This window comes from Psychrobacter glacincola, from assembly GCF_904846215.1.
Taxonomy (GTDB): Bacteria; Pseudomonadota; Gammaproteobacteria; order Pseudomonadales; family Moraxellaceae; genus Psychrobacter; species Psychrobacter glacincola.
On the sequence record NZ_CAJGZK010000021.1, the window covers coordinates 1 to 57,671 of the forward strand.

At 41.2% G+C, this 57,671-nt stretch carries 47 protein-coding genes, 4 tRNA genes and 1 pseudogene (1 of these 52 running past the window's edge); 28 read left to right on the forward strand and 24 right to left on the reverse strand.

Annotated elements, in window-relative coordinates:
- Window positions 1–334: 334 nt before the first annotated feature.
- A complete protein-coding gene (locus tag JMW90_RS10995; RefSeq protein ID WP_227691945.1) occupies window positions 335–784 on the reverse strand; it encodes a hypothetical protein in 450 nt (149 codons plus the stop codon).
- Window positions 785–961: 177 nt separating this feature from the next.
- Window positions 962–3,097: an NADPH-dependent 2,4-dienoyl-CoA reductase gene (locus tag JMW90_RS11000; RefSeq protein ID WP_201564157.1), complete on the reverse strand. Its 2,136-nt coding sequence runs from the start codon at window positions 3,095–3,097 to the stop codon at window positions 962–964.
- 390 nt (window positions 3,098–3,487) lie between these two features.
- Here JMW90_RS11000 and JMW90_RS11005 point away from each other — a divergent pair, with 390 nt between their 5' ends.
- The gene (locus tag JMW90_RS11005; RefSeq protein WP_201564159.1) at window positions 3,488–5,152 is read left to right on the forward strand and encodes an AMP-binding protein; all 1,665 of its coding nucleotides are present in this window, start codon (window positions 3,488–3,490) and stop codon (window positions 5,150–5,152) included.
- 117 nt (window positions 5,153–5,269) lie between these two features.
- On the opposite strand, the gene JMW90_RS11010 is transcribed toward JMW90_RS11005, so the two are convergent.
- The 4 genes from JMW90_RS11010 to hemA form a co-directional block, all read right to left on the reverse strand.
- Window positions 5,270–5,689 carry a DUF6691 family protein gene (locus tag JMW90_RS11010; protein ID WP_201564161.1) on the reverse strand — a complete coding sequence of 140 codons (420 nt, stop codon included), beginning with the start codon at window positions 5,687–5,689 and terminating at the stop codon, window positions 5,270–5,272.
- Between the two features lie 174 nt (window positions 5,690–5,863).
- A complete protein-coding gene (locus tag JMW90_RS11015) occupies window positions 5,864–6,301 on the reverse strand; it encodes a YeeE/YedE family protein (protein ID WP_201564163.1) in 438 nt (145 codons plus the stop codon).
- Between the two features lie 180 nt (window positions 6,302–6,481).
- Window positions 6,482–7,618, reverse strand: a complete 1,137-nt coding sequence (locus JMW90_RS11020) for an aminotransferase class V-fold PLP-dependent enzyme (protein ID WP_201564165.1) — start codon at window positions 7,616–7,618, stop codon at window positions 6,482–6,484.
- 567 nt (window positions 7,619–8,185) lie between these two features.
- On the reverse strand, window positions 8,186–9,622 hold the full coding sequence (hemA, locus tag JMW90_RS11025; RefSeq protein ID WP_201564167.1) for a glutamyl-tRNA reductase: 1,437 nt from the start codon (window positions 9,620–9,622) through the stop codon (window positions 8,186–8,188).
- Window positions 9,623–10,344: 722 nt separating this feature from the next.
- Here hemA and JMW90_RS11030 point away from each other — a divergent pair.
- The 10 genes from JMW90_RS11030 (at window position 10,345) to panD (ending at window position 18,822) form a co-directional block, all read left to right on the forward strand.
- Complete coding sequence (locus JMW90_RS11030; protein WP_227691946.1) at window positions 10,345–12,282, forward strand: tetratricopeptide repeat protein; 1,938 nt, start codon at window positions 10,345–10,347, stop codon at window positions 12,280–12,282.
- Between the two features lie 141 nt (window positions 12,283–12,423).
- Window positions 12,424–13,062 (forward strand): lipoprotein insertase outer membrane protein LolB, encoded by a 639-nt coding sequence (gene lolB / locus JMW90_RS11035; protein ID WP_201564171.1) that lies wholly within the window; start codon window positions 12,424–12,426, stop codon window positions 13,060–13,062.
- A gap of 242 nt (window positions 13,063–13,304) precedes the next feature.
- Window positions 13,305–14,258 (forward strand): 4-(cytidine 5'-diphospho)-2-C-methyl-D-erythritol kinase, encoded by a 954-nt coding sequence (gene ispE, locus JMW90_RS11040; protein ID WP_201564174.1) that lies wholly within the window; start codon window positions 13,305–13,307, stop codon window positions 14,256–14,258.
- A gap of 90 nt (window positions 14,259–14,348) precedes the next feature.
- Window positions 14,349–14,927 carry a hypothetical protein gene (locus JMW90_RS11045; RefSeq protein WP_201564176.1) on the forward strand — a complete coding sequence of 193 codons (579 nt, stop codon included), beginning with the start codon at window positions 14,349–14,351 and terminating at the stop codon, window positions 14,925–14,927.
- Window positions 14,928–15,099: 172 nt separating this feature from the next.
- Window positions 15,100–15,175 (forward strand) — tRNA-Gln (locus JMW90_RS11050).
- Window positions 15,176–15,414: 239 nt separating this feature from the next.
- A tRNA-Gln gene (locus JMW90_RS11055) sits at window positions 15,415–15,490 on the forward strand.
- Between the two features lie 110 nt (window positions 15,491–15,600).
- Window positions 15,601–16,548: a ribose-phosphate pyrophosphokinase gene (locus tag JMW90_RS11060; protein WP_011512558.1), complete on the forward strand. Its 948-nt coding sequence runs from the start codon at window positions 15,601–15,603 to the stop codon at window positions 16,546–16,548.
- A gap of 331 nt (window positions 16,549–16,879) precedes the next feature.
- Complete coding sequence (locus JMW90_RS11065; RefSeq protein WP_201564178.1) at window positions 16,880–17,566, forward strand: 50S ribosomal protein L25/general stress protein Ctc; 687 nt, start codon at window positions 16,880–16,882, stop codon at window positions 17,564–17,566.
- A 194-nt stretch (window positions 17,567–17,760) separates the two neighbouring features.
- Complete coding sequence (gene pth / locus JMW90_RS11070; protein WP_201564180.1) at window positions 17,761–18,342, forward strand: aminoacyl-tRNA hydrolase; 582 nt, start codon at window positions 17,761–17,763, stop codon at window positions 18,340–18,342.
- A 99-nt stretch (window positions 18,343–18,441) separates the two neighbouring features.
- The gene (gene panD, locus JMW90_RS11075; RefSeq protein WP_011279481.1) at window positions 18,442–18,822 is read left to right on the forward strand and encodes an aspartate 1-decarboxylase; all 381 of its coding nucleotides are present in this window, start codon (window positions 18,442–18,444) and stop codon (window positions 18,820–18,822) included.
- Between the two features lie 459 nt (window positions 18,823–19,281).
- Here panD and JMW90_RS11080 read toward each other — a convergent pair whose 3' ends face one another.
- From JMW90_RS11080 to JMW90_RS11090, 3 genes are all read right to left on the reverse strand, one after another.
- Entirely contained in the window at window positions 19,282–19,959 is a 678-nt protein-coding gene (locus JMW90_RS11080) for an RDD family protein (RefSeq protein ID WP_201564182.1), read from the reverse strand.
- A 184-nt stretch (window positions 19,960–20,143) separates the two neighbouring features.
- Window positions 20,144–20,220, reverse strand: a tRNA-Arg gene (locus tag JMW90_RS11085).
- A gap of 184 nt (window positions 20,221–20,404) precedes the next feature.
- Window positions 20,405–20,494: transfer RNA gene (locus JMW90_RS11090), tRNA-Ser, on the reverse strand.
- A gap of 246 nt (window positions 20,495–20,740) precedes the next feature.
- On the opposite strand from JMW90_RS11090, the gene JMW90_RS11095 reads away from it, so the two are divergent.
- Window positions 20,741–21,535: a hydroxymethylpyrimidine/phosphomethylpyrimidine kinase gene (locus tag JMW90_RS11095; RefSeq protein WP_201564184.1), complete on the forward strand. Its 795-nt coding sequence runs from the start codon at window positions 20,741–20,743 to the stop codon at window positions 21,533–21,535.
- 102 nt (window positions 21,536–21,637) lie between these two features.
- Here the strand turns inward: JMW90_RS11095 and JMW90_RS11100 are convergent, their stop codons facing one another.
- Entirely contained in the window at window positions 21,638–22,207 is a 570-nt protein-coding gene (locus tag JMW90_RS11100) for a YggT family protein (RefSeq protein ID WP_201564186.1), read from the reverse strand.
- Between the two features lie 120 nt (window positions 22,208–22,327).
- On the reverse strand, window positions 22,328–23,161 hold the full coding sequence (gene proC, locus JMW90_RS11105; RefSeq protein ID WP_201564188.1) for a pyrroline-5-carboxylate reductase: 834 nt from the start codon (window positions 23,159–23,161) through the stop codon (window positions 22,328–22,330).
- Window positions 23,162–23,371: 210 nt separating this feature from the next.
- Here proC and JMW90_RS11110 point away from each other — a divergent pair, with 210 nt between their 5' ends.
- On the forward strand, window positions 23,372–23,893 hold the full coding sequence (locus JMW90_RS11110) for a GNAT family N-acetyltransferase (protein ID WP_201564190.1): 522 nt from the start codon (window positions 23,372–23,374) through the stop codon (window positions 23,891–23,893).
- Window positions 23,894–23,903: 10 nt separating this feature from the next.
- Here the strand turns inward: JMW90_RS11110 and tilS are convergent, their stop codons facing one another.
- From tilS to ppx, 3 genes are all read right to left on the reverse strand, one after another.
- Window positions 23,904–25,496 carry a tRNA lysidine(34) synthetase TilS gene (gene tilS, locus JMW90_RS11115; protein WP_201564192.1) on the reverse strand — a complete coding sequence of 531 codons (1,593 nt, stop codon included), beginning with the start codon at window positions 25,494–25,496 and terminating at the stop codon, window positions 23,904–23,906.
- A 357-nt stretch (window positions 25,497–25,853) separates the two neighbouring features.
- Window positions 25,854–26,768 (reverse strand): acetyl-CoA carboxylase carboxyltransferase subunit alpha, encoded by a 915-nt coding sequence (locus tag JMW90_RS11120; RefSeq protein WP_227691947.1) that lies wholly within the window; start codon window positions 26,766–26,768, stop codon window positions 25,854–25,856.
- Between the two features lie 117 nt (window positions 26,769–26,885).
- Window positions 26,886–28,412, reverse strand: coding sequence for an exopolyphosphatase (gene ppx, locus JMW90_RS11125; protein WP_201564194.1), 1,527 nt, complete (start codon window positions 28,410–28,412; stop codon window positions 26,886–26,888).
- Between the two features lie 412 nt (window positions 28,413–28,824).
- Between ppx and JMW90_RS11130 the strand changes: the two genes are divergently transcribed.
- Window positions 28,825–29,220, forward strand: a complete 396-nt coding sequence (locus JMW90_RS11130; RefSeq protein ID WP_201564196.1) for an Mpo1-like protein — start codon at window positions 28,825–28,827, stop codon at window positions 29,218–29,220.
- 86 nt (window positions 29,221–29,306) lie between these two features.
- Here JMW90_RS11130 and hemL read toward each other — a convergent pair whose 3' ends face one another.
- A complete protein-coding gene (hemL, locus tag JMW90_RS11135) occupies window positions 29,307–30,608 on the reverse strand; it encodes a glutamate-1-semialdehyde 2,1-aminomutase (RefSeq protein WP_201564198.1) in 1,302 nt (433 codons plus the stop codon).
- Between the two features lie 98 nt (window positions 30,609–30,706).
- Complete coding sequence (locus tag JMW90_RS11140; protein ID WP_276529659.1) at window positions 30,707–31,060, reverse strand: zinc ribbon domain-containing protein YjdM; 354 nt, start codon at window positions 31,058–31,060, stop codon at window positions 30,707–30,709.
- A 323-nt stretch (window positions 31,061–31,383) separates the two neighbouring features.
- Here JMW90_RS11140 and ygfZ point away from each other — a divergent pair, with 323 nt between their 5' ends.
- Both ygfZ and JMW90_RS11150 read left to right on the forward strand, forming a co-directional pair.
- Window positions 31,384–32,151, forward strand: a complete 768-nt coding sequence (gene ygfZ / locus JMW90_RS11145; RefSeq protein ID WP_201564200.1) for a CAF17-like 4Fe-4S cluster assembly/insertion protein YgfZ — start codon at window positions 31,384–31,386, stop codon at window positions 32,149–32,151.
- A gap of 55 nt (window positions 32,152–32,206) precedes the next feature.
- Complete coding sequence (locus tag JMW90_RS11150; RefSeq protein ID WP_201564202.1) at window positions 32,207–33,550, forward strand: D-amino acid dehydrogenase; 1,344 nt, start codon at window positions 32,207–32,209, stop codon at window positions 33,548–33,550.
- 44 nt (window positions 33,551–33,594) lie between these two features.
- On the opposite strand, the gene JMW90_RS11155 is transcribed toward JMW90_RS11150, so the two are convergent.
- On the reverse strand, window positions 33,595–35,805 hold the full coding sequence (locus JMW90_RS11155; RefSeq protein ID WP_201564204.1) for a molybdopterin oxidoreductase family protein: 2,211 nt from the start codon (window positions 35,803–35,805) through the stop codon (window positions 33,595–33,597).
- 497 nt (window positions 35,806–36,302) lie between these two features.
- Between JMW90_RS11155 and JMW90_RS11160 the strand changes: the two genes are divergently transcribed.
- From JMW90_RS11160 to JMW90_RS11175, 4 genes are all read left to right on the forward strand, one after another.
- On the forward strand, window positions 36,303–36,506 hold the full coding sequence (locus JMW90_RS11160) for a CsbD family protein (protein ID WP_011512540.1): 204 nt from the start codon (window positions 36,303–36,305) through the stop codon (window positions 36,504–36,506).
- A gap of 860 nt (window positions 36,507–37,366) precedes the next feature.
- Complete coding sequence (locus JMW90_RS11165) at window positions 37,367–37,990, forward strand: hypothetical protein (protein WP_201564206.1); 624 nt, start codon at window positions 37,367–37,369, stop codon at window positions 37,988–37,990.
- A gap of 231 nt (window positions 37,991–38,221) precedes the next feature.
- Complete coding sequence (locus JMW90_RS11170) at window positions 38,222–38,842, forward strand: DedA family protein (RefSeq protein WP_201564208.1); 621 nt, start codon at window positions 38,222–38,224, stop codon at window positions 38,840–38,842.
- 181 nt (window positions 38,843–39,023) lie between these two features.
- Window positions 39,024–39,602, forward strand: coding sequence for a PepSY domain-containing protein (locus JMW90_RS11175; RefSeq protein ID WP_201564210.1), 579 nt, complete (start codon window positions 39,024–39,026; stop codon window positions 39,600–39,602).
- Between the two features lie 537 nt (window positions 39,603–40,139).
- Here JMW90_RS11175 and JMW90_RS11180 read toward each other — a convergent pair.
- Together JMW90_RS11180 and JMW90_RS11185 are read right to left on the reverse strand one after the other, a co-directional pair.
- Entirely contained in the window at window positions 40,140–40,454 is a 315-nt protein-coding gene (locus tag JMW90_RS11180) for a YqfO family protein (RefSeq protein ID WP_201564212.1), read from the reverse strand.
- A 68-nt stretch (window positions 40,455–40,522) separates the two neighbouring features.
- Window positions 40,523–41,161 (reverse strand): DNA-3-methyladenine glycosylase, encoded by a 639-nt coding sequence (locus JMW90_RS11185; protein WP_201564214.1) that lies wholly within the window; start codon window positions 41,159–41,161, stop codon window positions 40,523–40,525.
- Between the two features lie 209 nt (window positions 41,162–41,370).
- Between JMW90_RS11185 and JMW90_RS11190 the strand changes: the two genes are divergently transcribed.
- A complete protein-coding gene (locus JMW90_RS11190; RefSeq protein ID WP_201564217.1) occupies window positions 41,371–41,766 on the forward strand; it encodes a hypothetical protein in 396 nt (131 codons plus the stop codon).
- A gap of 72 nt (window positions 41,767–41,838) precedes the next feature.
- On the opposite strand, the gene purC is transcribed toward JMW90_RS11190, so the two are convergent.
- The 4 genes from purC to JMW90_RS11210 form a co-directional block, all read right to left on the reverse strand.
- Window positions 41,839–42,552 (reverse strand): phosphoribosylaminoimidazolesuccinocarboxamide synthase, encoded by a 714-nt coding sequence (purC, locus tag JMW90_RS11195; protein WP_201564219.1) that lies wholly within the window; start codon window positions 42,550–42,552, stop codon window positions 41,839–41,841.
- Window positions 42,553–42,682: 130 nt separating this feature from the next.
- Window positions 42,683–43,018, reverse strand: a complete 336-nt coding sequence (locus JMW90_RS11200; protein WP_201564221.1) for a hypothetical protein — start codon at window positions 43,016–43,018, stop codon at window positions 42,683–42,685.
- Between the two features lie 14 nt (window positions 43,019–43,032).
- Window positions 43,033–43,938 (reverse strand): 4-hydroxy-tetrahydrodipicolinate synthase, encoded by a 906-nt coding sequence (gene dapA / locus JMW90_RS11205; protein WP_201564223.1) that lies wholly within the window; start codon window positions 43,936–43,938, stop codon window positions 43,033–43,035.
- Between the two features lie 528 nt (window positions 43,939–44,466).
- Complete coding sequence (locus tag JMW90_RS11210) at window positions 44,467–45,924, reverse strand: Do family serine endopeptidase (RefSeq protein ID WP_201564225.1); 1,458 nt, start codon at window positions 45,922–45,924, stop codon at window positions 44,467–44,469.
- A gap of 1,056 nt (window positions 45,925–46,980) precedes the next feature.
- On the opposite strand from JMW90_RS11210, the gene JMW90_RS11215 reads away from it, so the two are divergent.
- Window positions 46,981–49,221 (forward strand): cation:proton antiporter, encoded by a 2,241-nt coding sequence (locus tag JMW90_RS11215; RefSeq protein WP_201564227.1) that lies wholly within the window; start codon window positions 46,981–46,983, stop codon window positions 49,219–49,221.
- A 178-nt stretch (window positions 49,222–49,399) separates the two neighbouring features.
- Here the strand turns inward: JMW90_RS11215 and JMW90_RS11220 are convergent, their stop codons facing one another.
- On the reverse strand, window positions 49,400–49,732 hold the full coding sequence (locus JMW90_RS11220; RefSeq protein ID WP_227691948.1) for a dTMP kinase: 333 nt from the start codon (window positions 49,730–49,732) through the stop codon (window positions 49,400–49,402).
- Between the two features lie 183 nt (window positions 49,733–49,915).
- On the opposite strand from JMW90_RS11220, the gene JMW90_RS11225 reads away from it, so the two are divergent.
- The 6 genes and pseudogenes from JMW90_RS11225 to JMW90_RS11250 all read left to right on the forward strand — a co-directional run.
- Window positions 49,916–50,719, forward strand: a complete 804-nt coding sequence (locus JMW90_RS11225) for a deoxynucleotide monophosphate kinase family protein (RefSeq protein ID WP_201549021.1) — start codon at window positions 49,916–49,918, stop codon at window positions 50,717–50,719.
- A complete protein-coding gene (locus JMW90_RS11230) occupies window positions 50,712–52,916 on the forward strand; it encodes a hypothetical protein (protein WP_201564229.1) in 2,205 nt (734 codons plus the stop codon). The genes JMW90_RS11225 and JMW90_RS11230 overlap by 8 nt, the downstream gene beginning before the upstream one ends.
- Complete coding sequence (locus JMW90_RS11235) at window positions 52,903–54,939, forward strand: tyrosine-type recombinase/integrase (protein ID WP_201548661.1); 2,037 nt, start codon at window positions 52,903–52,905, stop codon at window positions 54,937–54,939. Before JMW90_RS11230 ends, JMW90_RS11235 begins: the two co-directional genes overlap by 14 nt.
- Window positions 54,936–55,916: a hypothetical protein gene (locus tag JMW90_RS11240; protein ID WP_201564231.1), complete on the forward strand. Its 981-nt coding sequence runs from the start codon at window positions 54,936–54,938 to the stop codon at window positions 55,914–55,916. The genes JMW90_RS11235 and JMW90_RS11240 overlap by 4 nt, the downstream gene beginning before the upstream one ends.
- On the forward strand, window positions 55,916–57,208 hold the full coding sequence (locus JMW90_RS11245) for a tyrosine-type recombinase/integrase (protein WP_201564233.1): 1,293 nt from the start codon (window positions 55,916–55,918) through the stop codon (window positions 57,206–57,208). Before JMW90_RS11240 ends, JMW90_RS11245 begins: the two co-directional genes overlap by 1 nt.
- Before the next feature lie 148 nt (window positions 57,209–57,356).
- Window positions 57,357–57,671: pseudogene (locus JMW90_RS11250) on the forward strand (transposase) (its annotated part continues 213 nt past the right edge of the window); the annotation flags it as partial.

Consider the following 57,671-nt stretch of genomic DNA (forward strand, 5'->3'; position numbering starts at 1 on the left):
CTAAAAAGTGGTCGATGCCCATTCGTAACTGGACGTCTGCTCTTAATCGCTTTATGATTATGTTTGATGACCGTATTAGTAAGCATTTAATCTAAAGGGCAGTTACACAGAATGTGGGATGGTCTCGTGCTTGAAAATTGAGTCATTTTTTTGACTGGTACAAAACTTCATTACTATATGTTAATAGCGTCTCTTCTAAGATACTAAGCATTTCATTAAAACAAGAAACAGCTTCAATCCAACTTTCTTCTGGAAAGTATAAATCATCCGCTCTTATATCAAAGCTAACTTTACCTAAGCTTCCGTCACCCATAGACTTGATAGAATCAAAAAGCTATTTTTCTGAAAAGTGTACATAACCTGAAGTATACTTATAGACCTCCGTTACCCACGGATATTGTTTAGCCATTTTTTCAATAAGATACCTATCTTGTAGTTTATGACCATCTCTGCACTTAAATTTGTTTAGCGGTACGCCACTAATAACTTCTTTTGCAAGCTCTGATGGCTCTGATACATAAGTATAGGCTAAAAGACGACTTATAGTATCTAACTGCATCCTTATCATTGCCCTTATGCATGTCATATTTTTGCTAACTACCAAAGCCTGAAATCCCCTTGCTAAGCTTAGTGTCCGCTTTAAAGCAGCTATCATAATAAGATCTAATACATACATGTCAGCCCTACTATCAATTAATGTCTTTCTTCCTAGTTCTGGAAGTCCTGAAATTAATCTATCTAATTTCACCAATTCAATATTGAGATTGTCTTGTTTAATAAGCATCCCTCGTAGTACCGATAATAATTTCGTGTATGGAATATTTTTAGTGAGCTTAGTATGAATTATTTTATCCTTAATTCACACTATAGAAATATTGAATATTATAAATTGAACCATAAAAAACGGCAGGGAATTTTTCCTCTACCGTCTAATAATCTTACACTACGAACTTTAAAAAACCTAAATACTCGCCGCTACCTCTGCCCCATCACGAATCGCGCGTTTAGCATCCAACTCAGCAGCAAGTTTTGCACCACCGATTAGATGATATTGCGCATCAGGTGCGTCACCGACATTTGGCATCAGCTCAACCACCGATTCTTGACCCGCACAGACTACCACGCTATCGACACGTAATAACTGGGTTTGACCTTGGTTATTGGTAATCCAAATACCCTCATTGGTGATTTTGTCATACTGTGCGCCTGATACTTGAATGACACCATGCGATTTGACATGAGCACGATGTACCCAGCCCGAGGTTTTATTCAGGCCACTGCCCAAGCGACCTTTGGTACGCTGCATCAAATACACTTGACGGATAGGTTTGATGGCTTCAGGCTTAATCAAGCCACCCTCTGTTTGATATTCTGTATCACAGGTCACGCCCCATTCTTCACGCCATTCGCTAATAGATTGGGCTTTTGGACGATAGCTTGGGTCTTTTAACAGTTCAGGACCTAGCTCATCAAGCGGCTGACCATGCTTAGCGGTGAGATATTCACTAACATCGAAACCGATACCACCAGCACCGATAACGGCAACGGTATCACCAACTGATTTCTCGCCAGAGAGCAGTTCAGCATAGCTCATTACTTGTGGCAAATCTGCGCCTTCAAGCTTGCCAGCTAAGCTTCTAGGGACGACACCAGTTGCGACGATGACATGATGAAATTTAGCTTTCTCAAGCATCGCTTTATCGACTTTGGTATTGAGCTTAATCTCAACGCCTAAGTGCTCAAGCTCATTGATATAGTAGCGAATGGTTTCAAAGAACTCTTCTTTACCAGGGATGACTTTGGCATAATTAAACTGTCCGCCCAAGATATCTTTGGCTTCAAACAATGTCACATCATGTCCGCGCAAAGCTGCAACGTGAGCTGCTGACATCCCAGCGACACCACCACCAATAACGGCAACTTTTTTAGGTTTTTTAGTTTTCTTATAAACCAATTCAGTCTCGTAGCAGGCTTGTGGATTGACCAGACAAGTGGAGCGTTTATTGGCAAAAGTATGATCGAGGCAAGCTTGGTTACAGGCGATACAAGTATTGATGCGATCGGCTTGACCGTTTTTGGCTTTATTGACCCAATGAGCATCGGCTAAAAATGGACGCGCCATTTGAATCATATCTGCTTGCCCACTAGCGACAATCTCTTCAGCGGTCTCTGGCATATTAATACGGTTAGCCGCCATCATCGGAATGCTGATATGCTTTTTAATCTCAGCGGTGAAGTCCACAAAAGCGGCACGCGGTACGCTGGTCACAATCGTCGGAATGCGTGCTTCATGCCAGCCGATACCTGTATTCATAATCGTCACGCCTGCGGCTTCTAGGGCTTTGGCAACGATAATAACTTCATCCATGACGTTACCGTCTTTGACCAAATCAATCACTGACAGACGGAATAGGATAATAAAGTCTTCACCGGCCGCTTCTCGCACCGCTTTGACCACATCGACTGCAAACTTCATGCGATTTTCAATGTCACCGCCATACTCGTCCGTTCGTTTATTAACATGACGCGATAAAAACTGATTGAGCAAATAGCCTTCTGAGCCCATGATTTCAACACCATCATAACCCGCCTGCTTAGCCAGTTTTGCACAACGGGCATAATCTTTTACCGTTTGCTCGATATTCTTGATGCTCATCTTACGCGGTTTAAATGGCGAGATTGGCGACTTAATCGGGCTTGATGACACCACAAATGGCTGATAACCATAGCGACCACTGTGCAAGATTTGCATGATGATTTTGCTGTCATATTTATGCGCTGCACGAGTCACACGCTGATGATTAATCACGTCAGCTTTGGTGTTCATCGTGCCACCGACAGGCGATAACCAGCCTTCACGATTCGGCGCAATACCACCAGTAATCATCATTGCCACGCCGCCTTTGGCACGCTCTGCAAAATACGCGGCCAGCTTACCGTAATTATAAAAACGGTCTTCAAGACCGGTGTGCATCGAGCCCATCACCAAGCGGTTTTTAAGCGTGGTAAAGCCCAAATCTAGCGGCTCAAATAAATGCGGATAGTGTTCGTTGCTGCTGGCGGTGTCAATCGTATTGGCAGTGCGGCTGGCGGACATGTCATTTTCCTTATGAATAATTTGCTGGGAATGCTTTGTGAGAATAGTGATGCTTTGCAATTTAGGGATTTAGCAATTTAGCGATTTAGCGATTTAGCGATTTAGCGATTTAGCGATTTAGCGTTACCGCTATCGTACCACACCGCCATTATTATCAGCTATGCAGACAAGCGACTGATCAGTGAACACTAAGCCAACAACCGCACTAAGTGACATCTTTTAAAAATAAGTGACCTCTTTTAGAAAGAAGCTTTCTGGTAGATGGTTAAAAAAGCCACAAAACCCACCGAATTTTTGCTTGTGACTGTCTATAATTAACAGTTACTGCTACAGTAGTTTCAATACATATTTCCTCACTGCATACTAGAACGACGATAAAGGATTATCAACATGACCGACTTCCATACGGGTCTGAGCAAAAATGCTGCCAACTATCAACCGCTTACCCCTATTGATTTTATCATCCGCAGCGCGCAAGTTTACCCTCATAAAGCTGCCATCATCTATGACGATCTAGAACATAATAATCTGACCCAGACATGGCAGCAGACTTATACTCGCTGCCGACAGTTAGCCGATGGCTTGCGTAAATTCGGCATTGATAAAAATGACACAGTGGCAGTTATGATGCCGAACACGCCAGCGATGGTTGAGTGCGCCTTTGGTGTGCCGATGTCAGGCGGGGTGCTTTGTACCTTAAATACCCGTCTCGATATCAACGCGCTGACCTTTTGCTTACAACATTCAGAGGCGAAAGTCTTAATTTTAGACAGCGAGTTTGCTGAGCATGCCGAGATGATTGACGAAACTTTCCCTAATTTAATCATCATTCATGCTACCGATGATGCGATTGACGTTGAGCGTTTTGGGCAAATGACTTATGAAGAACTGCTTGCCAGCTCCGACAGTTTGGACAATTGGGAAAAACCATTAGACGAATGGGACGCCATATCGCTCAACTATACCTCTGGCACAACTGGCAAACCCAAAGGTGTGGTCTACCATCATCGCGGTGCTACATTAAATGCTCTTTCCAATATTTTAGATTGGGACATGCCCAAGCATCCGATGTATCTATGGACGCTACCGTTATTTCATTGTAATGGCTGGTGTTTTCCGTGGACGATTGCAGAGCGGGCTGGCGTGAATGTCTGCTTGCGTCAGATAAATGCTGATTTGATTTTGCAGCTGATTGCTAAGTATAAAGTCAGCCATTATTGCTCAGCGCCTGTGGTACACAATATGATTGCCAGCGGCAACCCTGAATATAAAGAGACTATCACCCACGAAGTCAAAGGCTGGGTTGCTGGTGCACCGCCATCTGAAACGATGCTCGCTGCCATGGAGGAAATGGGCTTTCATATTTCCCACGTTTATGGACTGACTGAAGTCTATGGTCCGGTAACAGTCTGTGCTGAACAGGAAGAATGGAGCGACCTTGATATTACCGAGCGCGCCCAAAAGAAATCGCGCCAAGGCGTAGCTTCTCACTTAATGAGCGGCTTTGATGTGTTTAAACAAGGCACCACTGAGCCTGTTGCTTCCGATGGTGAGGAAATGGGCGAGTTGGCACTGCGCGGTAATATGGTGATGAAAGGCTACCTAAAAAGTCGTAAAGCAACCGAAGCGGCCTTTGCTGATGGTTGGTTCCGTACTGGTGATTTGGGCGTAAAATACCCCGATGGCTATATTAAAATTATGGATCGCCTCAAAGATATCATCATATCAGGTGGTGAAAATATCTCTAGTATTGAAGTTGAAAACGTTTTATATAAAATGCCAGAAATTCAAAGCTGTGCTGTGGTCGCCGCACCGCATGATAAATGGGGCGAAGTTCCCGTTGCTTTTATCGAGATTTATGCTGGCAGCACCTTACAGCGCGATCATGTGATGGAGCATTGCAAGCAGCATCTCGCTGGTTTTAAAGTACCAAAATACATCGTCTTTGCCGAAATACCTAAGACCAGTACCGGCAAAGTACAGAAATTTGAGCTACGCCAAGCCGCCAAATCTCTTGCCCATGAAACGCCAAAAGTAACCACAAGCGCAAAATAACTTATCAATTAATAACTAGTACGTTCCTCAGATATTAGTGATTAAGCACAAAAAAGGTCAGACTATAAATTTAGGCTGACCTTTTTTGTGTACCGAAGGTTTTAAACTTACTAGTTATCAACCAAGTTTAGGCTCAAGCCATCGATAAATTAGCATACCTACTATCATCGCTGGGATAAAGACATATGCCTGCCACTGCCCTGTCCCAAGCAGTACGATACCGGGTCCTGGGCAAATACCGACCAAACCCCAACCAATACCAAATAGCATCGCGCCAATAAGCAGTTTTTTATTGATTGTGGTTTTACTTGGCAGCTCTATTAATGTACCAATCCAGCTGCTCTGTTGTCGCTTAGCCAATTGTACACCGACGATTGCCACTATTAAGCCGCCACTCATCACCAACGCAAGTGAAATATCCCACGCCCCAAAGACATCCAAAAACCCTTGTACTTTGGTAGGATCCGTCATACCAGATATGAGTAGCCCGATACCGAATAGCAGCCCTGCCAGCAATCCAATGATATTTTTTAGCATTATTGTCTCTCGCTATTCTCTTTTATTAATCTTTCGTTGGTATAGTTAATTTGTGTAAAAAGATTATAGAGAGGCTGATAGAAATTTTTGCAGCCTCTGTCTGCGCAGGCACAGCACGTCAGAAAATTTTTATCAGCCTCATATAAATGACATATTTGTTACTTATACTGTGATTCAAAACACACCTAAGACATGCCGACCCACATAAACCGTCACAATACCAAAAAACATAAAAGTCACCGTCGCCGCCATTGAGCGTGGAGACAGGCGCGCATTACCGCAGATACCGTGTCCACTGGTACAGCCTGAACCCAAACGCGTGCCAAAACCGACCAGCAATCCCGCCCCAATTAACAATGGCAAAGAAGTGCTGACTTCTATGTTAGGTAACGGTTTTACCAAACTATAAAATAGTGGCGAGACTACCAGACCCAGTATAAATAGTATTTGCCACATCTCTACACGCTTGGGCTTTAACAGGCTTGAAAAAATACCACTAATCCCAGCGATACGACCGATGCCCAATAGCAATATGACGGTTGCAAAACCTAATAGCAGACCGCCGACTAAAGAGAGTGGCGTAAAGGCTTGCCAGTCTATTTGCATATTCATAATAGCTACCTACGCTTATTTTTATCCAGAATCATTTTATATAAAAACATTATATTATAAAATATAATAAATAGGTAAAAAAATACTGAACCTTGCGTAATGCAATGCTCAGTATCTCTTGATTTGGTTGCTGACTGCTTAAACAAAGATATTATTTAATAAACGAGTCAGCTGCCCAAATTATTTTGCTAACACTTCATCAAGTGCTTTTTCAAAACGCGCTACTGCACCATCAACGTCCGTTAATTTGTCTAAACCAAATAGACCCAAACGGAAGGTTTTGAAGTTCTCAGGCTCGCCAACTTTTAATGGTACGCCAGCAGCGATTTGTAAGCCGGCTTCTGCAAAAGCACTGCCTTTATGGATGTCATCGCGGTCGGTATAAGATACGACAACACCTGGTGCTTCAAAACCTTCAGCGGCAACGCTTTCAATGCCTTTATCTGCCAGTACCTTGCGCACACGCTTGCCCAATTCCCACTGTGCATCACACAATTTATCAAAGCCAATTTCTTTGGCCTCGTTAACAGTATCGCGGAATTGACGCAAGCTATCAGTTGGCATAGTTGCATGATAAGCGTGACCGCCATTTTCATAAGCGCGCATCACCGTTAGCCATTGTTTTAAATCCAGACTAAAGCTATTAGATTCCGTGCTTTCTACTTTTTTGATGGCAGCGTCGCTTAGCATTACTAGACCTGCGCATGGCGTGCTGCTCCAGCCTTTTTGTGGTGCACTGATAAGTACATCAATACCCAAATCTTTCATATCCAACCAGACGCAACCTGAGGCGATACAGTCGATGACCAATAAGCCACCAACGCTATGTACCGCCGCGCTTAATGCTTTAATATAGTCTTCTGACAAAATAATGCCAGATGACGTTTCGACGTGCGGAGCAAAAACGACAGCAGATTTGTCGGCTTTAATTTTGGCAACCGCCGTTTCGATATCGACTGGCGCAAATGGTTTTGGCGCTTCAGTATCTTCAGTACGCTCAGCGGTCAATACCGTAGACGATTTGGCAAATTTGCCTTTTTCTAAAATTTGCGTCCAGCGATAACTAAACCAACCATTACGGATGATGAGGCAATCTTCATCAATGGTCAGTTGGCGGGCAACCGCTTCCATACCATACGTGCCAGAACCTGGAATGATGACCGCTGCTTCAGCGTTATAAACGGTCTTTAGGTTGCTGAGCAAATCATTCATCACCTCTTGAAAGGCTTTTGACATATGGTTGAGGGCGCGGTCAGTGTAAACCACTGAGTATTCTAATAAGCCATTTGGATCAATATCTTGACGTAATGCAGTCATGTGACGCTCCTGTCTGTTGTAATATTTTTTAAGTATGAGTGATAAAAAAGTCTGGATACTGTCTTAGTTAATTTAGGTCAGCTAGTATTTTAGTCAAACATTCTTTGACCAACGGAATATGATAGCCAGATACGTTTATAGATAGCATTCACTAAGTACGAATATCGAGTAATAATTGAGAGTTTGACGCAGGGTGGACGATGTAGCACTTTATCCTAGCGCTATTGCCGTTGACGGTGGTATCTTTTACGTCGTTGATGTCATCAGATATTAAGTAAAAGCGCATAAGATACGCAAACCATTATCGTTGCTACGCGTTGGCAGGCTGATAACAGTGGTCATTGAAAATGATTGATTGGACAGATAAAAGTTAAATAGTATAAAGACGCTGGTGGTGTAACGAATAGCGCTCCAGTATCCTAAATTCCCTATTTATCAATCAAGCATCCTCACTTCATATCATCATAACAGCCTGATATTAGCACTGATAATGCAGGTTGACAATGCTATGTGTGTGTTAAAACCATACTGATACAATTTATTATTTTTGATAATAGAAGACAATTATCAGTGATTTCGATGGGCGTCCTGTAGACCTGATACGACAAAGTCGAGTAACTCATTGTCACCTTCGCGTGCCGCCTTACGCATCAGCTTGGAGGGCGCATGGGTTAAGGACTGCGTTAAGCGCCGCGTCAGCTCAATCATGATATCTTCAGGGTTGGCACTATCGCCTTGCAGCTCTGCGATAGCCTCCTGCAATAGTTTATTTACCTGTTCATGAGTACGCGCGCGATATTGCTTAATATCCTTGCCCACTTGGCGTACTTGAAAGCGGCGATCCATCTCAACCACCAGCTGACTGACCAACAGCTCAGCATCTACTGCTGCTTGGCGGCGTTGTTCGATATTACCAGCTATCACATGCTGCAAATCATCGACGGAATATAGATAAACATCATCTATACGGCTGACAGTCGAGTCAATATCACGCGGTACCGCCAAGTCAATCATTAGCATCGGCTGATAGCGACGGCTCTTTAGTGCTCGCAGCGTCATGGTTTTATCAATCAATATGTCCATGCTACCGCTACAGCTGCTCACAATATCAGCTTCTGCCAATACTTGCGGCAGCTCTTGCAGCGTTCTGACTTCGATCCGGCGATTGGGATTGCGCAGCTCAGCCGCTAACGCTTCTGCACGCTCAGGATTACGGTTGCAAATAATAACGCGACCGACGCCAAGACCTGCGATATGCGTCGCCACCAAACGATTCATCTCGCCAGCAGCTACCACCAATAGCGTGCGACTTGGCAAATCATCAAAGATTTGCGTCACCAATTTGGCAGCAGCATAGCTAAGCGATACCGCTTGTGCGCCAACTTGGGTCTCATTTCGTACTCGTTTTGCTGCGGCAAATACCTGATCGACAATCCAGCCTAGCTGATTGCTCAGCGCTTTTTGATCTTGTGCCAGATGCACAGCACGCTTGATTTGCCCCAGTATCTGCGGCTCACCCAGTATCATAGAATCAAGCCCTGCAGCGACTCGTAGCCAATGGGTTAAAGCATGGGTATCACGATGGACATACAAATAAGGGTCAATCTCGTTCAGTGATAACTGCTTAAAATCTGCAAGCCAAGTTTTAATTTTTAGGATGTGAGCGCTGATGATAGTCGATGAGAGGTTGGCGCTATTGTTAGGCGTATTACCAGACTCTATAACTGCAGTCTCTACAACTGATAAGGCTGAGTTTGGTGATGATGTGTTCGATGACGATGTTTTCGATGACGATGTTTTCGATGATGTGTTCGGTAATAATATGCTTTCTGGTACTAACGCATAAATCTCTGTACGGTTGCAGGTAGAGACTATCACACTACCGTCGCTAAAGCCTTGTAGCTGCGCAAGTGCGATATTGACATCGCCACCGACAAGCGCCAAGCGCTCTCGTAGAGCGACTGGTGCAGTTTTGTGATTGACCCCAATGACCACTAATCTCATTATTGACAGACCATAAATATAATATTCACTCGCCAACCAAATACCCTTAGCGGTTTTTTAAAAGGTTAAAATCCTATTTTTCAAAGACAGCTTTTGACAAGATATCTTTGAAAAACAGCCTTTAATAAGGAACTTTAAAAGTAAAATAATAAAAGGCGCTTATTATATCATTATTGCCAGCTTTATTTAACACTCACCTTTATAAGCCCGCACTTTGTCTGTATCTGGGCGCAGTGCCTACAAATCAACTGCTATGACTGGCTTAACATTCAAACACTTGCATATAGGTTTACTTAAAGCTAACAATGTTACCCCTAAATTTGGGTGCTACTACAGTTGAGCCACTTTTAAAAGAATACAGAACGACTGGGGTTGATTATTCGCAGCCTCTGTCTGCGCAGGCACAGCGTAATCACAGCAAGCAAGAAAAATTAACGCCAGTAGTGATTGATAATATTTGTATTTCTTTTATTTAGGACGGGCAATAGAATAAATTTGCCCTATTGCTGATGCCTGAGTAACACGGCTGCTATTGTATATCCCCTCATGCTACTCTTATAATGTTTGACATCATTATTCGTCACAGATATCTGTTTTTAAAACGATTATAATAAACCCAGCCTTCTATGCTACAAATCTTTTTGTGAGTATAGAAATACGGTCAGAATAGGTAAATACTGTACGCTATGGTCTTTTTTGGGTCCTCATTTAGACGACAATCGATGCATAACGCTCAATCTAGCTTTCGAGCTTTATTGCACGCGCTCATCGAGCGGCTATGCCGACGTTATAAGCTAGCGTTTTCGTTGGCGGTTTGTCTGTGCCTAGGATTCCCGGCCCATGCTGATAACGCTGTTGTCTCACCAAACATAGCTTTATCCGAAACCTCCTCTACTAGCGCAAATACTGACACCATTACCAATACAGCCTCTGCTAAAGACATTAGCAGTCACACCCCAGTGACTGAAAGCATGGCCAATAAAAATCTGATAACTGACAATGTCTCATTGGCAAGCGCTATGCCATCTGACTTCAATAAAACAAGCAATGAACCAAGAAATAAAACAAGCAATGAACCAAGCTTATATGCCTTGTTAGATGCAGAATTTTCCGAAAATCGTGATGATACCGAGCGTGCATTGGTTATCTATAAGCAGCAATCCTTTAAACAAGATGCCACAGCCGTATTTGAAAGAGCGCTGAGCTTATCGCTACGTAATGACAGAGTCGAAGAATCCTTACAGTTTGCCAAAGCATGGCAAGATGAAAACCCAGACCATGTGCCCGCTTGGTTTTATGTCGCTCATTTGGCACTGCGCGCGCACGATTATGAATTGGCGGGCGAAACCCTAAATCGTATCTTAAGCTATGATCCGCGCGCTGACCTGAGTGAAATCCTGATTGGCATTTATCCGAACAGTGATGAAGATAAGCGCGAATTACTCAGTGCCTTGCAACCTATCGACAGTGAACAAAACGCCTCGCTGTCAGTATTAAAAGCCGGTTTGCTTTACCAGTTTAATGAACCTAAGATTGCTATCGTCCATATCAATCGAGCCCTTGAGCGTCAGCCAGATTATGTGCCTTTTATTACTTTAAAAGCAGATATCTTGCGCAAAATAGAAACGCCAAAAGCAGTCATTAAGTATCTCAACCAAGCGCGCTTGCGTAATGCGGATAGTAAGAATCTATACTTATATGAGATTCGCTACCTGCTTGATTTAAAACAAAATGAGAAAGCATGGCAGCTGTTGCTAGACGCTCATCAGCGCTTTGCCGATGATGCTGAGATTACTTTGTTAGCGGCGCTGGTTAGCTTAGATATCGAAAAATACACGAGTGCCGATCAATTGCTTAATACGCTTGCCAAAAATCCTGCTTATCTAGATCAATCTTATTACTATCTGGGCATCAGTGCCGAACGTCAGCAAAACTTTGAGCAAGCAAAATACTATCTCAATGCTGTCATGCAAGAGGACTTGGTATTGGAAGCACGGCGAAAAATGGTGGCATTAGACTTACTCAACGATGATGTCGATGCTGCTATCGCAACGTTAGAAAAACTGCGTAAAGACTTTAGCGTCTTCGCCCCTGATAGCTTTGTGCTACAAGCCGATATCTTATGGCAGCAGAATGAATCTGCAGCAGCCCTACGCCTATTAACTAAGGCTGCTCGTCAATACCCTGATAATGAGATGCTGCTTTTTGCACGCGCCCAGCTCCTTGATGATAAAGAAGACTATATCGTCAAGCGCACCTTACTCAATCATTTGCAAGCGCTTGACCCTAGCAATCCTGCTTATCAGTTGAGTTACGCCCAGTTACTGCTGGCCAATGAGCGTGGTTCTGAGCAAGGATTGGCGTTGGCTACGGCAATTATACAAATACGCTACGATGACCCTCGGTATGACAATGAGCTGCACCTGCAAGCCCTCAATGTGCTAGCCAGCAATGCATTAGCCAACGAAAAGTATCAACAAGTCATCGACTATCTGCAAACCCCTTACGATGTGCTGCCTACCCTACGCTCAGGTACGCTGCTGTTACGCGCTTATCAAGGCTTGGGTGATAATGAAAAAGTTGACGCTTTACTCGCCGACTTGCAACAGCGCTTCTCATTTGGGCAACACAATATCAATGACCGTATACAATTGTATTAACCTGCCCATCATTGAATCCTATCGTTACAAGCTACTTATAAGAAGCTAACAGCCACGCATAACCGAGTAACAAATAAGACTTAAGCTAACTTACTTTCGAGACAACCATTTTGTACATTTGTCCATTTTTGAGGAAACATCATGTCGACCCTACTCTCTTCTTATAAACCTAATAAATTAGCCTTACTTGCCGCTATGACAGCAGCGATGGTAATTACGTCGGGCTGTCAATCTATGAAGACCGCCAACGCGACCAGCCAGCCTAGCACGACTATTCAAGGTCAAAATGCTGAGCAACCAAAGAAACTTGAGAGCTTTGACATCACAGGTAAAATTGGTGTTACAACGGCTGCTAGCGATACAACTGGCGCTCAAGGCGGTAGTGCGTTTTATGCATGGGGACAACAGAATGATCGCTTTGCCATTGAGCTCATCGGCGCGCTAGGCATTGGCAAAACCAATATAGAATACAACGGTCAATCAGCGACCTTAGTGAGCGAAAAAACGGGCACATTAACCGCTACTGACCCTGAAACACTACTCAAAAAAGCCACCGGCTGGCAAGCCCCTATCTCACAAATGCCCTACTGGATATCCGGTCGCCCAGCACCATCAGACAGCGCGCCAAAGCTTGATGCCCAAAACCGTCTAATTAGCTCAGTCAATGGCGAATGGCGCGCAAACTTCAGCTATAAAGGCAATGATAAATTACCAAACAAAATCAGCGCAGTTCAATCGCAAGGCAATAAAGTGGTGATGACAATTGATCATCAAAAATAATAGCGACAAGTATAGTGAGTTTACTACAAAAGTGTTATAGCGCTATTGGTATGAATTTTGCGCAGCCTCTGGGAACGCAGCACGCCAGTAAAATTTATACCGATAGCGAGTTTAAATTTTCATAACATTTTTATTTTCATCTGACTATATGCCAAGTAGATTTGAATGCCATTTTTAATAGCGATTAATAAAAATGGCTGTCTGCGTTTGAGAATTGTACTTAAGAATTGTGACCATCATTTATGACTAAAAACGCGACTACTGCATCGGTTATCACTCGCTTATCACCGGCTAAAATCAATTTATTTTTGCATATTACTGGTAGGCGCGCTGATGGTTATCATAATCTGCAAACTGTGTTTCGTCTGCTCAACTGGGGTGATTATCTGCATTTTTCGATATCAGATAAAGCAGTAACGACTATTGACCGCTCAGAAGATGTTAATAGCCTGTGTGGTCAACTGCTAACGTTGGCTGGTACAGAAGCCATAACTGCCAGCATAGAGGACAACTTGATCTTTAAAGCGGCTAGTACCCTACTGGCAGCTGCCATAGGCTCAAATAAGCTGCCTGAGCAATTGCCACAAGTAAAAGTGACTTTAGATAAACGCTTACCCATGGGGGCAGGATTGGGCGGTGGCTCTTCCAATGCCGCAACCACATTGATTACACTTAATGAGATTTGGCAGCTTAGTTTTACTCAAAATGAGCTGATAAACATCGGGGCTACCAGCGGCGCGGATGTACCGATATTTATTTTTGGGCAAGATGCGATTGCCATGGGTATTGGTGAGCAATTAACCGCTATTGAGTTGCCCGACCAGCAGTATTTAGTATTGACGCCTGATGCTCATGTCAATACTGCTAAGCTTTTTGCGCATCCGAAACTACAGCGAGATATCGCCCCGCTATCGATTGAAACCATTAAAAACCATTCTAATGATTATGCACAACATTTAAACACGCCTTATCATAATGTCTTTACGCCAGTAGTCACCAGCCTTGCTCCTGCCGTCGATGAAGCATTACGTTATTTACAAGGATTAGAGCAACAAGCACTCGGCACAGCGCGTATGACGGGCTCTGGTAGCGCGGTGTTTTTGCCATTAGATGCAAGTGTTACGATTGATAAAGCGCTTTTGGAAAAATGGATTACCGATGCGCCTTGTGCAGGGTATGTGGTAGGGAATTTGTGAGATTAGCTACATGGTAAATAAAACCATTAGTCGAGTGCGTCTTTTAGACATAAAAACACATTATAAGTCTTAAAATAATTGGGTATCGATATGAACCATTCACATATAAGTAAGAGTGTAATAGTAGTCACATCTTTTGTTTGCTTGTCATCAGTGTTGACTGGGTGTACATCGTTATCTAGATCTCATGATGAATCTAACGCTAATCACTTGCCTGATAATATAGTTTTGTCACAGCAGCCAGATATAAAAGTAAAAGATAATGTTCAAAAGAATACTGCTTCTCAGCAGGATTCTACAGCCAGCTCGCCTGCTGAACTTTTTACTTATGCTGCTGCTCTTTCAATGCGCGAGATTAACTTTGTCTATAAAGGCAAATATGTCATCAAAAATAACTGTTTATACTTTGTCAAAAATAATAATGAATATCTTAGCCCTATTTTTTATCCAGACAGAGCCATTCTTTTTGAAAATGAACAAACTATTTCCTTAAATGGAACCAAAGTTAAACTCGGTGAAGAAGTCATCACTAGTGGTGTCATTAAAGAGCATATAACAGGTTATTATTTACGAAAAGGCGATACTGTTATTGATGAGCCAGAGAATACCGCTTGTTTAACAGAACCTGCGGTATTGATGAGCGGTAGAGTGGTTGATCCTCTTGTTTAAATAACGTTATTAGCGCATTTACTTGTACTTTTAAAGGTTAATAAGAAGTCTGTGTTCACTAGCATCTTAGTTATACTGTCCACACTAATTTATTTAGTTTGGAATAAAAGCCATTAAAAGGCGCAAATGACTTGCAAAAGCTGAATATTTATTTATAATAGGTCGCCTCAATAGGGGTATAGCCAAGTTGGTAAGGCATCAGGTTTTGATCCTGACATCCGTTGGTTCGAGTCCAGCTACCCCTACCATTTTTAAGCGCAAAGCATTTGATGTGTACTTATTATAAGCAGTTTTTAGATGGCCGCTTATTGACATTGACAATGTTATCCCAGTTTCGGTATAGTTCGCAATGAACACCGTTAGGGAAACGTTATGTTGTAGACGGTTTATCCGTTTATAAGATAATGAACAGGTCGTGACGCTATTCTAATAATGACTGTTAATAAAAGTTGTGATTGGATATCGACGTCCACAGCCTAGACATTACAGGGGTATAGCCAAGTTGGTAAGGCATCAGGTTTTGATCCTGACATCCGTTGGTTCGAGTCCAGCTACCCCTACCATTTTTTACTGTAATAGTAGTCATCAATACTTTCCACCACTCTTTTCTTAATTTGAGCAGTTTGACACTGCTTAGCGGTCGCTGCTTGAGTCAATCAATAGGACTTCTGTCATGCCTTATTTGGCGATTTTTACGGGTAATGCCCACCCTGAATTAGCAAAAACCGTAGCCGATCATCTCCATATACCTCTTGGTAAAGCTGATATCACGCGTTTTTCTGATGGCGAAATTGCCGTAGAAATCAAAGAACACGTGCGCGGTAAAGACGTGTTTATCATGCAGCCTACTTGTGCACCAACCAACGACAATTTGATGGAAATTATGATGATGGCGGACGCCTTGCGTCGCTCTAGTGCGGGTCGTATCACGGCTGTCATGCCGTATTTTGGTTATGCCCGTCAAGACCGTCGTCCTCGTTCAGCTCGTGTGCCTATCTCTGCTAAAGTCGTCGCTGATATGTTGAACATCGTTAGTATTGATCGTGTGATGACCGTTGATTTGCACTCAGATCAGATTCAGGGTTTCTTTGACATTCCAGTAGATAACATCTACGGCACACCTGTGCTATTGAACGATCTACAAAAACAAGATTATGACAACATCATGGTTGTCTCTCCTGATGTCGGCGGCGTTGTACGTGCCCGCGCGATGGCTAAGCAGTTGGGCGATACCGACATGGCGATTATTGACAAACGTCGTGCTCGCGCCAATGAATCACAAGTGATGCACATCATCGGTGATGTTCGTGACCGTGATTGCGTTATCGTTGATGATATGGTCGATACAGCAGGCACGCTATGTAAAGCTGCCGAAGCACTCAAGGCAAACGGTGCACGCCGCGTAGTGGCTTATATCACTCACCCTGTGTTATCTGGTAATGCGCTTAAGAACATAAGTGAATCGGAACTGGATGAGATTGTGGTTACTGATACGATTCCATTGTCTGATGCTGCCAAAGCTTGTAGCAAAATTCGTCAAGTAAGCATCGCGCCAATGCTTGCTGAAAGCTTACGCCGTATTAATAACGAAGAGTCTATCAGCGCAATGTTTGATGCCTAGTTTGACGCTTAAGCGTTATGGTAGATTAAAAAAAGCGCCAAGTTTAGATACTTGGCGCTTTTTTTTGTTTGATGGTTTTACTTACTATTTTTGCACTGTTTTTTGCACGGTCGTTTTATATGACTATTTTACGTAGGTCTTTATTATTGCTACAGAATCACGTATAATGCGCGCCTGTATTCGTCATTAGTTAACACCTATCATTTTTAGGTATTTTTATACTTAGCGACATGATTGGTACATTCTAAAGTATTGATTATCCAGTGCTAGACTGGTCGCAAGTCTATTATTACTGGTAGATACTTCACATACTCTCTATAGGATTATATCCATGGCTATTGATCATTTTGCAATCAACGCGGTTGACCGCTCTGCTGAACAACAAGGTAAAGGTGCGAGCCGCCGCCTACGTAAGCAGAATTTAGTTCCTGCTATCATTTATGGTGGTGGTGAAGAGCCAACGACTATCTCAATCAAAATCAATGAGCTAGTAAAATCACTTGAATTCGAAGCCTTCTTTTCACAAATTTTGACCATCACGACCGATAAAGGCGATGAGCATCAAGTCGTTATCAAAGCCTTGCAACGCCATCCTGCTAAAGGTTTCCCAATGCATGCTGACTTCCAGCGCATTGTGAAAGGTCAGAAAATCAATATGAATATTCCTATACATTTCTCTGGTCGTGAAGAAGCGCCTGGTACGAAAGCAGGTGGTATTCTATCAACGCTAGTTTCTGACATCCAAATCGTCTGCTTACCTTCACAGTTACCTGAGTATCTAGAAATAGATGTATCTGGTATGGAAATTGGCGATTTGTTCCGTTTATCAGACATCAAACTGCCTGAAGGCGTTATCATCTTTGATCTTGACACAGAAGATGCACACGATCGTACGATCGTAAATATGCAGCCACCAACGGTTGAAGAAGTTGACGAAGTTGTTGAAGTTGACGAAGTTGATGCTTCTGACGTACCTGCTACTGAGCAAAGTACTGATAACAACGAAGACGACGAATAATATACAACCTCGATGTAGCGACCTATCGTCTGCTATGTAATACAAGGTTTGTTTGTTTAAAAAATAGCAGGTGATGAATATCTCCTGCTGTTTTTGTAAGTAAGGTTTGAGAAATTAGATGCCTGCTGTTCAATGAATAGCTCCATTATCACAGACCTTACCACTCATTTATTATAGTCAAGCAGGGTGTTTTTATGACCATAAAGCTTATTGTCGGTCTTGGTAATCCGGGTCAGGAGTATATGTTCACGCGCCATAATGCAGGATTCTGGTTTGTCCACCATTTGGCTCAGCAGTTTAATATTGCCCTCGCCCCCGACAAAAAATTCCACGGTGTCACAGGACGTGGGCAAATTTACGGGCATGATGTGCGTCTATTAATGCCGCTGACTTTTATGAATAAATCCGGTCAGTCGATCGTGCCCATGGTTAAATTTTATGGCATTGACAATGACGAGCTGTTAATCGCTCATGATGAGCTTGATATTCCCGCTGGTAGCATCAAACTTAAAACTGACGGTGGTCATGGTGGTCATAATGGTCTGCGTGACATTACCCCGCATATTGGCAACGACTTTCATCGTCTGCGTGTGGGTATTGGTCATCCGGGTCATAAGTCTAAAGTTAGCGGACATGTCCTCTCAAAAGCCGCACCAGATGAGCAAATTGCCATTGATAGTGCTTTGTCGGCCGCTTTTGAAGCTCTACCATTATTATTAAAAGGTGATGTCGAAAAAGCACGTTCGCAAATTAATGGCTTTAAATTACCTGAATAAATGCTGTTTCTATTATAATAGCCTTTTATTTCAATACGTGTATCCCCATTAACGTTTTGATTTGACTCATTTATATCCGTTACACTAAGGAAGCAACCTATGCTACTTAATATGCTCAAGTGCAAATTACATCGCGCCCGTGTTACTCATGCTGAGCTACACTACGAAGGCTCATGCGGTATTGACGGTGATTTATTAGATCTTGCCGGTCTGCGTGAAAACGAATCTATCGACATCTATAATGTCACCAATGGTAAACGCTTTCGCACCTACGCTATCCGCGCTGAAGCGGGCTCTGGTATTATCTCCTTAAACGGTGCAGCGGCTCATATGGCAGATTTAGGTGACATCGTTATCATCTGTGCTTACGCGCATTTTGACGAAGTCGAAGCGTCAACATATCAGCCAAGACTGGTCTATTGCAACGAAGACAACACGGTTAAAGACACTGCGAATATTATCCCTGTGCAAGTCGCTTAATCGCCACATCTATATCCGATACCGAATAAAATAGATACGTTATTTTATGACGCAAGACAGGGATAGGTTTTTCTAGCTTGCTGTGCCGACGCCGACAGAGGTTGCAAAAAATTCATCGCTGTCCAACTGTATCGTTTTATGTTGGAATGACTATATCGCGGTATTTACCAGCCTTTATTTTATCGTATAGTGATTATTAGTGAATAAAAAAGCTGAATCCAAATAGGATTCAGCTTTTTTATGTGTTGAGGAAAGTATTATAGTCAGTGAAAAGTAATATCGACACATGATGTACTGCTGGTATCAATTTTTCTTGCTTGCTGTGCCCATGCAGACAGAGGCTGCAAAAAATTTGTACCCGCAGTACCGTAGCGTTTTTAGAGTATTTTGACTATATTAGAATAAATTTTTACTGTTTACCGTATGCGTTATTACTAACGCAGAAAGCTTGTTATTCAGTTAGCGATTCTTTTTACGATTTCTAAAACCACGCCACAAGCCTTCATGTTCGACTTTTGGCATTTTTAGAGTAATGGTATTCGATATTATATCCTGCACTGCTAAGCCGCGACGATTAAATAAGCAGAATGCATAATTAAATATCAGCCCCAAAAACGCACTGGTCAATAATATAGCGCGTGAGCCACCGATTAAGCTGCCAATAATACCAAATATTAATGGCATCAAAGACGCTGCAAAAATACGCTTAAAGGATTGTCCCCATGTCAGCAAATGACCGGTATTATTGACCGTTTTCAGACGCCATGTTTGCATCCCTAGTGTCTGACCACCACGGCGCCAAAACAGCCCGTAGAAGCCTACTAGCGTTAGTATAAATGACGGCGTCATAATAAAGTTCTGATACCAAGTCGGCAGCGACTGAGCTTGTGATGAATCGCTACCTGTATCCATCGTAAGTAGTGTGCCAATCACTGTCAGCAACGTCCCTACCAAAAATAGCAATGCTAAGATCAACATACCATCATAGAGAATTGCCACGACACGGGCCATAGGCTTAGCAATCGTTGGCTCTTCACTCTCAAAGTTTTGATGCGCTGATAGTTTGGATGCTGAGTTTGATGGTGATTTTGCGTTAGCAGCAGATTTAGACGGGTGTTTAGAGAAACTCTTTGACATGGTACCAGCTCATAGCAAGCAGTGAATAATGGCTCTATTGTACCGTAATTGCGGCAGTTAGCGTACACTATCCTAAGATATTAAGTCCCACAAGGAAGGCTCAAAACAAAAATCACAGACATAAAAAAACCGCCAAATTGTCGTAAGACAGGCGATTGATTTAGTAAAAAATCGATGATGTAAATGGTGCGCTTGGAGAGATTCGAACTCCCGACCCCTTAGTTCGTAGCCAAGTGCTCTATCCAACTGAGCTACAAGCGCTTACTTTACACATCATTTACTACGCGGTAAATAACTTTGTAGTAAATTAGGTTGGTAATTATATAGATTATATTGCCTATGTCAACCCATTTTAATCATTAAAATATAATGTTTTTATTTTAATGATCAACGGCGTTCAACAACGTCAAATTGCATTATAACTCTACTAATAAACCGAATATAATGGCGGTGAAGGAGGGATTCGAACCCTCGATACGCTTACACGTATGGTTCCTTAGCAGGGAACTGGTTTCAGCCACTCACCCACTTCACCTAACGATTTAAGACACTTATCAAAGTATTTTTACTAAAACACCTCTTTAAACATAGTATCGATGCTAACGATACGTCTTATGCCGTGGGCGAGTATTATAGCAAAGCCAAAACGAATTGCAAGCATTGTCTGCGCTTTTAATGAGGCTTTTTGCATAATTAGTAATTTATCGGTCTTTATGGCTTTTTCGGTAGCAGATGGCTATAGTATTTGCTACTTATTATAAAAAATATCAAAGGATATGTTATGCGACCAGTCGTATTGTGCTTTTCGGGGTTAGACCCCTCCGGCGGGGCAGGATTGCAAGCGGATATTGAAGCCATCGGGCAAGCAGGGGCTCATGCTGCCATCGCCTGTACCGCAATTACCGTACAAAGCTCGCAACAGGTATTTGGCTTTGAAGCATGTGCAGCAAGTTTGGCCAACGATCAAGCGGTAGCAGTGCTCGATGATTTACCGGTCGCCGTTATCAAGTCAGGCATGCTCGGCACGACTGACAATATTGCTATGCTAACCCGATTATTTGCACAGCAGGTTATTGCTGCTGGGACACCTTTTGTTTTAGATCCGGTATTGGTTGCCAATAGCGGTGGTAGCTTAGGCGATGAGCAGACACTGGTCACTGCGTTTAGACAGCTTTTACCTTATGCTACTTTACTCACACCCAACACTCATGAGCTACGCGCCTTAAGCGCTGAGCAAGATTTGCATACAGGTGCGCAAAAATTATGCGCACAAGGTACTCATGCTGTATTGGTCAAAACCTCACACGATTTTGATAGCGGTGATATCGAGCAGTATCTGTATATAGAAGGACAAATGGTGCATCAAAGCACCTTGCCGCGTTTAGATGGTGAATTTCATGGCTCTGGCTGCTCATTGGCAAGCTTTATCGCTGGACGCTTGGCGATGGGTGATGCGCTTATCGATTCGGTAAAGGCTGCTGATAGCTGGATTATCCAAACGCTGCGTGCCGCTGATGCGCCGCACCCTGATAATGCAAAAGCGCAATTGATACCCAATCGCTTTGTCCGCTTTTAGCTTTATATAAACGACAAAGATAAAAAAGGCGCTCTATCTTGTATAGAGCGCCTTTTTTATTTGAAATTTTATTATCCCGAAAATCTTTTTAACTTAACTGGCTTAACCCAACATCGGCATAAAGCTTGATGCCAAACCACCAATAAAGATTTCGAGTAAATAGAAGGCAAAAAAGGCAATCATCGGTGATAAGTCAATCATCCCTAAGTTTGGCGTAATACGGCGAAACGGTGCCAAAATAGGTTCTGCTAAATTAACAATAATACCGATAAGCGGATGCTCAGATCTAGTAAAAACCACAATCCAACTAACAATGATAGAACCAATCACCAAGTAGCGGCACATGCGTAAAAAGTCTAAAACCAAGCTGATAGTACCGGTAAAAAACAATGGCACTGGCGCAATACCCTTATGCGTTAATGCTGCTTTTCCTGCGATATCAATCAGGCGAATCAAAAACATCAGTACAATAGCAGCAATACTGATACGACCTTGTCCGACGGTTGGAAAAATACGTCCAAAGACATCGACAATATGGGTCGCTTTATAAGCAGGCGCAATCATAGGATTACTGGCATCCATCCCTGCAAACTGTAGCATGAAACGGATAAATACCAACATCATGGCGAAGGTGGTGACCAAATCAAAAATTTGCAATAACATGTTGTTCATGAAGCGCTACTCAATGTGACATTATTAACAGGTTTTAGGATGACGAATGTCATTATCAGGCATTTATTATTACCAGTCAGAGGCAGCATTTTAAAAATACTACCTCTACTATAAAGATGATTACTTACTCATCTCTTCACTCAAGGCTTGGCTGCGATCGTAGCACGCTTGCATGGCTTCACCAATTTGACGATCAATGTTATTGGCTTGCATTGATTCAATCGCAGCTTGAGTGGTGCCATTTGGTGAGGTCACTTTACGGCGTAGCTCGCTTGGCGCATCTTCGCTGCCCATGGCCATTTTTGCCGCACCTAACATGGTTTGCATGGCAAGCGCTGAGGCTTGTTCTTTATCCAATCCTAAGGCAACTGCCCCATCAACCATCGCTTCGATGATATAGAACATATAAGCGGGCGCTGACCCTGACACGGCGGTGACTGCATGCATGTGTGCTTCGTCCTCGACCCACATGACTAGCCCTGATGCTTCCATGACCGCAGTTGCCAATTGTTTTTGCTCAGCAGAAATATCATCAGTGCCGTACAGACCCGTTGCACCCATTTGAATCATCGCCGGTGTATTTGGCATCGCGCGGACGATATTGTCATAGCCACCCAACATGTCAGATAGAAGCTCAGTTGACAAACCTGCTGCCACTGAAATCACCAGCTGATTGTCTAAGGCATCCGCAAAGCTACTGACCACAGCTTTCATCACTTGCGGTTTGACCGCCAACACCACAATGTCAGCATCGATAACGGCAGCTTTTGCATCAGCAGTTGGATCAACCGTGTTCAATCCTTTAGCAGATAATTGCTCACGCGCCTCACTACTAGGATCAGCAACAGTAATTAAATTCGGTTTGACACCGCAGCTGACAAGCCCGCTAATCAAAGCCTGTGCCATATTTCCGCCACCGATAAAGCTGATTTTCTTATTATCTAATACTGACATACATGTCTCCTATTCAAAGGTATTCAAACTAACATAATGATAGGTAAAATGACACTCAGTTTACCATACTGCTACTGGCGCTGTTCAGGAAATTCAAACGCTAACTAATAGTGCTACCGTTTAATTGAGATACTAAATTAACATCGAATATCGCACCGCTTACCTGTTAGATTAAAAAGTCGTTTATGTATAGTGGTACAGGGGAAAAATATGTTTTGCGTTCGTAAAGCTCATTCAAAAGATTTTGCGGATATTGCTCATATCCATTGCAAAAGTTGGCATGACGCCTACTTGAATCTGCTACCTAAGTCTTATATCAACAATAAAAACAATCTTATTGAAAAAACAAAAATGTGGCAGGAAGTGATCACTCATCCGGATGTCATCATTTGGATAGCCTATGATGCTAATCATAAGAGCCTAGGATTTATTGGATATTTTACTAAAAATAATACCTATGAAATTACAACTCTCTATGTTTTATCAGAATATCATGGGCGAGGTATAGGCACCGAATTGATGAACATCTCATTACAAGCCATACTCGCATCTCAAACCACTGCACATTTTTATTTATGGGTACTAGAAAATAACGTGTCTGCTATTCATTTTTATAAAAAATTTGGCTTTGTCTGTAATGGTGAAAAAAGTGAAGAAGATTATAAAGATACACAAATAGTAGATATCAAAATGATCAAAAAAAATGAAGATCTACCCTACTCAAGGCTTTGAGTAACAAATATCAAAACGAGCTAGGTACGGTCAAACAGCTGCTAATAGCACTTTCTATATAATGAGGATTGCTCGCTAACAACTGATCAGAAGCTAACACCCAGCTATAAAAAGGGGATAATAATAAAATCGGACAAACTATTGGGTGCTCATTGTCCAGAATCCCATCTTCAACGCTTTTCTTATTGACGAGAACTATGCTAACGACTACCAAACTCTCACGCATCCATGATGGAATACTTAAGGTTTGATAGAGCTTTTTGCCCGATTGCGGTCGTGTTGCTAGTGCGGTTTGAATACGCGTGCTGCGATCTAATGGCGCAAAAGTGATCTCAACCTTATCTTTATTGCTTTCTAATAGTCGCATTACTTCATTTGGCAGAATCTGTAATTGCCAAGTGAATTTATCATCATTGCGTAAATTAATTGGAACGGGTTGTCTTCCAGTTGCATGAACATCTGCCCCAATAAGATTAGACTCAGTATGAATCAACAAGCTCTGCGTCTGTTCGGCAAGCGGCGACTCTAACCATTTGAGCCAGTCATTACTAAGCCGATAAAGCTGCTGACGATAACGACGAATAGTATAGGATTGCTGTCGACCTTGCCAAAACAGTTCCGTTTGATGATCATGATCATGACGCTGGCTTAAGCTCAATACATCATCGACAAGCTGCTTAGCAGGCGGTAATGGCTCATCTTGACCAAGCCAATGATGTAATAATTGGCGCTGGCGATAAAGCGGTAACTGTTGCAGCTTATCTATGTTTAGCACACGCTGTGCAGGTGGTAGCTGTAATGATATTACCTCTGTCTGCTGTAAATCCTCTGCCGCTTGTGCCTTAACCGTTAATTGCGCATCACTGAGCAAAATCGCGCTACGAGCAATATTATCAATAACGTTGGGATTGTATTTTGCTAATACTGGCATGATGTCACGGCGCAGTCCACTACGCACGTTATCACCGCCGTCATTGGTGGGATCATCGATATAGGGTAGCTTTAAACGCTGCGCATAGGCGTTGATATCGGCGCGCTGTATCGTAAGCCAAGGTCGCCATAATATGATGCGATGCGCATCCTGCGTTTGTACACGCCACGGCTGCATACCTGACAGACCATTAGCGCCTGCGCCTTGAATCAGGCGCATCAACACCGTTTCAGCTTGGTCATCGGCATGATGGGCTAATAGTAATACATCATCTTGATTGAGTTGCGCACGCATCACATCATAACGCGCTTGCCGTGCGGCTTGCTCATCATGACCATTTACTTGCGCCTGTAAGATAGTGCAGGGTATCTTTTGAGCCTTTGCCCAATTAGCAACATGCGCAGCCCAAATACCGCTATCCGCTTGCAAGCCATGGTTGACATGCAATAGTTGCGGTAGAAACGGCAACTTACCTTGCCAGTATAATTGCACACATAGCGCTGCCAGTGCCAACGAATCACGCCCACCACTACACGCCAGCCAAACTCGCCGACCTTGTAATTGCTCGCTATACTCAGACATACTTGTCAATAATGCCTCTGCCAAATTATCGTCAATCGGCATTTCAGCTATTGGCTCAATAGGATATGGTAGGATTGCACTGTTGCTCATCATTGACCTTAGCTAATTAGTTGGTATAGTTAAAATATCTCAAAAACGCTACAGTGCTGCTGGTATAAATTTTTTGCAGCCTCTGTCTGCATAGGCACAGCAAGCAAGAAAAATTAATATCAGCAGTACTTGATGTATCGATATTACTTTTCTCTGACTATATATAAATTCATTGTCCTATGAATAAATTGACACAAAAAAACGCGCCATAAAATGACACGTTTGTATTTTAACATTAAGCGTAAGCCTCTAGTGCTAAAAGCTGATTGTCAACTATTTAGCGATGCAACCTACTAGCGATGGGACATACTAGCGATAGAACATATTAGCGATAGAACATATTAGCGATAGAACATATTAGCAAGGCAACATGACTTCCGAGTTAAACGATTTAAATTTCTCATAACGTAGCTCACAACGTGTATGGGTATCTAAGTCTTTCAGCTCATCCAATTGCTCAACAAGTAATGCTTTTAATGCCGTCATCACTGGCTGTGGCTGAATATGAGCACCTTCACCTTCGTCGATGACCGCATCAATCAAGCCCATTTGATACAAATTGATGGCATTTAATTTTAAGGCTTCACTGGCATCTTGCGCTTTTTCAGCCGTTTTCCATAGGATAGAAGCACAGCCTTCAGGAGAGATGACTGAATAAATACTATTTTGTAGCATATTTACCTTATCGCCAACACCGATCGCCAATGCGCCACCTGAGCCGCCTTCACCAATAATGGTGACGATGATAGGCACTTTGAGGCTTGAAAACACAGCGATGCTTTCGGCAATGGCTTGCGCCTGCCCACGCTCTTCCGCGCCAATACCCGGATAGGCGCCTTGGGTATCGACAAAGGTCATAACAGGAATATTAAAGCGCTCAGCCATTTTGACCAAACGAATAATCTTTCGATAGCCTTCAGGGTTTGCCATACCAAAGTTATGCTCAATACGCTCACGTGTGCTGCGACCACGGTGTTGACCCACGACCATCACCGGCATACCGTTTAGGCGCGCAAGTCCACCAAGGATAGCCTTGTCATCAGCAAAAGCGCGGTCGCCATGCAATTCATCAAATTCGGTAAACAGCTGATTTACATAGTCCATAAACAATGGACGTTTGGCATGCCGTGCAAGCTGAACGCTATCCCAGACGGTACTCATAGACGCTTCCCTTTCATATTTATAATTAATAGACTTATGTTCAATATGGTTATATTTAATAGTAACATCGTTATCGGTTTTAGGATAATGAAAGTACAGTTGTAAACTCAATAAAAGCTATCATAGCACATCTTATATGCCATAACATTACCGACAACACCGCTTTTGTTACGTTATTTCTAACCAAATTATTTAACCAACAAGTCAAGCGTCTTAACTGATAAAAAACTAAATCTCAATAACGCTTAGCTTGACGTCCCATTTGGCAAATTGCTCTATTTCAGTTTGCAAGTCAGACAATAAGAAAGCATAGTGCTCGCTGCTATCACCAACCATGATTTGCCAATGATTGTCATCCTCTACTTTTAATTCTAATGTTGGTAACTCGTAATCACTACGACTGTGATGTGCCAGTACCGCCAAACGGAGCAGCAGGCAGAGATAAACAAGCTGATCGTCGCCAATCGCACACGCCTGCTCCAACATATCCGCTTTTAGCTTACGTCGATGATTCAGCATCAGCTGTGCCATACGCTTTTGGTCTACTTGTGAAAATCCTGGAATGTCAGAATACTCCATCAAATACGCACTGTGTTTATGATAGCTACTGTGGGCAATCGCCAACCCTATCTCATGTAAGAATGCCGCTCGCCTGAGTAAATCGCCATCTTCCGTACTGAGGCCAAGTTTTTCTTGTACTTGCTCAAAAAGGTGACGACTGGTTTTTACCACTTGCTCAGCCTGTTTTTTATCGCCTGAATAGCGCTTAATCAGTGCCAGCACACTGCGGTCACGTACGTCTTCACTAGCAAAGCGTCCGAGCATGTCATACATGACGCCTTCGCGTAGCGCGCCATCCGAATAAGTAATGGTGTCAACACCCAGCACCTGCATGACTGCCCGTAATACCGCAACGCCTGCTGGGAATACCGCTTTACGGTGCTCTTTTACGCCCTCTAAATCAATGTCATCGACGTTGCCAATTTTAAGCAGTAATTTCTCTAACTTTTTGACCCCATTATAAGTGATACGTTCTTGTTCATCTGCCCAGCCTTTTGAAACCAAAACATTACGCACCGCTTTAATCGTACCACTCGATCCAATGGCACTGCTCCAGCCCATTTTTTGGTAGCGCCCATTAATTGCCAGCACTTCTTTGCGCGCAGCCGACATGGCGTTATTAAAGGCTTCCTTGGTAATTTGTCCATCAGCAAAATATTTTTGCGTAAAGGCAACACAGCCCATCTGCAAGCTCTCGGTCAATAATGGATCAAACTCTTGACCAATAATAAACTCTGTTGAGCCGCCACCAATATCAATGACCAAACGCTTGTCACTACTGCCATTGGTATGCGAAACACCTAGATAAATCAAACGCGCCTCTTCTCGTCCTGCAATAATCTCGATGGGCTTGGGTAAGATTTTATTGGCACGGCTGATAAAATCATTGGCGTTCTTGGCTTGGCGTAAAGCGTTGGTCGCGACAATACGAATACGCTCAGGAGGCACCGAATCTAGACGTGCCACAAAGCGGCTAAGACAATCTAGACCACGCTGCTCTGCTGCTTCGCCCAAAATATTATGCTCATCGAGTCCTGCTGCTAACTGAACCTTTTCAGACATAGACACCACTTTTCGCACTTCACCATGATCAAGGCGAGCAATGGCTAAATGAAAACTGTTAGAACCAATATCAATGGCTGCCATCAATTCATCTTCAGCAAGTGGTGAGTTTTTTAGGTTGTTTTTGGGCATAAGCGAGGTCGTTACCGTGTCAGATAAAAAATGATTGAAATGATTAAAAGGGTTTAGGCTTTTAAGATAGAAAATACCTTGGGTTGAAATCAGGACTACACTATATAAAAACGATAATAATCAGGCAAATAATAGCAAGTTTTGCTATTAAAACATTTATGCCAAACTCTGGCAAGTAAGCAGCAACAACCGCTAAACAGCGACTAAAAACAGCTGGCATATTCTTTACACTAAAAATATCGTTTGCCCTTAGCGCTTATTTGTTCAATATCAGCTTGCTACCGTCGCTATTGTCTATATTATAGTAAAGAATAAGTAATTACCCATGAGCTTTATGGTATCAAGCTATTTCATTCTGCTATAAAGCCTCATCACGGATAGATGAGACATAACCTGCAAGGAAGCCCTATCGATGAATAACACCTCTACGCAAACCAAAGCAGTATCTGCCGAAAAAATCAGCCAAAATAAGCTGATAAAAATAGACCACTCAGCCAAACCGTCATTTTATGATTTTTATCTTGATGAACATCAAAATATGGCCTGCCGTCGGCTGCATTTTGCAGGCAGTAGCTTTGGGTTAATAGGTCTGGCAAAATCTGTTAAGAATCGCTCAGCAAAACCCTTACTTAAAGGTATTGCCGCAGGATACGCTTGCGCTTGGGTTGGACATTTTTTCTTTGAAAAAAACAAACCGGCTTCTTTTAAATCGCCCTTAAAAAGCTTCGCCAGTGATTTTCGTATGTACGCTGACGTACTGCGCGGTCATTTAAGTTTGAGAAATCGTAAATTTGATAAAGTGCGATAAAGGCAGTTGCCTTTATTATTCATAAAAAAACCAGCCCAGTAATCTTGTTACTGTGCTGGTTTTTTTAAACGCCTAAAACTGTTGTGTTACGCTTTTGCCATTTGGGCGAATATCTCGTCAGCCGCTTTGATAGAGGTATCAATATCTTCATCGCTATGCTTGATAGACATAAAGCCTGCTTCATAAGCAGAGGGTGCCAGATAAATACCGCGATCAAGCATACCGTGGAAAAAGATATTAAACATCTCCATATCGCACTCAGTCACCTCATCGAAATTTTGCGGTACTGCCGTATCGCTGTCCTTTACGAAGAACATCCCAAACATACCGCCAAGTTTATTGGTACGTAGATTGATACCATGTTTGTCAGCAACCGCTTGGAAACCATCAACCAGACGGTCAACCTTCACGGCGAGCTCATCATAAAACCCCTCTGCCGTTAAGTCTTCAAACATGGCGATACCAGCACGCATTGCTAGTGGATTACCGGATAAGGTACCGGCTTGATAGACGCCGCCAAGTGGCGCGATACAAGACATGACATCCTTTTTGCCACCAAAAGCACCCACTGGTAAGCCTGCACCGATGATTTTACCAAAGCACGTCAAATCAGGGTCGATACCAAAATGCGCTTGCGCCCCGCCAAGTCCAACACGAAAACCCGTCATGACTTCATCAAAAATCAATACCGAGTTATTGGCAGTACATTCTGCACGCAAGGTATCATGGAATGCTTGGCTTGGAATCACCATGTTCATGTTACCAGCAATTGGCTCCAAGATAACGCAAGCAATCTCTTCACCCCATTTCTCAAAGCAGTCTTTAATCGCTTGCGGATTGTTATAAGGAAGCGTAATAGTATGCTTAGCAAAATCTGCTGGCACGCCCTTTGACGTTGGTTCGCCAATATCAAGCATGCCTGAGCCTGCTTTTACGAGTAGGCTGTCTGAATGCCCATGGTAGCAGCCTTCAAACTTGACAATTTTGTCACGCTGAGTATAACCACGTGCCAGACGAATCGCACTCATCGTCGCTTCCGTACCTGAGCTGGTCATACGGATCATCTCAACACTCGGGACGATTTCGCAAATTTTATCGGCAACAGTGGTTTCAAATGGCGTTGGCGTACCAAAGCTTAGACCGTCATCAGCGGCTTTTTTGACCGCATCAATGACTTTTGGATGGGCATGACCCAAAATCATTGGACCCCAAGAGCCAACATAGTCGATATAAGCGTTGTCTTCGGTATCATAAATCTTACTGCCATTAGCGCGGTGCATAAAGATTGGCGTGCCACCGACGCCTGTAAAAGCACGGACTGGAGAGTTGACGCCACCGGGAATATGTTTACGGGCTTGGGCGAATAGTTGTTCGTTTTTGGTACTCATAATTAGTCTCTACTTAATCGTTTTTTATGTAGTGATTGTCTATTCAATGATTGTCTATTTAGTAATTTGTATTGTTTCATTTATAATAAATGTGTAGCTTAAGCCTTTTTAACGACAGATGATTTAAGTTTCATCGGACCATAGCCATCAAGCTTACAATCGATATCATGACCATCGGTGGCGTCTGGCAATAGGCGAATACTTTTTGCTTTCGTTCCTACTTTGATGATGATTGAAGAGCCTTTGACTTTTAAATCTTTAATCACGGTGACGGTATCGCCGTCTTGCAGCTCATTACCAACAGCATCGCGAATGACCGCGTTTTGATCTTGAGCTTGTGCTGCATCGGTTTCTGCTGCTGTCCATTCATGAGCGCAGATGGGACATACCAGCAGCGCGCCATCTTCATACGTATATTCAGCATCACATTTCGGACAATTGGGTAAGCTCATAATTCCCTCGGCAGCCATCATACATTAGGTTTATTCTAGAGCTGATATTGTACCGTAACTCGCACTCTTTAACCAATTTGTGCGCTTGAAAACCGCTGGCTGTGCCCAATTTAATACTTGGATAACCATCTTAAAGAATGACGTTTTTTATGGCAGTGTTTTTTGTGGTACTCTTCTTAGCCTCATCTGATTTTATAGTTATTTATCTTGTGATAAACATCTGAGCTATCATTTTTTGACACTTATTCTTAACCTTCACTTTTAACATTCACTTTTAACATTTAGTACGTTATAAAAAACCTCTCATTAGAAGGACAATAACAATGACTCAATCTATCAATGCGGCGACATTGCCGCAGTTTTCCCAATTGTCTATCCAAGGCGAGGATGCCGAAAAATTTTTACAAGGACAATTAACTTGTGACGTCACCAAGCTCGGACTCAGCTATCAAGCCGCAGCCATCGGTAATTTAAAAGGTCGCATAGAATTCGGTATTTGGATTAAAAAACAGGCTGAAAAGCATTTTGACGTGGTTATCAGTACAGACTGCGCTGAAGCGTTCCAAGGACATTTAAAAAAGTTCGGTGCCTTTTCAAAGTTTGATACCAGTGCCCCAACGCCGATTTATTCGTGTGTTATTGATAATGTGCCGACTTTTAGCCATCAGGACGACCACAATACCTCAGAGAATACCCAAGCGTGGATGCAGTCTAGTATCGCAACTGGTAATTATTGGATAGTAGCGGCAACGCAAGGCGAATTCCAACCGCAAGAGCTGCGTCTGCATCAGCGCGGCGGCATGGACTATGATAAAGGTTGTTATCTCGGTCAAGAAGTCATCGCCCGTATTTACTTTAAATCTGCACCAAAGGCATTTTTGCACTATGTAAAAGGAACAAGTGCAAAAGGCACAGGTACAACCCCTAGCGTTGGTGAAAAACTGGATAAGGTACAGATCGTGAATGCGATTGCCACTCATGAAGGCTTTGAAGCATTGGTCGTCGCTCGTCCAGAGCAGTTGGCTGAAAGTGGTCTGAGCATATTGGATTTGCCGCCAGCGCTACAAGCAGATGTTGCTCGTCCAAAGTAATACCAACCGTTAAGCACGCTCTCATCTATTTTTATTCATCGCAGCAGAGTAATCTATGACCCATATTGCGGTACTCGGGGCAGGCGTGGTGGGCGTAACCACCGCATGGTATCTTCGCCAGGCAGGCTATGATGTGACCGTGATTGAGCGTGAGTCTGCTGCAGGTATGCAGACCTCATTTGCCAATGGTGGACAGATATCTGTCTCGCATGCCACCCCTTGGGCAAATCCTACTGCACCGATCAAAGCGCTTAAATGGTTGTTTCGCGAGGATGCACCGCTGCTCTACCGCTTGCGTGCGGATAAGGCGCAACTTAAATGGGCAATGCAATTTCTGCAAGAGTGCCGGGCAGATCGGGCTGATGCAAATTTGGTGCAAATGGTACGTTTGGGATTGTATTCACGAGATGCTTTGCAGCAGCTGCGTGCTGATATTGATATTAATTATGAGCAGCAAACGCGCGGTATTATGCATTTTTATACCAAGCAAGCGGAGTTTGATGCCGCCATTGCCCCAACGGAGCGTATGCAAGCGCTTGGCTGCGAGCGCTATGTGATTGACATCAATAATGCTGTCAGTCTCGAGCCAGCACTTTACCCCATTGCCCACAAGCTTAAAGGCGCAACGTATACCAGTCGTGATGAATCGGGTAATGCCCATCTATTTACTCAGCGTTTAGCTGAGCACTGTATAAAGGCTGGTGTGCAGTTTTTATACGATACTGAGATTTTAGCCATCAATACGGATGGGGACTCTACTCAGCCGCACGTACATAGTATTACCATTCGACCAAAAGGTGAAAACGCACAAACCTTTAGTGCAGACAGCCATGTATTGGCGCTTGGTAGTTATAGCGTCGCTTTGATGAAACCCCTTAATATGCATCTGCCTATTTTCCCTGCCAAAGGCTACTCGGCCACTTATCAAATCAATCCCCGTGCGCCGCATCTAGCCCCCTTTGTCAGCTTGATTGATGATGAGTTTAAGCTGGTTACATCGCGTCTTGGTGATAAGTTACGAGTGGCTGGAACGGCAGAATTTAATGGCTACAACTTAGATTTGAATACCATACGCTGTGAGGCCATCACTCGCCGCGTGCAGCAATTATTTCCCAGAGGCATCATTGCCAACTCCGTACAATATTGGACAGGCTTGCGACCAATGACACCCTCAAATGTCCCACTAATAGGACGCGCGCATATGGGTCAAGTCCGACATGGTAGTCACAATGTGCAAGCGACTTTTGATAATTTATGGCTCAATACTGGTCATGGTACGCTTGGCTGGACGCATGCTTGTGGTTCAGCTAAAGCGATTAGTTTATTGATACAAGGCGAGATACCTGAGGTTGATTTTGACTTTATTGGTGTAGAAATGCCAAAAAAGGCGCTGATATAAGCGCCTTTTTTATTTACATGAAAGAATTTTATTCTAGAAGTATTTTATGCCGCACTACCCGACTCGGCTTTTAAATGTGAAGAAGAATCCCAACTGTCTGACTCAGCAGCTTCTGCGTGCATAGCCTCTAATTGCACAGGGACGCCATTCACAGCAGCATTGCCACTCAACTGATCGATTAGCGCATCATCCGTCAGATCATTCAAACTGATGCCTGCATGCGCTTGAGCGATTTTTTGCTTCACGCCTTTACGGCCGTGACCGAAGCCATGCGGAATACTCACTACCCCCGCCATCAACTCATCAGTGATTTCTGCTGCAACAATCACGCTACCGACGCGCGAGGTGACTTTGACATCTTGACCATCTTGAATACCATATAGCTCAGCCGTCTCAGGATGTAGCATCAGGGTGCAGCGCGGCTTGCCTTTGACCAAGCGATAGCTATTATGCAACCACGAATTATTACTGCGGACATGACGACGACCTATCAATAAGATCTCGCTGTCATCATAATCTTGCATCATCGCTTGCACGCGGGTAAGATCCGCTTGATAAAAATCGACATTAAGATGAATCTGCTTATCTTTATGCTTTAACGCTTGCGGCAGCATGGTTTTAAGCGGTCCTAAATCAAGACCATGAGCATTTTTCTTGAGCTTATTCAATGTCATGCCAGCATAAGGTCCACGCCGTAATCCCTGATCGAGTACGAATTTCGGTCCTATTCGCCTTATCAATAGCCGTTCAGCTTTGGTTGCTAAAGACGCTTTTTTATCCAAGCGTTTTGCCAGCTCTAGATAAATTTGCCAGTCATGCTTGGCGTGCTTATTTTTACGAAACAACGCTTTTGAATATTTAGCGACGTTATGTACGGCAAAATTATTAAAGGTAACGTCGTAATGGTCGCGCTCTAACGGTGAGACTGGTGGCAAAATAATGTTGGCATGGCGACTGGTTTCATTGACAAAATAATCAATGGCGACCATAAAATCTAACTGTTCAAAAGCTTGATCTAATTTTTCGCCATTGGGTGTACTTAAAACAGGATTACCCGCTACTGTCATAAAGCCTTTTAATTGACCTTTACCTGTAACCAACATCTCATCACTCATGGCAACCACCGGATATTCGCCATTAAAGTCAGGTAGCTTGCTGACACGACTATGACGCTTACCCAGATACCCGGGACCAGAGTTATTTACCACATCGACTGCAGCATTCGGGAACATCAAACCGCCTACTTCGTCCAATCGTCCCGTCACGATATTAATAACCATAGACAAATACTGGCTTAATAAACCGAACTCCTGCACAGATATACCCATACGACCATAGCAAACCGAGCTTTTTGCTTCACAAAATTCTGTGACCAGTCGCTTGATGTCGATTGCGGCTATACCAGTAATAGCGGCAACTGACTCTGCACTATAGTCTTTGGCAAAATCTGCCAGTCGCTCTATTTCTGGCGCAAGCGCCGCTGCTCTATTATTGATGCTTGCTTTATCGGCATAGCCTTGCAAATAAATCTCATTGAGCATCGCTAATAATAACAATACATCAGTCGCTGGACGAATAAAGTGATGCTCGCTTGCGATGTCGGCGGTTTCAGTACGCCTTGGATCGATGACGACGACTTTGCCACCACGTGATTTAATATCCTTTAGCTTTTGGCGCATGTTTGGTGCCGTCATGATACTACCGTTAGACGCTAGCGGATTGCCACCGATGATGAGCATATACTGAGTACGGTTGACATCAGGCACAGGAATACGCAGCATATGCCCGAATAAATGCATGCTAACGATATGGTGCGGTAATTGATCGACTGAAGTAGCAGAGAAGCGACTGCGCGTTTTAAGACTGCCTAATAAATGCTTGATCGTCAGCATACCGCCCAGATTGTGTACGTTAGGATTGCCTAAATATACACCAAAGGCATTTTTGCCATATTGCTTTTGCACCGCTGCAATACCCACAGCGACTTTATCTAGCGCTTCAGTCCAGCTGATTTCTTTCCAGCCTTGCGCCGTTCTTTCAACAGGATGACGCAGGCGGTCAGTATCCTCATGCAAATCCTGTAAGGCGGTCGCTTTTGGGCAAATATAACCTTTGGAAAATGGATCGTTTTTATCCCCTTTAATGGATAAAACCTTTTTGCCATCGTGCTTTATCTCAATACCACACATTGCTTCACACAGATTGCAGGTTCTAAAATGCGTCTGCTCTTTGGATTTTGTTTGTTCAGTAGCCACGGTCACGCTCCCTATTATTATATTGTCCTTCTCAATAAATCAGCGATAAACTTCTGCTTAAAACTTTATTTGCTGATAGTCTATTCTCTACTATATCTTTCTAATACTATAACTCCTAGTCAAATGTATGCACTGTGGTTACGCACCTTAGTTACGTACCTCGCTGACAAAACGTCCTGACGATTACATAACTATGCTACCCATAACATAGGCATGATTTTTTTCATAATTGAGCAACAGTATCAACATTGTCCATACAGACAAAGCATTTTGAAATTCATATATTAGTAGCACAAGTTAGCCACTGGCTATTTGTGATGTAGTTAAGCGTTTTAAAATGCGCTATATAAGAAACAAGCTATTTAACCGCAGTACTGTACTAGCAATAAGAATCATAAATAATAAGTCGGATACTAAAGCGTGATGCAACCTGTTGATTTAACTTTTAAATAACAGCTACTGCAAAAGACGCAATAACTAAAATAAGGATAATAGCAATGAACGAACATACTCTAAAAGGCGAATGGAACCAAGTAAAAGGCTCAGCAAAGCAGAAGTGGGCTGACCTAACTGATGATGATTTATTACATGTCGAAGGTAGCCGTGATAAGCTCGTTGGTAAAGTGCAAGAGCGTTATGGTCACAGTAAAGATGACGCTGAGCGTGAAGTAGACGCATGGCGTACTGAAAACAAATACTAATAAAACAGAAAATCGTTTAATCAAAAAACCGCATTAGTGTTTAATGCGGTTTTTTATGACCAGCTTTATGAGTTATTGAAACATAAATCTCAAAGTCCAGACACGATAAAACCGCATAGCAATTAATTGTTATGCGGTTTTATTGTTAACTATCCTTGTTACCCATCACGGCTCTAATCGCTGCATCCTTGCAAGATATTGAGCATATTGTGACAGTCGGGCATCCTGCCCTTTTTACTACTGGTGGCATTATCTGCCTGCAACACGGGTTATGTGTCCTTAATCCAATTGCTATTATCATCCTGATGCTAGCCGTTGAAATATTATCCTTAATACGGTCAACTCAATCCTTGAGTCACATTCCCTTATGCCGTGTGTGTATAGTGTCAAATTATTGAGCTACTGTTAAGTCGCGTAAACGTCATTGCGTGTAAGCATATGCTTACAACAGCCTAAATCCGAATAGTTAAAATCCTTAACCATATGATATTAATAGCCTTTAATGTAAATAGCTATTTTTAGGCTAGAAAAAATTAATGTAAATTAGCTAAGTGTTAGCGATATTCGTTGTCCCAAGCAACACCCTAGTCACTCAACGTATCGAATGCTTACGCAAATATTTGCAATATTTACAACTTCTTAACACCAACGACACGTATTGATAAGCTTTAGGTTTTATTATGTACATGTAAGAAAATATTTCAAGAATAACGATAATACAGAACAAATATCCATATTTTACAAGTATATTTTGCGTATTACTCATGGTTGTTAGCGTTATTCTGCATTATATATCAACAAAATTTTGCAACGGTATATAGCTGCTTTTTAAGCCAACTTATATCTTAGGAGATTCCATCATGAAAACGTTACAACCTTTCTCGCTTAAAACTATCCTCTCTGCCTCACTTGTATTTGCACTCGTTGGCGTTACTGCTGGCTGCGCTGTCGCCGGTCCAGGTTACGACAATTATCCGATATACAATGACAACAGCGGTTATGGTCATGTTGAAAACAATCGCGCTATTCAGCAACTTCGTCAGGATTTACGCCGTAAAGGTTATAACGTGATGGACATCAGAACAGAAAGCTATCGCGGTAACCGTGTGCTGACAGTGCTTGCTAAAAAGAATGATCAAGCTTATGAGCTTAAATACAGCTCACCAGATCTCAGACTTATCAGCTCGACCAAAAAACCTTGGTCTAATGTCTGGGATGATAAAAACGACTATAAAGATAGTGGCAAATACAAAGATAAACATTATAAAAATGAAGACAGCATCAAAAATGAATCACGTTATCCAGCGATTAAACGCCGTGCTATCAATAAAGTTGAGGGTATGGGTTATCGAGTCACAGATATTGAATTTGAAGAAAAGAAAAATCGCGGCGTATTTGAGATTGAAGCCAAACGCGGCTCACAAGAGTATGAGATTATACTTGGCTATCCAAACTTGAATGTGATCAAGATCAAAAAAGATTAGGGGGTGTATCAAAAAGTATGCTGATTAAAATTTAAACAATTCTTAAAGCCTTGAAGGTCCTGTAGGATCAGAGAACGTAGCATAGATTTCTTATTGATCTTTATCTCCAGCATAATTTTTAGAACACCACCAAATAATTATTAGTAACTACTGTTACAAATTACCTTTAATTTGAATTCGATTTATTCCACTATAATAAGAAATAAGTCATCAACAAGATAAGGTAAATCAATGCATCAAATGAGTGAGTGGGTGCTGGCTATCATGGCAAAATTTGGCTATGTCGGCATTTTATTCGCTATGTTTGCTGAAAATGTTTTTCCGCCTATACCATCTGAGCTTATTATGCCAGCAGCAGGTTTTTCGGCCGCTAGGGGTGATTTAAATATACTATTAGTCATAGTAGCCGGTACGTTTGGTAGCGTTCTTGGTGCATTACCTCTTTATTATCTGGGAACTTTGTTCAATAAAGAACGCTTAATAGTATTTACTGAAAAGTATGGAAAATACGTGTTTATTAAGTCTGAGGATGTTTTGTCGTCCAATGCGTGGTTTGATAAACATGGTAAAAAAGCGGTCTTTTTTGGCCGCATGGTGCCTGGTATTCGTTCATTGATCTCCATCCCTGCGGGGATGAATAAGATGCCAATGGTCTCTTTTTTAATATTAACGGCTTTGGGATCTAGTATTTGGACAGCAATGTTGACCCTAGCAGGATTTTACTTGGGTAAAAATTACGAGGTCATTACAACTATGTTAGCGCCTTACTCTAAGGTTTTCTTGTTGCTTGCCATAGTCATTATTATTGTTTGGTTTATTAAACGTCGACTATCTGATCAGCATAATATTTAATACAAAACCGATTTATTTATCTTCCAAATTTTAACGATTTTCCTAAATAAAATACGGCTTATTTAACCCTCAGCCAGCGCTAAGCTTCTCCTATGTTTTATCCCATATACTGAAGTTATAAATACAATAGATGCTAAACCAATCTAGCATGCAAAAACTCTCAAAAACAAAGGATAATATCATGAAAAAATTATCAACTCTAAGCAAATCTATCATTATGGTACTGAGTATTGCAGGTGTCAGCACCGCTGCTATCGCTGTAGGACAAAGCGCCACCACAAAAACCGAAGTCAGTGAAGCCATAGCAGCGGCACAAAGCAAGATCAGTCTTGAGCAAGCCATTACCATCGCCCAAAAGTCTATTAAAGGGGATGTGATTAGTGCTGATTTTGATCAGAATGGTCGTTCAGCAGGTGGTAACTATGACGTTAAACTTGTTGCTAACAATACTGAATATGAAGTAGAGGTTGATGCAAATAGCGGTAAAGTTTTAAGTCGTAAGCAAGAGAAGCTTGATAAAGAAGATATGGCGGAGTATAAGGCCATGAAAAAATCTAAAACCAGTATGAACCAAGCGATAAAGCGAGCCAACCAGAGTGTGAATGGGAAAGTTATTGAAGCAGGATTTGACATAGACTTTGGCAAACCTGTTTATAAGTTTGAGATTGCTAAAGGTACTCAAGTACATAAAGTGGTTGTCGATAGCAGGACTGGTAAGATTATTCGTAGCCAAGTAGAAGCAGCTGATAATGATGACTAATATTGCAGCAAGTCGAAGTGATAAATAGGTTAACATTCATATCTAATGATTTCTAAATGGCTCTAAGCGACATTACCATATCGCTCAGAGCTTTTTGGTTTAGAGCTATCACTATAAAAGGATGGTTTGGTAAAAATTGTGATAATCAAGATTAAGACGGCTGTGATGAATACAGAAAATTGAATCAATAATATACTGTTGAAATTGCGCCTAAAACAACTTGATTTAGCTATTTTAGAAATCGATTGTTGATGTAGAGTAGTGTAGTGTAGGAAATAATAAGCCCATGAAAATCTGAGACTGTAGCTGATTGTTTAGTATTTGATGTCGCGGTCAAATAAGCCAGCCCTTAGTTTGTTTGACCATTTTTTATCGCTTTTTTTGTTTGTCGTATACTGTCTATTTATCGTCGTTCCATACACAATTTTCATATCATTAGTGAGATCATATAGGTATCCACTTTTAAAAGAATACAGCACTGCTGGGATTTATAAGATTAGTCCTTCTTTTATTTAGGACCGACTATATTACAAACTACTATCCAAAATCTAAGACTTCAATCACATCATAAGCAGGCGTCTCATAAGGATGCGCCTGCTTTAATGCGCTGATGACATCATTAATACTAGCCTTAGAAACCACCATCTCAAGCCGCCATTCATTAACCTTTTGCAAATTGTCCTGTGTACCAATGTGCGGCGTACTGCCTGCCAGTGGCATAAACTGTCCCATCCCCTGCACTTGCCAACAGCACTGCTCATAATCGCCAATTTTACCAGCACCTGCCACAAATAGCGCCGACTTTACCTGCTCTAATGCTGAGTCTGGTACAAAAACGGTGAGTTTATACATGTAGTCGCCTCCTTAAATTAGTGGCCTCATCAAATCTTTAAAATTAAATGAAATGCACAAAAAACTTTCTATTTCTTTGACAAAGAAGGATGGTCCGTCCATATATAGCGCAGCAACCACTCTTTTGCCTCGCCAGCATAATCAATGCCGATACGTGGACGCAGGGACACCGGTGGCTGACAGCCATCATCCTCCACCCAAACTTTTGAAGCGGGCGTGATTGGCTCACCGTATAACGTTCGATCTATCTGTAAACCTTTGGTTAGCTTGCCAGGACCTGCCAGCTGTTTGATATGATTTAGCTGTTTATTAACGTCTAATAATTGCTCATCGATTAAGCGGGCGCTATTCTCTGTCAAAAATCCAGCACGTATTAAGACCGCTTCTGGCGATTCTGTGGGTCCACTGACCAAATTGAGCATATGATGAATACCATAGGTTAGGTATACATAAAAAACACCGCCTATATGGTACATAATCTCTGTACGCGGCGTTCGTGTGCCTGCATGCGCATGACATGCAGCATCGCCTTCGCCAATATAGGCTTCTGTCTCTGAGATTCGCATGCGCAAGATTTTTTGCTGACCATCGCTATCGATTAACTCTCGGCACAACACTTTGCCAATCAAGTCAGCAGCGACCACGCAAGTGGGACGAGCAAACCAAGATGGCTCCAAAACAATTGATGCAGCTTGAGAAGATAACATCAGCCCTAACCTTTTTTATAGGGGTTTATATTTACACTCTATTATTATAGCAGCATAAATTTAACATAAAAAACCATCAAAGGTTGTCTGACAGCGACCACCATTACTTATTGCAACTGATGTTATACAGACAGCTAACTCGATATGATAGTAATCTTGATACCAGATATACCACACTAAAAACATAATTAAATTAAAAGGATATAACAATGAGTAACTCTAATAGCCAAAACAATAAGCAGCAAAATAGCAGTGACAATAGCAGTAACAAAGCAGAAGATAAGAAAAATGATGTAAAAGACAATAACGCTGCTCATGACACTAAAGATCAGAATACTAATAAAGCGTCTGATAATAAAGACAATAATTCAAGTAATCAGTCAAACAGCAAAGACAGCAAAGCATCAGATAAACACGATAGCAAAGATAGCAAAGATAGCAAGTCTTCAGATAAAGATGCTAAAAATAAAGGCGATAAAGACTCTTCTTTAGCTGATACCGCTACTACAAAGGCAAAAGAAGTGGTCGGCACATTAGCAGACAAAGCGGCAGATGCCATGGAGTTTGCGGCTAAGAAAATCAAAGAAGCGCGTAAAGACAGCTAGTATATTTAATCGCAAAAAAACTGAGCCATGGCTCAGTTTTTTTATGTCTTAACAGTTTTAACTTTGCTACATTTAGCTTAGTGGTACACCGATACGGCTTGCAACTTCTTCATAAGCTTCGATGACATCACCTAATGACTGACGGAAGCGGTCTTTATCAAGCTTCTTCTTGGTGGCTTTATCCCAAATACGGCAGCCATCTGGTGAGAACTCATCACCTAAGACGATACGGTCATGGAATACACCAAACTCTAGTTTGAAATCTACTAGTATCAAATCACCAGCATCAAACAGGGCTTTTAATACTTCATTGACTTGATGACTCAGCTCTTTCATTTTGGCGAGCTGTGCGTCGGTTGCCCAGCCAAGAGAGATTGAGATTGACTCATTAACCATTGGATCGCCAAGCGCATCATCTTTATAGAACAGCTCGTAAGTCGGTGGCGTCAATGCTTGCCCTTCTTCTAAGCCTAAACGACGTACCAAACTGCCCGCAGCAAAGTTACGCACAACGCATTCAACCGGAATCATATCCAAACGCTTGACCAACACTTCATCATCAGACAATTGCTTTTCAAAATGCGTCTCGATACCAGCGTCTGCCAGCTTTTGCATGATAAACGCGTTAAAACGATTATTAACCACGCCTTTACGTGCAAGCTGCTCAATACGCTTACCATCAAGCGCTGAGGTGTCATCACGGAAATGTAAAATCAGCAGATCGTTGTCTTCTGTTTCATAAACAGATTTGGCTTTGCCTTTATAGAGCAATTTTTGCTTTTGCATTAGGAGGTTTCCTGTTCGTTCAAGCTTATGCGGTAAAAACGCGCAGCGACCGCTGATAACTTATAAAACCAATGAAGTGCATTGGTATTAATAAAATCATCAGCGGCATAGATAAGGTTAAAAAAAGACTTTATTCAGTACGGCTCGCAACCGCGCGTTGCGGTTTTGGCAACTGGTACTGTTTACCAGACTCATTCTGTAATGTGAGCGTATTAGCGCCTGCATTAGGGGTCGAGTAAAGCGGTACAAATGGCGCGGTCTCTTGAGCAGCTGGCAACTGTAGCGGCGCCAATTTTTTGCTTTGCTGATACTCTAGGCTCCCATTGTCACGCTTGCCGATGAATTCTTTTGTCGCTTGGCAGCCGCTTAATACTAAGGTACTACCCAACACGACCGTCATTACAGCGGGGAACATTTTTGCAGTCATTGATGATACTTTCATCATATTATCTCTCTGAGTTAGCATTTACACGCATCATTTTATAATAAGTTTGCACGAACCAAGGCAGTATCAATCGTCGCATGATGTTGCTCAGCTAGCCATACTAGCGGCAGGCGAATACCTTGATCTATCATGCCCATTTTGTGCAAAGCGTACTTGGCTGGAATAGGACTTGATTCAATAAACAAGTCACGATGTAAGTGTTTAACGATATCATGTACTTGATTGGCGGCGTCAAAGTCACCGCGCAAAGCTGCCGTAAAGGTTTCGCTCATGGCTTTTGGTGCGACGTTAGCAGTCACAGAGATATTCCCTTTACCACCAAATTTCATCAGCTCAAGGGCGCTGCCATCATCACCAGATAAGACCACTAAACGATCGCCAACTGCTTTGATTAATTGCTCACCGCGAGCAACAGAACCTGTCGCGTCTTTGATAGCAACGATATTATCGATATCGGCTAAACGCTCGACTGTTTCTTGCGCAATATCAACGACGGTGCGTCCAGGGACGTTATAAAGCATTTGCGGGATATTTACAGCTTCAGCGATGGCTTTATAATGTTGATATAAGCCTTCTTGTGGCGGCTTATTATAATAAGGGGCGACCAATAATGCACAATCTGCACCGGCATCTGCGGCATCTTGCGTCAGCTTAATGGCTTCCACTGTATTGTTGGCGCCAGTACCTGCAATCACCGGTACACGACCTTTAACATGCTGTACAAAATAGCGAATCACATCGCTGTGCTCTTGCATTGACAAGGTTGCGGATTCGCCAGTCGTACCAACAGCCACAAGGCAATGTGTGCCTTGTTCAATCTGCCAATCTATGAGGTCTGCCAGACGTTTATAATCGACCCTACCGTCACGAAGCATGGGCGTTATCAAGGCTACCATTGAGCCTTGTAGTCGGGTTTTAATATCGTCGTATGCTGTGCTCATAACTGTGCCTTACTCTCGTATCCTAGCTTTGATTAAAGCTATCACATGATAGGTCGTTTGCAAGTACCAATGCATATTATGAATATATTCATTGTCAAATAGTTGCATAGATACTATCCATGCTCATAAACACCATTGGTAAGATCTTGCTCGATGTTAATACTGAATGTTTGTATGGCTTATACCGTCATTGACGCCATTTTATCTGACACTAATATACGGATTATCTCGCTATAAAAACGCCTGCTAGTGTAGCATATTTTGGATTGACCGCTATCAATCAATTAAGGCTCAAGCAAGCAATTCTACAAATAACTGCCTAGTGGCTTCAATTTCATTTGCCATTAATATACAGTAAATTTAATAACCTTTAGCTTTTAAACCAAACCGTCAGTTTAGCGTAATTGTTAAAGTTCGATAAAACCTTTTTAAGCCTTTTAACCAATCGTCAACACAGCGTTGGCTAGCCGATACAAGCAAACAAACGCTTATGTCCTTTTGTGCCACAAGTAATAGCAATATCTTTAACTACTCTATCCGCAATCCAATAATACCCGGGATACCTTGACGCATCACCTCTATCGTCACCACTCCCTTTTTAGGCAATACCGACACAGCGCTTGAAACATCATTGACGGTTTTAATCGGTTTTTGATGGAGGTTAGTAATGATATCGCCTGCTAGTATGCCCGAGCGTGCCGCCAATCCTGTAGGCTCAATTGCTGTGACCAAAACGCCGGTTTTATTATCAGACGCCAGCTCTACTTGTTCCTCTGGGGTCAGATTACGTAAGGCTAAGCCCAGACTTATCTCGTTATTTTGCTGACCACGGCTTTGTGATTGCATGTCATTTGAGACGTCACTCAGCTTGCCACTGACGAGAGATTGCTTACCATTACGCTGGATTTGCATGCGAAAGGCGTCATTGGGGCGTGCGCGATTAATCAGGTTCAATAAGTCAGAGGCTTCCATAATCTGCACATCATTGTATTGCAAGATAATATCGCCTGATTTTAGACCTGCTTTTTGGGCGGGCGAATCAGGGGACACACGTGTCAGTAATGCTCCCTGCGGACGCGCTAGGTTATAGGCTTCAGCGAGATTTCGGTCGATGTCTTGTGGATAAATACCCAAATAAGCACGCTCAACCTTACCATTGGTTTTGAGCTGCTCATAAACATCCATCGCCGCATCAATCGGAATAGAGAACGACAGTCCCATATAACCACCGGTGCCACTAAAAATACGTGAGTTAATCCCAATCACCTCACCGCGTTGGTTAAACAGTGGTCCACCCGAATTACCAGGATTCAATGCCACATCGGTTTGAATAAATGGTACACTGGTTTCACGCGAAAAGTTGCGCGATTTGGCGCTGACAATCCCTGCCGATGCTGAATAATCGAAACCAAATGGCGAGCCTATAGCCAGTACCGGCTCACCGACTTTTAGGCTATTAGAATCACCAATCGGTAGCGCTGGGAATTTTTTGCCAGTGACCTTTAATACTGCCACATCCGAGCGCTCATCGCTGCCAACTAAGGTCGCATCAAGCTCTGTTCTGTCATTGAGCGTCACCGTGATTTTGTCTGCGCCCGCCACCACGTGGTGATTGGTCAGCATATAACCATCATCAGTCACAAAAAAACCCGTGCCATAAGCATGTTCAATCGCTGGCGTCGCGGCTTGATCAGGGATACGTAGGCGATCACCAAAGAATTTGCGTAACAGCTCAGCCGTTTGGGCTTTTGCAAGCTCAGCCTCACTCACGGTTTTGGTCACATTGACGCGTGCCACCGCTGGCGTGACTTGCTGTACCAATCCTGAAAAATCAGCGGTGGTAACAGCAGCTTGCGCATCTGCCATGGTGTTTAGATTAATACCAACGACCATGGTAGTAGTAACAGCGATTGCCAAGGTGCTGCGTTGAAGCAAGCGCTGCATGGTAACTATGGTGATTTTCGCTTTAGATATGTCGATTGGCATCTTATCCCTCATCCAAGTAATTTTTATAATTTTCGTGAGCAGCTATGCTATTAATGTACAGCATGGCTTGGCATTTTAATTCTTGATTAATAAATAGCACTTTTATCTTAGTTTATAGAGTATTTTTGCTGACTGCAGCTTAGTTTGTCATCTATTGAGCATCTATCTCATATCATCAATCACTACTGGGGTTAATTTTTCTTGCTTGCTGTAGCTAGCCGACAGAGGCTTCGAATAATTAACCCAAGTTATGCTGTACTCTTTTAAAAGTGGATCAACCATACACTAAACCATACACTGCAAACTCAGAATCATCTGAATACGATTATTACCTGCGGCGTCAGTTAAGGACTTCATCGAGCCATCATACTAGCTATTAGAACCACTGACCACCATAGCTAGTGCACAACATCGTGGCAGCATTCAGTCGCTGGTTGATGAAAAAATGGCTTACGTTGTCTATACTTTTAAGAGTCTTGCAACGCTTTGGGTGACAGTGAGCACTCAGTTATATAAAATAAAATCATGTTATGATAACCAGTAAAACACATTTAAAACAAACAAAAGTCAGCGATAGAACTTATTAATACTTCATTGTTTAAATTGGCTATTATTTTATCGTATCTTCTCTCTTTTGCGCTTTTGGTTCTTAGCTTTTACTTTTTAAAGCTCTGCGGCTTTATCTAGAAGCGTATTCATCTTTGCTATTATTTTGTGTTTGCTACTATATAGTATACATGACTCATGCTGTGACTCTTGCGGTAACTGTCGATAGCAATTTTTGATATAGTCGATTCATTTTAAAAACGATACAGTGCTGTTGGCTATAAATTTTTTGCAGCCTCTGTCACGCCTGCGAACAGCAAGCAAGAAAAAATTATAGCCAATAGCACGTTATTACAATCGTATCGCTTTTATTTTGAACTGACTATAGTGACTTTTAATAGTGACTCTTGATAATGATGTGAATGTATCATGAACTAAAAAATCGTCTATGCCGAATGCTGCAGCCTCGAATCGCTCCACAGCATGACTATATTATAAAAGGATTAATTTATGGATACCGCCCTATTGTTATCTGGCGTGGTTGGGATTGGTATTGCCGCCCAATGGTTGGCTTGGTATTTAAAGCAACCGTCCATTTTATTTTTATTACTGATTGGTATTATTGTTGGTCCAGTATTAGGGGTTTTCGATCCTGACTTGATACTTGGTGAGCTGATGTTTCCCTTTATCTCATTAGGCGTAGCGATTATTTTATTTGAAGGATCGCTGACCTTAGAGTTTGAAGAGATTAAACAACACGGCTCTGTGGTACAGATGCTGGTTTCCGTCGGCGTACTGATCACTATCGCTATCGTCTCGCTGTCGACGTATTTGCTCTTTGATATTGACCCTATTATTGCGTTATTGTTTGGCGCATTGGTCTGCGTGACTGGTCCGACGGTCATTATGCCTTTACTGCGCAGTGTACGACCGAACAAAACCATCTCCAATATCTTGAAGTGGGAAGGCATCATTATTGACCCTATCGGCGCGATTGCGGTGGTATTGGTCTACGAATATATTATCTCAGGTGGTGAAGCCAGTAGTATCCTGCTGTTTGCCAAGATTGTGGTATTGGCAGTAGCGATGGGTCTAGCTGGCGCGTGGGCATTAGCGTTTTTGATGCGTCGCCATATGATTCCTGAATTTTTACGCAATGTTTTTACCCTTGCTTTTGTGCTGGTGTTATTTTCAATCTCTAATCATCTAGAGCATGAATCCGGTTTATTGACGGTCACTGTACTTGGGGTTGCGCTGGCCAATTGGCCAAAATTCCCACGTGATACGATTTTAGAATTCAATGAATCACTCACCATCTTATTGGTGTCGGTCTTATTTATTATTCTTGCGGCTCGTGTTGAGCTGGAAAGCTTATTGAGCGTCGGTTTTGCAGGTCTCGTGCTACTAGCGATTGTGATGTTTGTCGCCCGCCCCTTGTCAGTTTGGGTGTCGTCTATTGGCTCCAACCTAAAGACCAAAGAGAAGCTGATGATCAGCTGGATTGGTCCGCGCGGTATCGTTGCTGCTGCTATTTCATCACTCTTTGCCATTCGTCTGCAAGAATATGATATCCAAGGGGTTGAGCTACTGGTGCCTTTGGTATTTTTGGTCATTATTGGTACGGTAATGATTCAGGGTTTGGGCGCAAAAATGGTAGGGAACTTTTTGGGTGTCCGTGAGCCTGAAACCAACGGTATTTTGGTTGTGGGCTCAAACCCTGTCGCGTTGTTGGTCGCTACCTCGCTCAAAGATCAGGGCTTTGATGTCATCGTCGCCCATAATAACTATACCAATATCGCAAGCGCGCGCATGAGTGGCTTGCGTACTTACTTTGGCAATCCTGTCTCTGACCACGCTGATCATCATTTGGATCTCATCGGTATCGGACGTCTGTTTGCCATGAGTATGGATAAAGAGCTCAATACTTTATCCGAGATTCACTATCGTCATGAGTTCGGTGAGCGCAAACTATACCGATTAAAGTTTAGCGATGAAAAAGTCAAAAGTGAGCGCGATGACAAGCAAGGCAACTTCCATTCGCAGTGGTTGTTTGGCAAAGACGTTACCTATACCAAGCTTGCCAGTATGCTGTCCAAAAAGGCGCGTATCAAAATCACCAATATCACTGACAGCTATAGCTTTGAGCAATATAAAGCTGATAATAAGCAATTTGTACCGCTTTATACGGTCGATAAAGAAGGTAAACTGCATGTCATGACCGATAAGTTCGATGGAACAGTAACACGTGATCGTAAGTTGATTTCATTGGTCGTCGATGATGAGGTGCAGCCAAAACCGGTCGATGTGACGCCAAAGCAAGAACAAGCACGCGCTGTGGCTGATGCCAGCTTTGAGTCTAGCTCAAAAGCGCCTGAAAAACGCCAAGAAACAGAGCTAACAGATATAGGCAATGAAGCCTCGGTGCCAGAGTCTATATTGACAACGGCTGAAGAAGACATAGCAAAGGATGCTGATACAAAAACTGAGCAAGAAAGTCAGCCTAGTGCCGCGCCTAATATGACTAACAATACTCAGACATCGGACGCTAATGTTGAGAAAGCAACTTCAAAAACTAAGACTTCTAGTAATACCAATGGTAATGGTAATGGTAATGGTAGCGCGCCGAAAACCAAAAAAGGGGCGCTTGATCCCAATCGTTTACCAGACTCCAGTGGCGATAATATCTCTAAATCTAATGCCGATATGAATGATGAAAATATAACCAGTGCTATCGATATAGATAAGCAATAAAAGCTATATTTAAAAATCAGCCCATAATATAAAAGCCCCAACTGCTGAGTTGGGGCTTTTTGCTTAGAGTGTAAAGGATAATAATAACACTGCTAAACAGCTTCAATCTAAAAGCTTTAAGATATAGTCAGTGAAAAGTAATATCGACACATTATGTACTGCTGGTATCAATCCAGCATTAGCTTAGCCCAAACTTCTTTTGTACCGTCTGCCAGATACGCGCGCTGACTTCATCGGCACTGCCTGAGGCATCGATACGCTGGATACGTTCAGGATGCTCGCTAGCAAGGACGCTAAAACCTTGATGTACTCTGGTAAAAAATTCCGTCGCTTGCTGCTCAAAGCGGTCAGCGGCACTGCGTTTATTAGCACGTGCCATGCCTTCTGATACTGGTAAGTCCAACCACAATGTCAGCGCTGGTAATTGCACAACAAACTGCTCAATAAGCATGTCGATTTTGGCACGTACAGTAGCGTCGCCATCTGCACGTCCAAAGCCTTGATAAGCCACTGTTGAGTCTTGTCTTCCGTTCTAACAATTTGTAAACTAATAAGCTTTATATCCGTATATACTATAATGTAAACTACTAATATGCTATAAAACAAACAACCTTATTTAAAGTCTAAAACAATATAGCTTAATAAGAGATGTTTTTATAGAAATTAAACTTAGGTGATGGGAAGCAAATTAAGAATGACTAAAGTAATTGGAATTGCAGCTATAGCTAGATCAGGTAAAGACACAGTAGCTTCTATATTATTAAAACATGAAGATGTAACTACATATGCCTTAGCCGACCCGTTAAAAATTGGATGCCAAATATTATTTGGGCTAACCGATGCCGAAACTTGGGATGATGATCTTAAAGAGAAAATAATCCCTCATTGGGGATGGTCACCTAGAAAAATTTTTCAAACAGTTGGAACTGATTGGCTTAGAGAATTGAATTCTGATCATTGGTTATTAAGAGCAAACTTGGCATTTAACCAAAATGAAACCAATAAATTTGATAAATTGCGAATTGACTTTACCGACCCCAAAGCCCCTTTCAGGTTGGCTGCGCAAGCTATTTTTGGGATTACTCAAGAAGAAGCATGGAATCCTTTATTACTAGAGAATAATCATAACTATTGGGATATGACACCAAATCAAATGATTGAATTTCTCTATAGTCATGCTTACTTAGAATTCAGTAACTATGGCTTATTAAGATCAGAAATACCTTTGACTCTCCCTTCAAGGGAAATTCCAGCTTATGGAAAAGAAAAAATTGTTGTAATCAAAGATGTTAGATTTGAGAATGAGGCTGACTTTATACGGTCTCACAACGGCAATATATGGCACGTTAAGCGAGACAATGCAGCAAAAGTTATAAGTCACTCCTCTGAAAGAGGAATAGAAATAAAACAAGGAGACATTGTCATTAACAATAATGGTTCCTTAATGGATTTAGAACTAATCATTGAAGAAGAATGGGGAAAGACTAGTCGTGAATGAAGGAGATATTCGGAATGTTATATCTGTTGAAACATCCTCTGGTCATGTTATTAAAGCAAGATATTTAAGTATTTCAGGCTTTGAACTTGATAATGAATTATGCCTTGAGCTTCACAGGTTATTCCTTTTTCACTCTAAGGATAGGGTCAATACGTCAGCGTATATTCTGAATCAAGCAATTGAAACGTTTTTCGTATTCATAAATAAGTATAACGAAAAACAACCTAATAAGCTTAAAGTAGACTCTCTTTCAAAAGTACACTCTGAAGCATTTAGAGCCTATATCAGATATTGCCAAAAAAACAAAATAAACCTAGAGATTCCATCAAAACTGAAAGCAGCAATTATTGATTTTTCTGAAAAAACAAAGTTAATACCAATCCCTTCATTACCCAATGTTACAGCTTTTAAAAGCAAAAACAAGCCAACAGAACCATTAAATAAAATTTGTTATGACGATTTAACACAAGCTTTAAAATCAGAAGTAGATCGCCTCTACGAAAAAATTAATTTTATTGAAAAGGTTAATAAGGCAGAGCCATATACATTAGCTGAAGCTCATTCAGAAATATTCCCACCCATGACTAAAGAGCGTATTTTTGCATGGTATGAGATGATACTCAGTGGAGAGGTTTCTACTAGACTTAATATACAGACTCTCTCTATAAAATTAAAAGATTGCATAGATACTGAGTTGTCGGAGTTAATGGAACAACGTGATCCAAAAATACTTGATAAATTCAGAGCTATTTATGAAAGAGATAAAACATTAATCAATACGTCTCAAACAACTCTACATTTAAAAAAACAGCAAGGATTTGGCTTAAGTAACTGGAATTTTGATGTCTTGAGGGGATTAAAAACCTTAATCGCTAATGGCTATCCAATGCAAAAGACGCTGGATGAAATTGATGCAAAATATTCGGCTGATTCTTGCATCGCTATAGGAGAGTGTGAGGATATTATCCAACTATTAATTTTACGAATATCCCGTTCACAAAAAAAATATAAGCACCCCCAAATAGACAATTGGGATGCTTTTTTAGGAATGTATTTTCCTTCTATGATTGATTCTGCTGCAATCTATTTAATGCTCGCACTTCAAACTGGGTGGAATAAAGAGACTATTTTAGCAATTGATCCTAACAATTATGAGCATGTATTAACTGGTGCTTTAAACGAAAATCAATCCATTATCTTCTCAGAAAAACATAGAAGCCAAGATTCTAACCTACCTTATGGTAATTCGAAGGAATTTATAGCTCCAAGCAATAAGGATGATAGATATTCAATCTACAATATTATTCAATTAGCAAAAAATATTGTAGCACCTCTTGAGAGATATTCATTTGATTATATCCCTATGCATCATCAAGAAGATAATTTAAACCCTCTATTTATATGTCTTAGATATTGGGCCGACTGGGTTTCTAAAGGAGGAAGACATACTTCGATATCTCAAAACAAAGCCTTCCAAACCGCAATCAAACATTTTATTAACAAACATGAAATTAAAGAGCATGGAACGCAAATTTCTGCAATTGGCGATCTTACTTCGAGAATTCGTATCACTTGGATGCAAATCAAACGGAAGAATCTTCCTTTGACAGTCGTGAGACTAGTTCAAGGACATAATTCAAAAAATACTACTGATCAATATTACGACAATTCTGGTATAGCAAAGCAAGATAGAAAAAACCGTTTAAGAATAGAACAAGAAGAGATCGTTACTTTACTTAGAAATAAGAAATTCAAAGGGATTGTGGGAACAAAAAACGATGAAAATCTAAATACAAACATAGGGCTAAAGATTTTTCATATACCTGGACAAAGAGGCGCTCTATGGGGATGCTCTAATCAATATGACCCAACATGGCTTGAGGCAGAAAATGAAATTTCTAACGGTGAAAAATGTTACTCAATTCAAAATTGTATTTTCTGTAAACAAATTCGACTCTTTGAAGACTCCGTACCTTATTTGATGGAGAGATTACTACATATAAGAGACTTAACGAATGAAACCCTTGAGTCTCACTCTATTTTAAATGATGAAAAACTGATTATCGAGTCAATTCTAGATAACTGGAATGATGATGATCACATTAAATACTCAGCAAGATATCAAAGAAAAAATGCACCGCTTTTACCTAGAAATCTAAATGACTTAAAGGTTATTTTTGAGGATGATGATGCTTGATCTAGATAAATATTTTACCATTGAATCCTTACAGAGAGATAAAGGTGAATCTGCTAATAAAGAGTGTAATCACTCTTTAGAAACAACGTGCGGGAAAACATCTGGCTCTGCTATTTCACTTTCTGTAAAACTAAGGGAGAATTCTAGCCATGACTTTCCTATTTCAGAATACTCTTTATATAGAGACAATGTTTGGTTGCTTGAATACACTACTGGCAAAAACCCTACAAAAATACATTTTTACAAAGAAGACGAAAAATACAATGGTTTAAAACGAGTATTATTATATTACGCAATTCCAGACTTCTCTCTTTCCGGCACTATTAAAAGTTACAGCACTACTAGATCTTACTCTAATCTCTTTAATATATTTATATCCTATGTTTTTAAGCATAATCATTTATCAGCAAATGATCGAACCGATATAGATTGCATTACTCCAAGCATGTTAAATGAAGCTCTTGATAGAGCCAAAAATAATAATGATGCCCCAAGGCATTATTCTTCAATGTTTAGTATGATCAGATTATGGTTATCCCTATCACGTCAACGATCCATACCTGAAAAATATAGACTAGATATTGATTTTACGTCTGTTGATAACAAAAAGAGGCACAAGGATGTTGTTAATCACTTTCAAGGCATAGTATCTACTTGGGTACCATTTTCTGAAAGTGAATTAGCAAAATTAATGGAATATTCACTGTTCTGGCTCGAAAGTGCATTACCAGAATTAATAAATGTACGTGATTATCTCGGTGGACTAGATTTAGCTAACAAAAGTAGTGCCACTTTCTATTCATGGGAGCCAAATGAAGAATTTGAAAAACTTACGAATATCACAATACATGAAATAAACGTAATGTCTAGTAGTCGAATTTACTCGAAAACAAAACTTGAAAATCGGAGCAAACCTTACTCTTATACATGGAAAAATCAATATGCGATAGCCTTAGATCACGTTAGGAATGCTTTGTTTATCTTTGTTGGCCTTCTTATAGGAATGAGAGCAAGAGAGATTGGACAAATCATGCTAGATGATATCTACATTGATAATAACGGAGAATACTGGATTAATATTACACGATTTAAAACGACCAATGACTCAAATTATCAAGGTGAAACTGAAGTAATTCCGATTCCTTCTTTTATCGGTGACTGTGTATCTTCTTTCAAGCATTTGAAAAGCTTATCCGACTTTAATAAGGAAAGTTATTTGTTTCAGTCTAATAAAGGCAGAAAGGTTCTAAATAATTTCACAGATGCACAGATTAAACTCATCACAAATGAGATCAAAAAATTTACTGGAATAGAAAGAGTTCATAACCATCGGTTCAGAAAAACAATAGCTGAAATATTAATTAATCGAAGTGAAAAGAATATCGATTTAATTCGGATGCTATTTGGGCATGAGAGCTATGCAATGACACTGAAGTATATAGCTAGAAATCCATTTATGGTTAATGCTATTGCAGAAGCTATTGAGGTGAATTTTACCAAGGACTTTCATGAAGTATTAAGAAGTATTAGAGATGAATCTTATTCTGGTAAATCAGCGGAAAAAATTGCACATGCTATGATTAAGACTCCAGAAAAATTCGTGGGTAAACAACTTAAACTTCAAGTAATTAACTATGTATCTCACATACTTTCTAGTGGAGAGATGTGGTTTATCCACAGATCTGCATTGGGAACATACTGCATTCATAGTGGGGAAATAAAGAAAGACGATTTACCTCCATGTCTAATTGGAAAGAAAAATTTGGGTCAATTTTTAAGTCCTGATGTAACTAACTGTCAGTTGGATTGTCAATATTGTGTCGCGATTGAGAAATCAAGGAAAGCTATCTCTGACAATATTAACTTTTATCATAGTGTTTTAGAATCTACAGATAATATTGGTAAGAAAGCTGGGAAAATGATTCGTAAAAAACTTGCTGCAAATGAAAAGCACTTAGAAGAATTAGATATGAATCATCACAGAGTCAAAAGGACTCTTAAAATGAAAGTGGTACAATTATGAGTTCAGTAATAACCAGATCTAAAATTGTTAGCGCTATCGTTGAAGAAAAGGTCAAGAATCCTAGCGTTAAACTGAAAATACAAGATATATGCGCAATCGTAGAAATATCTAGACAATCATTTAACCGATACTATTCTGACTTAAAACCCTATATGAAAGGTGAAAAACCTATAAGTGAATTAATTGAGGGTGAAGATGAAATTTCTTCTAATCAGTTATTATGTACCTACCAATCAAAGATTATTGAGTTGGAGAGCAAGCTTCATAATATTGAAGGAGAGCATATTAAAGAAGTAGCTAATATAAAAAATAGTATAACAACTTCACTAATGAATAATGATCTTACTTTGTATGATGCAGACGCTGTTAGACTACAGTTGCAGAAACAAAGTTTACATAATGATAAATTGCTTAATAAGATTAATACTTTACAAACTGAGCTAAGCAAACAACATATAAAACAAAATATTGAGCCTGTAATAACTCTCTCATCTGCTAACTTTGAAGTTTTAGAAGATAATTTCGAACTAATCTTTAGAAATTATATTGATAAGGTTGATATTGACACTTTCGAAGATGAGAAAGATAACGAAATTGATCATATAATAACTAAGTTGAATAAAATTTCAGCAAATAGAAAAGTTATTACTATCTTATTCATGGAAAGGTATTTATGTAGTTTTAAAAAATTCGTAGAACGTTATGTATTCGATTCTGAAACATTCCATCTATTCACCAGACTACCTATACATTCAAGATCGGAATTAAAGTTAATTTTAAAAAGACTTAGCTGCCAATTAGAGATAAAAATCTATATTCCTTATTCAGAGTCAGAAGCAATTACTAAAACACAACGTCAATTCTTTTTCAAAAATGTACCTGAGCTTGAATTACAAGCAGCTGATAAGTCATTCATACCCTCAGTTCAGGATGGTTTTGATACAGTTTGCCAATATCGAATCAATCAGGGGGATTAATGATAGTAATCAAGACAATACTTATCGAGTATAAAAGCATTGATACGCTTAGTAATGCTCAGCATTACATTTTAAAAGCTTTACTTCATAATGATAAAGAAATATTGCTCAGCCATCCTAATTTATTTCTTTACAATGAAACAAATGGGGCAGTTAACACATCTAGGCGTTATGCAAACATAATATCGCAATTTTATTCATATTTATCTACAGAGAACAAGTTTAGTAGTATTGATATTGGTAAATATCATGTTCTTATTGATAACCATGACATCAGAAAATGGCAAATTTATCGCCAAATCAAGCGAGTAGAAAAACAGTCTATTAAACCTACTTCAAAGACGATTTTTGAAGACGCAAGAATTCTTTTAAATTATGTTAAGTGGCTACACAATGCTGGATATATTACGAATGTTTCAGTACAGCATAAAGATTGGATTGCAAATTTCAAAAATAAGAGAATGCTAAATTATATTCAACAAGAAGCTAAACAAGTCGCAGATGCTAAAAATATAAGAATTTTAGATAAGGAAAGAAGACAAAAATATTCAAAATCTCTAATTACAAATCAAGAGATTAAAGCTCTTCTTGATGCCTATGCTGATTCCGTCTATTCTGCATTATTCAAGCTATCACTTGGTACTGGAATGCGCCCTATAGAACTGGTTCAATTTCCATATATTGGAAATGGAGATAATAAGAGCATTATGCCTTATTCTGAAATGGATAAAGATAAAGCTACTGTAGAATTCAAAGTGGTTGGAAAAGGTAGAAAACTCCGAACTGTCATCATTAATCTCAAAGATTTAAAAGAACTAGATAATACCTATATCAAACCTTTTTATAATGAAAGAAGAAAACTATACCGAGAAAAATATGGTGTTGCTTGCCCACCTTCAGTTTTGTTTTTGAACAAATCTGGCAAACCTATAACTCCAATGATGATTTCAAGACGCTCAAATGATGCCAAATTAAAAGCGATGCAGTTTTATCCTGATTTTAGAGAAAAAATTACTTTTTATGAAGCTAGGCACTGGTGGCCAACAATGTTTGCAATTGAATTTTTTAAGGAAAAGCTTCTTAATGAATCCTCAGAGGTTCTTTACGCTGCTTTCGGTGAAGCCTTAAAAAACCAGATGGGGCATGAAGATTTAGAAACCACTTACAAATACTACATAGATATGGCTAGACTAGTATATTCAGCACATCAAGGGACTGTTCATGAGTTACTAACATCACCTCAAAAAACAGTTCAAGAAATGCTTAATGACATGGAACCTGAAAGCATATAGAAAAGCAATTTATGTAGAAGATACCGTACAAGTAGACTTAGCTAACTAAATGTATCAAAAGAAGTCTATTGTAACTAAGAAAATCGGTAACTGGGAGTTTCATAAAAACTGTGCAACTGCTTATAATCCACTAACAGGAGAATAAGCAATGACTAACCAATCTGACCTTAAGAAAATAGCCGAGCAGATGGCTGGTAGCATGAAAATCTTTGATGACATCAAAGATTTTCAAAAGCAACTCATACAATCTTTTATCGACACTGCCTTAGAAGCTGAGATGGAAGATCATCTAGGCTACCCTAAGCATGAGAAGACAGACAAGCCTAATAAGCGCAATAGTCACACTAAAAAGACATTGCGTGGCGACACAGGCGATCTTGAGATTTCATCTCCAAGAGACCGTGAAGGCGCTTTTGAACCTGTCCTAGGGCGTAAGCATCAAAGTCGTATTAGTGGCCTTAAT

Coding starts and splice junctions, on each gene's coding strand:
- JMW90_RS11060 (WP_011512558.1), top strand. CDS start 15,601: ATGCCTTATTTGGCGATTTTTACGGGTAATGCCCACCCTGAATTAGCA.
- JMW90_RS11080 (WP_201564182.1), bottom strand. CDS start 19,959: ATGTCAAAGAGTTTCTCTAAACACCCGTCTAAATCTGCTGCTAACGCA.
- JMW90_RS11190 (WP_201564217.1), top strand. CDS start 41,371: ATGAGTAACTCTAATAGCCAAAACAATAAGCAGCAAAATAGCAGTGAC.
- JMW90_RS11095 (WP_201564184.1), top strand. CDS start 20,741: ATGCGACCAGTCGTATTGTGCTTTTCGGGGTTAGACCCCTCCGGCGGG.
- JMW90_RS11170 (WP_201564208.1), top strand. CDS start 38,222: ATGCATCAAATGAGTGAGTGGGTGCTGGCTATCATGGCAAAATTTGGC.
- ygfZ (WP_201564200.1), top strand. CDS start 31,384: ATGACTCAATCTATCAATGCGGCGACATTGCCGCAGTTTTCCCAATTG.
- JMW90_RS11245 (WP_201564233.1), top strand. CDS start 55,916: ATGATAGTAATCAAGACAATACTTATCGAGTATAAAAGCATTGATACG.
- JMW90_RS11185 (WP_201564214.1), bottom strand. CDS start 41,161: ATGTTATCTTCTCAAGCTGCATCAATTGTTTTGGAGCCATCTTGGTTT.
- tilS (WP_201564192.1), bottom strand. CDS start 25,496: ATGAGCAACAGTGCAATCCTACCATATCCTATTGAGCCAATAGCTGAA.
- JMW90_RS11130 (WP_201564196.1), top strand. CDS start 28,825: ATGAATAACACCTCTACGCAAACCAAAGCAGTATCTGCCGAAAAAATC.
- JMW90_RS10995 (WP_227691945.1), bottom strand. CDS start 784: ATGCTTATTAAACAAGACAATCTCAATATTGAATTGGTGAAATTAGAT.
- JMW90_RS11010 (WP_201564161.1), bottom strand. CDS start 5,689: ATGCTAAAAAATATCATTGGATTGCTGGCAGGGCTGCTATTCGGTATC.
- ppx (WP_201564194.1), bottom strand. CDS start 28,412: ATGCCCAAAAACAACCTAAAAAACTCACCACTTGCTGAAGATGAATTG.
- JMW90_RS11240 (WP_201564231.1), top strand. CDS start 54,936: ATGAGTTCAGTAATAACCAGATCTAAAATTGTTAGCGCTATCGTTGAA.
- panD (WP_011279481.1), top strand. CDS start 18,442: ATGCTACTTAATATGCTCAAGTGCAAATTACATCGCGCCCGTGTTACT.
- pth (WP_201564180.1), top strand. CDS start 17,761: ATGACCATAAAGCTTATTGTCGGTCTTGGTAATCCGGGTCAGGAGTAT.
- JMW90_RS11020 (WP_201564165.1), bottom strand. CDS start 7,618: ATGACTGCATTACGTCAAGATATTGATCCAAATGGCTTATTAGAATAC.
- JMW90_RS11210 (WP_201564225.1), bottom strand. CDS start 45,924: ATGCCAATCGACATATCTAAAGCGAAAATCACCATAGTTACCATGCAG.
- JMW90_RS11165 (WP_201564206.1), top strand. CDS start 37,367: ATGAAAACGTTACAACCTTTCTCGCTTAAAACTATCCTCTCTGCCTCA.
- JMW90_RS11005 (WP_201564159.1), top strand. CDS start 3,488: ATGACCGACTTCCATACGGGTCTGAGCAAAAATGCTGCCAACTATCAA.
- JMW90_RS11160 (WP_011512540.1), top strand. CDS start 36,303: ATGAACGAACATACTCTAAAAGGCGAATGGAACCAAGTAAAAGGCTCA.
- JMW90_RS11000 (WP_201564157.1), bottom strand. CDS start 3,097: ATGTCCGCCAGCCGCACTGCCAATACGATTGACACCGCCAGCAGCAAC.
- purC (WP_201564219.1), bottom strand. CDS start 42,552: ATGCAAAAGCAAAAATTGCTCTATAAAGGCAAAGCCAAATCTGTTTAT.
- lolB (WP_201564171.1), top strand. CDS start 12,424: ATGTCGACCCTACTCTCTTCTTATAAACCTAATAAATTAGCCTTACTT.
- JMW90_RS11200 (WP_201564221.1), bottom strand. CDS start 43,018: ATGCTAACTCAGAGAGATAATATGATGAAAGTATCATCAATGACTGCA.
- dapA (WP_201564223.1), bottom strand. CDS start 43,938: ATGAGCACAGCATACGACGATATTAAAACCCGACTACAAGGCTCAATG.
- JMW90_RS11030 (WP_227691946.1), top strand. CDS start 10,345: ATGCATAACGCTCAATCTAGCTTTCGAGCTTTATTGCACGCGCTCATC.
- JMW90_RS11235 (WP_201548661.1), top strand. CDS start 52,903: ATGATGATGCTTGATCTAGATAAATATTTTACCATTGAATCCTTACAG.
- JMW90_RS11180 (WP_201564212.1), bottom strand. CDS start 40,454: ATGTATAAACTCACCGTTTTTGTACCAGACTCAGCATTAGAGCAGGTA.
- hemL (WP_201564198.1), bottom strand. CDS start 30,608: ATGAGTACCAAAAACGAACAACTATTCGCCCAAGCCCGTAAACATATT.
- JMW90_RS11015 (WP_201564163.1), bottom strand. CDS start 6,301: ATGAATATGCAAATAGACTGGCAAGCCTTTACGCCACTCTCTTTAGTC.
- JMW90_RS11150 (WP_201564202.1), top strand. CDS start 32,207: ATGACCCATATTGCGGTACTCGGGGCAGGCGTGGTGGGCGTAACCACC.
- JMW90_RS11100 (WP_201564186.1), bottom strand. CDS start 22,207: ATGAACAACATGTTATTGCAAATTTTTGATTTGGTCACCACCTTCGCC.
- JMW90_RS11225 (WP_201549021.1), top strand. CDS start 49,916: ATGACTAAAGTAATTGGAATTGCAGCTATAGCTAGATCAGGTAAAGAC.
- JMW90_RS11110 (WP_201564190.1), top strand. CDS start 23,372: ATGTTTTGCGTTCGTAAAGCTCATTCAAAAGATTTTGCGGATATTGCT.
- JMW90_RS11175 (WP_201564210.1), top strand. CDS start 39,024: ATGAAAAAATTATCAACTCTAAGCAAATCTATCATTATGGTACTGAGT.
- proC (WP_201564188.1), bottom strand. CDS start 23,161: ATGTCAGTATTAGATAATAAGAAAATCAGCTTTATCGGTGGCGGAAAT.
- JMW90_RS11140 (WP_276529659.1), bottom strand. CDS start 31,060: ATGAGCTTACCCAATTGTCCGAAATGTGATGCTGAATATACGTATGAA.
- JMW90_RS11215 (WP_201564227.1), top strand. CDS start 46,981: ATGGATACCGCCCTATTGTTATCTGGCGTGGTTGGGATTGGTATTGCC.
- hemA (WP_201564167.1), bottom strand. CDS start 9,622: ATGAGATTAGTGGTCATTGGGGTCAATCACAAAACTGCACCAGTCGCT.
- JMW90_RS11045 (WP_201564176.1), top strand. CDS start 14,349: ATGAACCATTCACATATAAGTAAGAGTGTAATAGTAGTCACATCTTTT.
- JMW90_RS11065 (WP_201564178.1), top strand. CDS start 16,880: ATGGCTATTGATCATTTTGCAATCAACGCGGTTGACCGCTCTGCTGAA.
- ispE (WP_201564174.1), top strand. CDS start 13,305: ATGACTAAAAACGCGACTACTGCATCGGTTATCACTCGCTTATCACCG.